This is a genomic window from Nostoc sp. FACHB-892 (assembly GCF_014698795.1).
In the GTDB taxonomy this organism is placed as follows: domain Bacteria; phylum Cyanobacteriota; class Cyanobacteriia; order Cyanobacteriales; family Nostocaceae; genus Nostoc.
This window is the reverse complement of record NZ_JACJTR010000018.1, coordinates 57,672-115,342: the sequence shown is the minus strand read 5'-3', so window position 1 is coordinate 115,342 and position 57,671 is coordinate 57,672. Positions and strand designations below refer to the sequence as shown.

Here is a 57,671-nt window from a genome sequence, read left to right as displayed (position 1 = left end):
GGCAAAGCCTCTGACCAATTAGGAGACTTGCCCTCTTGCCAATCGAGATTAGCTAATTCTAAAATACTCGTCACTGTTGCTGCTAACCCAGATTGGGCTTGAATCAACTGATAATTAGTATTCCAATTAGCTAAAGTTTCCTGCCATGCTTCTGGCGCGAACACTCTATCTGGTAAACACGCTGTTAATTTAGAAGTATCTGGCTCAAACTGATAAATGGCAGCAAAAATTTGACCTCGTTGTGCTGGCATTTCCACAGCAAGAGTTTTTGGATTTTGACTTTTACCTGCTTCTGACCAAGCTACCGCAGCCAAAGTTGAAATCGCAAATACAGGAATATCTAACTGTTGTCCTAAAGTCCGAGCAGTGACAACGCCAATCCGAGTTCCCGTAAAGCCGCCAGGGCCTTTTGCAACTGCGATAAATGATAAATCTGCCCAAATTTGCGGTTTGATAAACTCAATTAAATATTGATGTATTAGGCTAGATAAATCACGTCCCAAATTCCAAACTTGGGAGCGAGTATCACCTGCAAAATTACTAATTCCCAAACCTAATTCTGGTGTGGTGGTATGTAGCGCCAAAGCGTACTTATTTAATGCAAAGCTTTTTAGTTCCGTTGTCAAAGTTATTTAAAATATCTATTTTTATAGAGTTAACGTGAACTATTCAAGCATATAACATAGCTGTTCTTAATTGAATAGACTATAATTCTTTTGTTTTGGTGTGGACAGAAGTCTCAGGTCAAAGGTTTTGCTGTTTCAACAAACTCAGAAGGCGATGGCGCAAGCGCCCGCCGTAAGCGATCGCAAATATTCGCTTGTTGTTCACTTTCTCTGTGCGATCGCTTTCTTGCCATCTCTTCCCTGTACCATAAATTTGCGATCGCTGATAAATAAAATCTCATTACAGTAGTTTTCATGTATTTGAACCACATCTGACGTAAGGGCACAGCATTGCTGTGCCCCTACCGTCTGGTCTATTTACCTGAAAATAGCTGTAAGATACACCAATCATTTTCTGTCAAGTCGGCACTAATTCACCAGGACGCAACTTCGACCATTTACCCGTTTCGCGTTTGAAGCTCAGACAACCAACAACGTCCCATTCCATTTCAATTACATCATCTTTAGTCCGAATGTTGACATTAATAGAAGGTTCATTCGGATCAAAGTTCGGTGTTTCAGTCAAGTGAGGCTGTTGGTGCTGCCCTTCTACAGCATGATAGGTAACACATCGGTCTACATAGTGGCAATTCACGCAAATACACATAATAGAACCAACTCCAGGGGCCTTTATTGTTAATCTAACTTAAGCCCAACTTTTATTCATGAGTTGCTGGGTTGATTTTTATTACAATGCATCAATCAGTTCTTTCTACCCTAGCTCCCGAAAATTGGCCTTTTAGCTTGGAATTCCTGCCACAACCCGCTTACATGGTAGGTGGCGCTGTACGGGATGCCATCCTCGGCAGAACTCGCGAATATCTGGATCTAGATTTTGTTATACCATTTAAGGCGGTAAAGGTAGCGAGAGCGATCGCTCGTCATTACAAAGCTGGTTTTGTGTTACTTGATGCCGAACGACAAATTGCGCGTGTGGTTTTTCCCCACGCCACGGCTGACTTTGCCCAACAGGAAGGAAATAGCTTAGAAATTGATTTGCACAGACGGGATTTTACAGTAAATGCGATCGCTTATAATCCCCATACCCAAGAAATCATCGATCCTCTGCAAGGCTACGAAGATTTACAACAGGGCATTTTGCGAATGGTATCACCTGCAAACCTAGAAGATGACCCTTTACGGTTAATGCGAGGTTATCGCCAAGCCGCCCAACTAGATTTTACTATTGAGCCAGCTACCCAAACGGCAATTCGTTCTTTGGCATCGCATATCAGCAAAGTTGCAGCCGAACGAGTTAGGGTAGAAATTGGTTATTTGCTGGCAAATTCTCAGGGGACTCCTTGGATCACAACTGCTTGGGAAGATGGTTTACTTGCTCCTTTTTTCAAAAACGCCACCCGTGAAAGCTTGCTCAAACTAGCAGCAGTTGACGAAGCAGTTGCTTTACTCAGCCAAAATTGGCAACAATTAGGCGCACAACTGCAAGAATATGTCCGCGATAGTATTAAAACCACTTGGTTAGGTATTGCCAAACTTGCTTGTCTTGTCAACCCCGATCCGCAATTAGCAGAAATAGAGCTACAGGAACTAACTTATAGTCGTGCCGAAATTCGGGGTGTAACCACTGTTCTAAAACTATTACCGCAACTTCAAGTAGTTGATATGTCCTTGCGAGAACAATATTTGTTGTTCCATGACGCAGATATTGTGTTTCCCGCTACGGCAGTGCTAGCTGTAGCACTCAATAATTTGGTAGAGGCGATGTCTGTTGAGAAGCCACTACACACAACAGTCGCTACAACTCTAGAAACCAAACTAAGGAATTGCCAAGTCTTAGCACCTTTGATCAACCGTTATCTAAACCCTGATGATCTAGTCGCTCATCCAACTCCACTAGTAAGCGGCAAGGATTTGATCATAGCATTGGATATTCCAGCTTCGGCAATCATCGGTCAACTGCTGACAGAAATTGCCGTAGCACAAGCTGAGGGGAAAGTCTCAACACCAACAGAGGCGATCGCATTTGCACGTCAGTTACTTAAAAGATAAGTAATCAAGCAAACATGATATAACTTGAAATCTGCTGTAATATATGCGAGCGCTATTTGGAAACAACCTGAAGCGATCGCCCACCAAGACTAAAAACCACGTTTCTTTTTACCAGTCTGTAATCACTTACACCGAACGTCTCAAAGAGTTTTACCTTAGTGTCACACATCGCTTAAGTTTTGGAACGCCTTGTAAACAAGATATGTTAGATTTCTTTATTCCTACTTACATAACTTTTGTACAACAAGATACATTAAATGGTAGTTTAGTAGCAAAGGAACCAAAAAGTATGGCCGTCAGTAGCCCTGAAGTTATCCGTCATATATTGATTGGGCTGGGATATTTAGCTCCTGAGATAGATCCTAAGCCGGATCTGACTAAATTTGCTCCCTGGAAGCGGAATAACAACTCTTTAACAGATGCTCCTACTGAAGAAGCGATTAAAAAGTTTCAGAAGCAGTACTCACAAAAACTTGTGATTAATGGTAACGCTGATGCCGAAACTCGAACTGTAATGGAAGATACAGTCATAGGACTTCAGAATAGATTAAAGTTTCACGGTTTCGCAACCAATGCCGAAATTCCTCCAAACAAGCCATTTTATGGGCCAGCCACTTATACAGCAGTCAAAAAATTTCAGAAATCTCAGGGTTTAACTGAAAATGGCATTGCCACTATTGAACAGCGTCAAATTCTCCAGCAACCTACTCTAACAAATAAGCCTCAACCGCAGCCACAGACGCAACTCAGGCTGATCGATTTATGGTTTCAATTCAAAAAGAATCCTCAAAATCCTTCTTACATCGCAGCCTTAAATAACTTACAACAAAATCTACCCAAGGACGTTTTACACAAAGTTACTAACAAATGGAGGGGGACAAATGATCAAAACCCTGAAATTGTCAAGCTAACGAATTTGTTCACTTATTATGATGACAACAATCAAAATCATCGTGATGCACTAACTCACTTACAAAGTCAGATCACCCCAGCTATTTATAAAGAATTTATTAGTCTCTGGAATAAGAAGTAATATCATGTCCGCATAATTAGTTATGCTAACCACAGTCATTACACCCCTCCCCGCTTGCGAAGAGGGGAGACAAAGCTACGCTTTGGCGGGGTGGGGTTCTTCGGGTTTAATAAGCAATCAAGCGGACATGATATAAACTACCCACTGCTGATGCAACGCAAGTGAGTTTGACAAATCTATCCCCGTCTTGAACTAAAGTTAAAGTCTGCCTGTCCTTCTCCGACTCGGAGAGGGACAGGTTTTGCGTAGTAAAACAGGGAGAGGTTTTTTCTTCGGCTAATTAAACCAATACCATCTGACCCGTTGAACTCACGCCCTTAGTCGGAAAACACCGCAATTACTAATAAATAACTCAAACTGTTCACGCCTAGACGTAGTGAAACAGCATTTATTTTCTTAAACAGTCGATAATGTAAATAAATGTAATAAAATCCTCAGGCAGGACAGAAGCATTTATGCGTGTAATTTTGATGACGGGTAAAGGCGGCGTGGGCAAAACTTCCGTTGCTGCTGCAACTGGACTCCGTTGTGCAGAACTAGGCTATCAGACATTGGTTTTAAGTACAGATCCGGCTCATTCTTTGGCAGACAGTTTTGATATGGAACTGGGACATGCACCCCAAAAAATTCGCCCAAATCTGTGGGGTGCAGAACTGGATGCGCTGCAAGAACTAGAGGGAAACTGGGGTGCTGTAAAACGTTACATTACCCAAGTTTTACAGGCAAGAGGTTTAGAGGGCGTACAGGCAGAAGAATTGGCAATTTTACCAGGCATGGATGAGATTTTTGGCTTGGTAAGGATGAAACGCCATTACGATGAAGGTGAGTTTGATGTTTTAATTATTGACTCAGCCCCCACGGGCACAGCACTGCGTTTGCTAAGTTTACCAGAAGTTGGTGGCTGGTATATGCGCCGTTTTTACAAACCATTTCAAAACATCTCGGTAGCGCTTCGGCCTCTAGTTGAACCTTTTTTCAGACCAATTGCTGGTTTTTCGCTACCAGATAAAGAGGTGATGGATGCACCTTATGAGTTTTATGAACAAATTGAAGCTCTAGAAAAAGTATTGACAGACAATACCCAAACCTCAGTACGTCTAGTGACTAATCCCGAAAAGATGGTAATTAAAGAATCTCTTCGCGCCCATGCTTATCTGAGTTTGTATAATGTTGCAACAGATTTAGTAGTGGCTAATCGAATTATTCCTAGCGTTGTCCAAGACCCATTTTTTCAACGTTGGAAGGAAAGCCAAGAGCAATATCGCCAAGAAATTCATGATAATTTCCATCCTTTACCTGTAAAAGAAGTTCCACTTTTTTCTGAGGAAATGTGTGGATTAGCTGCATTAGAACGCCTGAAGGAAACCCTCTATAAAGATGAAGATCCAACTCAGGTTTATTACAAAGAAACGACTATGAGAGTCGTACAAGAACAAAACCAATACAGCTTGGAGATTTATTTACCTGGAATTCCGAAAAACCAAGTTCAACTGAGTAAGAATGCTGACGAATTAAACATTACTATTGGCAACCACCGTCGTAACTTAGTTTTGCCGCAAGCCTTAGCAGCGCTACAACCAGGAGGGGCAAAGATGGAAGATGACTATCTGAAAATCCGCTTCACTGACAATATAAGAGTTTAATTTTGTTGCTACAGCAATGTTCGACAAGAAGCCAAAACTAAAAAGCAAGAATCTTCTCTTGTAGCTAGTACAGACGCAAATTTTTTAGCGTCTGTTTTTGTAATATTTTGATTAATTTTTGTCAAAGGTAAATAAATATTTGTATTAGTGATTTGCCCGTAGTTTTACTGAAGACAGTTTGATTAATTAAATCTGAAAATGGCTTTAGATTTAATTATGTCACTTTGCAAATTATTAATTGTATTTTCTTATAAGCAATGATTTCTAACCCTGAACAAGATTTGTCCTTATGCCGCCATGAAGAAAGTTTACTACGCCGGATTACAAACCGTATCCGACGAAGCTTAGAGTTGGAAGAAATTATCACGGTGACAACGGCAGAGGTGCGATCGCTATTAAACACTGACCGAGTGATGATTTACAAATTTCATCCCGATAATAGTGGTCAAGTGATTGCTGAGTCAATTTACGAAAATCGTTTGCCATCGCTACTAGGGCTAAATTTTCCTGCTGATGATATTCCAGCCACCGCCCGTGAACTATTTATGAAATCACGAGTGCGTTCTGTTGTTAACGTTGATACTCAAGAGATTGGTCAAAGTCACCTCCATGACTTGGAAAATGGAGAAACTATATCAGAGGAAATCCGTTACCGCCCTGTAGATCCATGTCATATTGAATACTTGAGCGCAATGGGGGTTAAATCTTCCGTAGTAGCGCCCATTATTGATCAAGATCAGCTCTGGGGGCTGCTGGTGTCTCATAATTCCCAAGCGCGTTTGATTTCAGAATATGAACTAGAAGCAGTACAGATGGTAGTCGATCAGCTGTCAGTAGCGATCGCTCAAAGTACCCTGCTCACTCAAGTCCGCAAAACAGCCGAACGGGAAGCTATCATTAACCGCATTGCTACCCTACTACATTCACTACCCACAATTGTATTACAACCAGCCCTAGAAGCAGCTGTTGCCGCCTTTAATGGTGTTGGTGGTCGGCTTTGCATTAGAAATGCAGCTTTTGATTCTCACAATGGCAACATCAGCAGCTTAACAGAATGTTTAATACCAGGAAATAATTGTGCCAGGCTTTATATCTGTGGGCAGCAACCTGCAATGCCAGAACAAACCATATATCCATTGATAGAGCAGTATAGTGTCTGGCAGGAACACTACAAATCTGGTAAATACGATACTTGGGCGATTTCAGATATATATCAAACTTCTAGCTTGCGAAGTTTGCAAGTTGCTTTTCAACCAACTAAAATTCGCAGTATGTTGATGATCCCACTTCAGTATCGTCAGCAGTTGCTGGGCTATTTAAGCATTTTCCGCAATGAAATAGATACAGAAACTCTCTGGGCGGGGCAGTATGACAGCGATCAAAGGCAACTTTACCCCCGTTTATCGTTTGAGGTTTGGCGCGAATCTAAAAAAGCACAAGCTCAAAAATGGACGAGCGAAGAAATTGAACTAGCTACGGACATTGGTAAACACTTTGCTTCAGCAATTCAGCAGTATGAACTATACCAACAGGTGCAAACCTTTAATGAAAGTTTAGAAAAACAAGTTAAAAGACGCATAGTTGAGTTGCAACGGACAAGTGAACAACAACAGGCTGTGTTCAAAGTTATTGCCGAGATTCGAGAATCTCTTGACACAAATATTATTTTTCAAACAACTACTAAAGAGGTTTGTCAATTAATTAAAGCCGATCGCGTTTCTGTTTATCGTTTCGATTCTAATTGGGGTGGTCAATTTGTCGGCGATTTCGAGGCTGCTAGTCCATACTGGTCGAATGAGTCTGAACTAGGTATTAATACAGTTTGGAATGACACCTATTTACAAGAGACAGAGGGAGGACGCTACCGCAACAATGAAACATTTGCTGTGGATGACATCTACAAGATGGGGTTTGCTCAATGTCATATCGACAATCTAGAACAGTTTCAAATTCACGCTTTTGTGCTGGCTCCGATCTTTGTTGGGCAAAAACTTTGGGGTTTACTGGCAACTTATCAACACACTGGCCCTCGTCAATGGAAAGCTTCTGAAGTTAACTTTCTTAGTCAGATTGCTGCCCAAATGGGAGTAGCACTCCAGCAAGCAGAATTACTCACGCGAACAAAACAGCAGACGTTAAGTTTGCGACAAGGGGCAGAACAACAACGCGTATTATTTGAAGTTGTTGCCAAAATTCGAGAATCTCTTGATTTAAAGACAGTTTTTGCCGCAACTGTGTGTGAAGTCCGTCGGTCTTTGAATGCTGACAGAGTGGTAGTATACCGCTTTGACCCGAATTCCGAACTCGATGAAGGTGAAATTGTTTCAGAGGATCTTTTGCCAGAGTTTACTTCTGCTTTAACATTAAAAATTCAAGACAACTGTTTTAAGAAGAAGTATGATGCCCTCTATCGTCAGGGACGCATCCACGCGATCGCTGATATCCACAACTCTGGACTAAATGTTTGTTATGTTCAAATGCTGGATCAACTTCAAGTTAAAGCCAATTTAGTCTTGCCACTAGCTAAAAGTAATGAATTGTGGGGTTTGTTGTGCATTCACCAGTGCGACCAACCGCGTAAATGGCAATCCTCAGAAATCCAGTTCGTTATCCAAGTTGCTGCACAGCTTTCTGTAGCGCTCGAACAAGCTGATTTACTTGAACAAACTAAACATCAGGCTGCTGATTTGCAACAAGCGGCAGAACAACAACGCGTATTATTTGAAGTTGTTGCAAAAATCCGAGAATCTTTGAACTTAGATATGATTTTTCAAACAACCACTCAAGAAATTTGCAAATCACTGCAAGCGGATCGTGTGGCTGTCTATCGCTTTAATCCAGATTGGAGTGGTGAATATATCGCCGAGTTTGTGGGTGATGAGTGGGTAAAACTTGTAACTTCTGATTTCAAAACAGTTTGGGAAGATAGCTATTTACAAGAAACCCAAGGTGGACGATATCGCCACAATGAAAGCTATATAGTTGATGATATCTATAAGTCTGGTCATTCGGAGTGTCACATTGCGGCTCTGGAGAAATTACAGGCAAAAGCTTATGCGATCGCACCTATATTTATCGGACAACAGCTATGGGGCTTACTAGCAGCTTATCAGAACTCTGCACCCCGCCATTGGGAAGCCTCAGAGATGAAGTTCATCACTCAAATTGCCAATCAGCTTGGGGTTGCACTCCAACAAGCCCAGTTACATAATCAAACCAAAGAGCAGACCCAAAAGCTGGCTACAACTTTGCATGATTTACAACAAACTCAAACCCAACTGATCCAAACTGAGAAAATGTCCTCACTGGGTCAACTGGTAGCTGGTGTTGCTCACGAAATTAATAACCCAGTGAACTTCATTTATGGCAATATCAATCATGTCAATGATTATGCCGAAGATTTACTCAGTATACTAGACCTCTATGTGCAAGACTGCCCTAACCCCAACTCTGAAATTCGCGATCGCTCTGAAGAAATAGACTTAGAATTTATCATGGAGGATTTGCCCAAAACTCTATCTTCCATGAAAGTTGGAATTGATCGCATCCGGCAAATTGTCTTGGGTTTACGGAATTTCTCCCGTCTTGACCATGCAGAAATGAAGCCAGTTGATATTCATGAGGGTATTGATAGTACCTTGCTGATTTTGCAGCATCGCTTGAAAGCAAAACCAGAGAGTCCGGCGATTAAATTAGTCAAAGAATACAGTGACCTGCCCTTAGTAGAGTGTTATGCCGGGCCACTAAATCAGGTATTTATGAATGTTTTAAGCAATGCGATCGATGCCCTAGAAGATTATAGGGAATCTCAATTAAAACCTCATGGCAATCAAATTACTATCAGCACTGCTTTCGGAGAGCTTGAAGGCAATGTTAAGAGCGTAGTAATTCGCATTACAGATAATGGCCCAGGAATACCCGAAGCCTTAAGGGCAAGAATCTGTGACCCATTTTTTACTACTAAACCAGTAGGAAAAGGCACTGGTTTGGGGTTATCAATAAGTTATCAGATTGTTGTAGATAAACACGGTGGTGTATTTAAATGTGATTCTCAGCCGGGGTTAGGTACAGAATTTTGGATTGAAATTCCAGTGATACAAATCACCAACTCGCTCTATCAACTTCCAGAGATGGGGAAGGCATCACCCTAAAACAGCCACAACCAAACTGGGAGAGTAACTAGTAATACTATAGTCCCAGCAGCTAAGGCAGTAACTGCCAGATCGTGATCGAGATTGAATGTTTCAGCAATTATTAGTGTACCGAAAGCAGGAGGCATAGCCATTTGTAAGACAATTACCTTTGCTGTGGAACCAGTTAATCCAAACAGTGGTAAAATGCTGCCCAATATCAAGGGAACTAACAACATTTTGATTCCCAAGCTCATCCCTACTTGTGGTAGGCTACTCCAAGATTTGATTAGCGCCAGTCGCATTCCAATTAATACCAGAGATAAAGCTACACCACTCCAAGCAAATTTTTCTAGCCAGAATTCTGCGACTGTTGGAATTGCCACTTGTCGAAACAGCAAGCCAAATCCGAAACTCCATAGGGCAGGATTAATTAAGATGGCCCTAATAATCTGCCAATGATTCTGGACACTGCCACCAAAACTAGCTGCTAGTAACACACCCAAGGCATAAGTACCTGGGAATGAACCTAACAAATCGTAAAATAGCGCCCAAGCGAAGTATTCCTTGCCTACCATTGCTAAGGTAATCGGAAAGCCGAGATAACCTGTATTACCAAGCATTGCGGCTAGGATCAAGCTAGCCTGAGTTGGTGCTTGGAGGACAGTATTTCTAAAATAGGCTTGTCCTTTAATTCCTAACCAAGCTAAAAATGCTCCTAGTAAAATGGCTAGATAAGCAAGCGCAGGTGCAATCCAAATTTGCCCTGACAAGCTGGATTGACGCAAAAAGGATACTATGCTTATGGGTACTCCCACCCAAAACAGAAACTGTCCTAAACGTGTAGGAACTGTCACAGGTAGTTTGCGTCCCAGAATGAAACCTACCAGGACTAATCCTCCCAGCTTGACGTATAGTTCTAAAAGATTTGTCAATATTTCTCCTAAGAACCATAAATGTAAAATGCTACCTGTTACATCTACTTTTGTCCAGTGCAAAATCTGTTATGGCTATCCCACAGAAACAGGAGTTTACCGTTGAATAAGGCTGGGTTTTCTGAAAAACCGCAAAACTCATCGAATGACCTTGGTGATGATATTCCAGCGGCTGTACGCGATACCCCTGTTGCAGCGCCTAAAATGTGGTTGCAACCCAAAATTATGCTGATTGGGGGAGTTGCGGGATTTGTCTTGCTGGGTTTAATTAGTGGTTTTTTGTTTTTCGTTACTGCACCCAAAAAAACCGCTGATTCTCAACCCTCACCCGCGACTTCTGCACCTACACCAACCACAGAATCTAGTAATTCTGTCAACGCTCTATTAGGGCATCTGGCATACCCAGAAGCTCCTGTGTCAGAACTAGTAACCATCTCCGCAAATAGGGGCATTAGAATGCGAAAAGCTGCTGCCCAAAAGTTTGAGGAGATGGTAGCAGAAGCGCGGAGTGCAGGTGTAACTTTAGTACCAATTTCTGGCTTTCGCTCAATCAAAGATCAGGAACCGTTGTTTTTTGGTGTCGGTGCCCAGCGAAATCAAACACCATTAGAACGAGCTGCCCTTAGCGCTCCTCCTGGTCATAGCGAACATCACACAGGTTATGCTGTAGATATTGGAGACGGAGCAGTACCAGCCACTAATCTCCAAACCAACTTTGACAATACCAAGGCTTATCGGTGGCTGCAAGCAAATGCAGCGCGTTTTAGCTTTGAAATGTCATTTCCTAAAAATAATCCTCAAGGTGTGAGTTATGAGCCTTGGCACTGGCGTTTTGTAGGCGATCGCAATAGCTTAGAAATGTTCTACAAAGCCAGAAATCTGAAACCCGTTCAGATATCGCCATCAGAGCCAAAATAATTCGTAATTATTTTACTCTTGCTTCTTATAATGGAGGCTGAAGCACTACTTCCTTAAGAGCTGGACAGTAGTATTCAGCAATTTTTTTAGCGATCGCATCTGGTCGAGAAATTTTATCTAGGTTGCAAAGTAAGATCACGGTAATTCTGTCATCAATAAAGCGGGTAATATTACTTGCAAATCCTAGTATCGAACCATTATGACCAACTACTCGGCGATCGCTATAATTCAATACCCACCAACCTAAACCTGCAATATATCTCAACTTTTCCCAATCATCGCCTTGATTTGGAAAATGAGGTGTCCACATCAGATCAAGAGTTGATTGCTTTAACAGAGTGTCACCACAAAGCGCCTGTTCCCACTTCACCATATCTTCCACACTAGAAAGTTGACCTCCAGCAGAATAGGTAACAGAAGGACTGTAGTAAGGTTTGTTAACGAGTTTGCTGTTTGGCAAGCGATAGCCAGCAGCGCGATGCGGCACAATATCTTTGGGATCATTCATTACGGTTGCATTCATCCCCAAAGGAGCAAAAATGTGATCGCGTAATAAATCTCCATAAGATTTTTCAGTGACTTTTTCTAGGATCAAACCCAGTAGATAGTAGCCTGTATTGTCATAGGCGCTAAACTCACCCGGTTGGAATTTGAGGGGTAAGTGAGTAACTAGAGCCAAAATTTCAGATTTAGATAAATCAAGATGGGTAATTTCCCAGTAGTTTGGCGCGTCGGTATAGCTGGGAAGTCCAGACTGATGAGACAGAATATGCCCGATTGTGACATTTTGCCACGTTAGGGGTAGATGATCGAGATAATTTGCGATCGCTTCTTTTAGCGAGATTATCCCTTGCTCCACCAGCATCATCGTGACTGTAGCGGTGAAAGTTTTACCGACAGAGGCAATTTCATAAACTGTCTGTTCAGTCGCTGAAACAGAGTGTTCAACATTCGCCAGTCCATAGCCCTTAACTAAAACAGGTTCACCTTCCTGTACCACTGCCACAGAAAGCCCCGGAATCTGATTTTTAGTCATTGTGGCTCGAATATAGTCATCAATCACGATTGACCTCATTTTTTTGGTGATGGGGTAATGGCAATACAGTTCGGTTAAGAAATTTATTAGTTGAGGCAGGCTGGCGTTGCAGGGGGAGAAGAGAAGCAGGGGGAGAGAAGAACTACTGAACAATAACTCTTTTTCCTCCCCTGCAACGCCTGCTTATCCGAACCATATTGGGGGTGATGGGACAAGGGGCGTATTGAACAAGTTTCTCCCTTGTCTCTTCTCCATGCCCCATGCCCAATCCCCAATTTCATGATTTCTCAGGCACTGGTTTCTGGTACTTACCTGGATACTTGCGCTGAAAATATTCTTCCATAATTTCTAAAATCATCGGCGCAGCAATGCTACCACCACCGCCACCAGAATGTTCAGCAAATGCCACAATTAGAACTTCCGGCTGTTCGGCAGGTGCATAGGCTCCAAACCAAGCGTGATTTTGCTTAACACGGCCCTTCCAAGCTTCAGCAGTGCCACTCTTACCAGCGACTGGGGGAACTGTTGGCTGCATCAAAGCCTTACCTGTACCTTCAGCTACTACTTTCCGTAGTCCCTGACGGAGAACACTTATGGTTGTTGGCTTCATATTTAAAGATTCTCGCCAGCTTTTTGCTTCTTCATTGTCTTTAAGCAAATGCGGCTGGACTCGGTAGCCACCATTAGCGGGCACGGCGAACATGATGGCAACTTGTAAAGGTGTAGTTTGTAAGGCACCTTGACCAATTGACATATTAATGCTGTCACCAACAGTCCAAGGTATCTTCCAAGTTTTCTGCTTCCATGTCTCATCTGGTACTAAACCTTTTGCCTCTTCCTTGGGAAACTCAAAGCCGGTTTTTTGGCCAAATCCATACTTGCGAGTCCATTCAATTAAAGTTGGGCCGCCGACTCCCCGACCAATTTGATAGAAGAAGGTATCACTGCTCCACTGTAATGCACCGACAAAACCCAATGGGCCGAATCCGGCGTGATTCCATTCACCAAATCGGGTACCGCCAAAGTTTAAGGAACCGTAGGTTTGCAAGACTGTGCTAGGAGAAAATTTACCGGATTCTAGACCGGCTGTAGTGGTGACAATTTTGAAGGTACTAGCGGGTGGAAAAGCACTCAGGGCGCGATTTACCAAGGGATGATCTGAACCTTGTACAGTTTCCCAATCTTTTTGGGTGAGTTTCTGCTTTGAGAAAATATTGGGGTCAAAGGTGGGATGAGACACCATTGCTAAAACGGCACCGTTCTTTGGGTCAAGTGCCACGATCGCACCGTCGCGATCGCCCAAAGCTTTTTCTGCTGTCTTTTGCATATTTAAATCTATGGTCAAGTGCAAATCATTACCAGCTTTCGCCTGTTTCTCTCCCAAAACCCGGAGCGGCCGACCTGCACCATCTACTTCTACCTGCTGACCGCCCCATTCGCCCCGCAGCATTTTCTCATAAGCTTTTTCAACTCCCATTTGACCAATCACATCACCCAATCTGTAGCCTTCCTGCTTCTTTTCTTTTAACTGATCGGCGGTCAGTTCTCGCGTATATCCTAATACATGAGCTAATTCCCTACCGTGGGGGTAGTAACGAACGGCTTCTGTATGAATTTCCACACCTTGAAGATCGGTTTCATACTCTTTCAATGCCGTAATTTGCGCTTCGTTCAAGTCACGGGCAATTCGGATGAGTGAAGAAGAGTTAGCACCTGCCTCTTCTAGTTTCTTTTCCATTTCTCCTTTGGAAACGTCGAGAATTTGAGATAAACGTGCTCCTACAACTGACCATGCTGGCTTAGTATGTGCCATTGGCCACAAATATACAGAGCGAGGATAACGAGTACTGGCTAAAAGTTTACCATTGCGGTCAAAAATGTTGCCTCGTTCTGGTTGTTTGGGAATCATCCTAATTCGATTTGACTCGGCTCTTTTTCGGTGGTTTGTTCCTTCAGCAATTTGCAAATATGCCAAACGAACGCTGATTCCCGTCACCATAAATAGAGTAAATATAATTAAAAATATTGGTTGGAAACCACGTCCAACGGTACGCGTATCTTTTTTGCTGCCAATTGATGGGAATAAGGACATAAGACAAATATTGATTCCAATAGCGGTATTATTTTGTATACAATTACTCTAAATTCATACCCACTAGTGGGTATAAAAGAATTTGGCGAGTATATTATTGAACAATGGTTTTTGGGGGATACAATAAACCAAAGTGTCAAATCTAGTCTGCCCAATAGACTATTGACAAAATTACGTAAGATCACGGCATTCTACTAAGGATTATGGCTCAAATTGTCATGCAGAATCAAAGGGGGATAACAACTTTTCAGCCACTTGATGTTGAACTGCGTAATGTATTCAAGTTTTTTAACCAAGAACCAGCAGTACATGGAATAGATTTGGATGTCAAACAGGGAGAATTTTTTAGTATTTTAGGCCCCTCCGGTTGTGGTAAAACAACAACACTGCGCTTAATTGCTGGGTTTGAGATCGCTGACGCTGGTAAGGTTTTGATTCAAGGTCAGTCTATGACTAATGTGCCGCCTTACCGCCGACCCGTCAATACTGTATTTCAAAGTTACGCTCTATTTAACCACCTGAATATCTCGGATAACATTGCTTTTGGACTGCGGTTAAAAAAAATACGCAAATCGGAAATTGAAGCTAGAGTCCAAGAAGCTTTAAAACTAGTAAAAATGGAAAGTTTGCGATCGCGCTTTCCCAATCAACTTTCTGGTGGTCAACAGCAGCGAGTCGCCTTAGCAAGGGCCTTAGTCAACCGTCCCACCGTTGTACTACTGGATGAACCTTTAGGGGCGTTAGATTTAAAACTGCGTAAAGAAATGCAGGTTGAGTTATCAAATTTACACAAAGATTTGGGATTGACCTTTGTGATGGTGACACACGACCAAGAAGAAGCATTATCTTTGAGCGATCGCATTGCTGTGATGAACCAAGGCAAAATTGAACAAGTTGGCACTCCTAGCCAAATTTATGAACGTCCTTGCACATCCTTTGTTGCTGATTTTATCGGTGATACTAATTTATTTAGCGGTGAAATCGTAGCAGTAGACTCTTCTAATGTTCAAATTTCGACAAAAACGGGACTTTCAATTGTCGTTAGCCGCGTTGAAAATACACCATCTGAATTATCACAAGCCGTGGTAGTGAGTGTACGCCCAGAAAAAATACAGCTTTCGCTTTATCCACCCAATTTGCCAACTAACTGCTTTGAGGGACGGCTTGTCAATATTATGTATTTGGGCACACACGTTAATTATGTTGTGCAATTAACAAATAGTACTGGCATAAATGTGTTGCAACCTAATACTTTTGGCACTTTACCAGACCGCAACACGCCCATCTACGCCTGGTGGGCAGAAAATGATTGTTTAGCTATTAGTCAATAGTTATAAGAGTCGGCTTTATATAAGATTAAATAATAAAATAAAACCTTGACCCTGTACTAGAAATATTAACCCATGTCAATTTTGAAAAGAGTTCCTTGGGTGTCCTTGGCGCTAGTAATGCTTAGTTACAGTACTTTGGGCTGGGTAATATCTGAAACACGCGCTCCTTTATTTGTGTGGCTGGTGACAGTGGTTGCTATCTTACTTTTAGTAGTAACGTTGACCATTCCTTGGCTAAAAATGACATATTATTTGAATGTTTTGTTTAAATCAAATACTAGGTCTTTCGGCGTTGCCGTTTTAGCAGCTTTCTTGTTTTTTATTATGATTGCTTGGTTTCGGATATTTCTTGATACTTTACTCATCATTTCGGCAACTATATTAGTCAGGATAGACTTTCAGATGGCAGGTCTTAGAGAAGGGCTAGCCTTTTGGACTACGTCTACCTTTTCATTGATAGGTTTGGCTTTGGGTGCGCTAATTCACCAGCTAATATATTTTTAAATTCCGCTAATGTTATCTTAAAACTTTGACGAGACGCTACGCGTAGCTTGCTTCCCCGCAGGAGTACGGTAACGCAAAGTTACAAGATTTTATCGCAGCTTGCCATGATGCTTGTGAGGTAAGAAAAGCTTTTGCGGTCAAGTTGGTTTACTTAGATTACTTGTACAAATAAATCCAAACTATTTTAGATGTGTCTTCAGGTTCGGTAACAGATTGGAAACAAGCCTATAAGCAACATGGAATTGATGAACTGAAGTTGAATTACACTTGTCGGTATCAAAAGTTCTAGCTCTCTCTAAATTCCCCGATAAATTGAGGGATTTTGATTCCGATTCTCCCCTTAAAAAGCAGGACTGTTTAATTCGATAAGATCATGATTTTGTCAAGAGTATGAGCAAGAAATTTGGGAAAGCGGGAAAAATAAAAACTACCACTTCAAGGGATAGATTTAAGTGCGTTGGCAAAGCCTTGCCGAAGGCATCGCCATTTTCTTGTCCAATCAGATTTTTTAGTCACCTGATTTTCTTGCTTTAAACGCTTGCAAATCAACGTCTTTTAGGGAATGAAACAGTCCTGCCTTAAAAAGGGGTTAGAGAGGATCTAAAAGTGCTTATCACAGCAAAATACTTTTCAAACAACCTCTAAGCGAGAAGTATTAACACCTCAAACCTAGCTGTTAATTTAGAAAGTGAAGGTAGTACGAAGTACACCCACGGTTGTTGTATCGTTATTGCTATTGCTTTCAGGATTAAAAAGGACAAATGCACCCGGAGTAATGCTGATATTGTCGTTAATCCGAAAGCGGTAGTAAGCCTCTAAATGGTATGGAACAGCCCTGTTTACACCTGCGGGTGCGAGAGTAGCTGCACCACCAGCATCGGTGCGATATAGTGGTTGACCAAAAATAATACCTGCATTGTTCCCCTTCTGAAATAAATCGTTGAAATGAAGCCCTGCCATCCAACTGGTAAAGGTAGTAGAAGCATCAACTTCCCCAGAAGAATCGTCAACAAAAAATGCCGCGCCATAACCAGACAAAGCAATGTTTGGAGTAAATCGCCAAGTAACAGTTCCACCAACAGAGTTAAGTTTTACAGGTGTTCCTAAATCAACCCCTGCTAAAGCACCGATATCATTAGTAGTTAATCCGGTGCCAAGAATGTTTATCTCGTGATAGCTATTGGCATAATTTAAACCAATATCTATAGAAGTACTTGGTCTAAAAGTTAATTGAGCTGCTACTACACTACTACCTGCAAATACGCCAGATCCCAAAGGTGTTCCAGAAACTCCTGGTAGTACTTCGGCAGCTTGTTGAGGAATGTTAGCGTTTGCATTACCGTACAAAGCTCTAAAATCCAGTTGGTCTGAAATGTTAAAAATAAAACCAGCAGCAGATGCTAAACCAGAACCAGAAGTACCACCAGAAACACGCACTACAGGGTTCAAACTGGCGAAGCGAGAAATTGCCTCTTGTCCTTCACCATAAAAAGGAGTAACAGGAGGAAAAGCATCCGACACTTCCGCAGCAGTCCCGCCAAATAATGTCAGTTTATCAGCAACCGGAAAGATGTAAAGCAACTTGTAAAGCTGAAGAGAGTTAGCACCGATTGCTGTTAGTGTTTTGGGATCAACCCCAGGAAATTGAGGTTCAAAACTAGTACGAGCGCTACTAGAACTTAGAATTGGTGATACTAGTCCCAAACTCTCTTGAAGGCTACCACTTCCATCGACGCCACCTAAGAAATTATATGCTTGCAACCCAGTAATCAGTAAGTCTTTACCGGTGAAACTGGTAGTAAGATTTAACCGGACTCGGTTTGTCAGGATAATATTAGGGTCATCTCGATCTGGAGCGCCTCCTGTTGCACCAAGAGCTGAAATAATTACTTCACCACTGAGTTTAGTTGTTGTGGAAAACTGATTGGCCTCTAATTGAGCGGTGCGAGCTTCCACAGCATCTACTCGACCTCGCAATGTAGCTAATTCGACCGAAAATTCTTCTTGCAGTTTTTGTAAGGTAGCTAAATCTTGCTTTGTTACTAAATCACTAGTTGCGGTGGCAATTAGCTCATTTACCCGATCTAAACAAGCATTTAAACCTGCGGCAAATTCATAACGAGTCAGCGCCCGGTTCCCCCGATATGTACTGTTTGGATAGCCAGCAATACAACCATAGCGCTCGACTAGAGATTGTAATGCAGCAAAAGCCCAATCTGTAGGTTGGACATCTGATAATTGCGATACAGATGTTACCTGTGCTAACAAATCTCTTCTAAGAGAAGGGCGTGAAAACTCCGAAGTAGTTTGAGAAAAATCACCAGATGGAGGCAGTGTTAATTCATAACTTTTATAATTCTCGTTGATTGTTCTAGAACTAGCTTGATTTTTAAAATGGGCTCCTTTTTCAGAAAACTTTATAGTCTGGGTATTATCTGCACCTGTTTCAATTACTCTTATGGCCAGCACAGGTGACCATCCTCCAAGTAAGCACAGAAAAATTACTCCACTAACAGAAGCTAGGAAATTTAGTTTCACAGTTTATCCTCACAACCAACAATATGTATTTCAAACAATGCTTTGAAATACAAAATACACCTTTATTTATTAAAATATAGTTTGTGCAAAAAAAGAGAGCTTTTAGTTTTTTTATATCTACTAATAAATTTATAACCTGTATAGCAATTCCTAATTTTAAATAGATATTATTTAGTGCTTTATATAAGTCTAATAACTATGATTTATTAAACTTATAATTAATAAAATTTATATATTTGGTTCTGAGTTGAGTGAGTTACAATAATTCAACCCTCAACACTTTCCCTGCTCTTCGAGAGGAGGTTATGATGGATTTACCTTATGTGATTAGGAAACCCTATATACACAGTTTTTATCTATTTCATAAACATATTTTGTTTGAGTTTTAAAAAACAGGTAATTATAAGAGTACATCTTGGTGCTTGATCAAGCAAGTACCTTGGAATAATATTGCTGGTTTCTAAGTAATTTTATTTTTACTTAATTTTAAATGTCAAAAGTATTACAAACGCATAAACAAAAGTGTTACGACAAAAGCCGCAACGACAGATTGAAGGTTTGAACCTACGTAATGCTTTAAACTACAACTCCGTACTACATCCGCCCACAGTATCCGCTTCTTGAAAAAGAGGTAAGGGAGGAGGGAGAAAAGGGAAGAATTGTTTCCCCCTCTTCCGTGCCCCTTGCTTCCTGCCTCTTCGTTGAAAATCATATCTTGCTGATAATTGGGTGGAATACCAGTAAACAAAACCAGTTCCAAGTCATCCTTAACTTTCTTGGGGAGCAGTTTTTCAATATTTATTAATGAGTCGTCAGAAGGAGTCTGCGTACCCCTTCTCTACGTAACGCTCCCAGGGCGGTTTCATACGAAAAAAGAAAAATACATAAGTCTTGATTTCTCGTTTTGTGGCATGGCTTTTTACCCCACTTCCATTCCTCTCCCCGAAACGGAGAGAGGCTTTGAAACGCAGTTTTAGTTTTTCTCTGCTTGTATGAAACCACCCTGCTTCTCTACGTAACGCTCCGAGAAAGGAAAAGCAAGCTACGCCCAGTGTCTCGTATGAGCGTCAAGATTGCTGATTCGTGGATTCTGAATTCTTCTTTAATCCAAAATCTAAAATTGAATTACTCGTCAATCTGCCATGAATCCTTAGTTAATTCTTCATCCAGAATTTTCTTAGGACGCACAATGATAATAATTTGTCCTAGTAAGGGAATTTCTGGTTCAGTTTCAAACCACTGAAAATCTAATTCACCACCATTTTCAACGACAAAATAGCTAGAGGCATCCCATTCTCGTTTGGCACGATCTACCACAACTACAACGGGGCCCATTTGGCTTTGGGTTTGGATGGGGAAGCGATCGCTATTCGCTAAAATCACTACTGGATCTTCTGCCGCTAACAGCACTTGCCAACCTGGTAATGGAACCCAAGCTTGCTCTCCAGAAAACTTAACCAGGCGAAATGGTTCAATTTCTGTCAATATCGGTACAGCTTGCAAGTCTTGCCGTGACAATGGCAACTCACCTACCACTGGTAGAATTCGAGGTAATTGTTCTTCAAATTCCAGGCGGTAAAAGGGTAAAATTGGCGCTGGACGCTGGGGAACGGTAGTAAAATCAGTCAGTAGCTGTTCGATTTTTTGCCTTGCTGCTGGCGTGTGAGCAAAGCGTAAACCTTTGGCGATCAGGCGCGATCGCTGTTGTAAATCTGCATTTTGGCGTGCCAGTTTCCAAACTTGATGAGCAACGGCATCCCCAGGATGGTTAGAAAACCCTTCTGGCAAAGTGCGGAAATAGGAGAACTCCTTAAGTGCTTTTGCTATATCCCGTGCCTCATCAGCATCAACGTTGTGGACGAAGATTAGCTCGGCGGCAGCGGCGCGTTCTTCTTGAGTGAGCAAACGCAGTTCGTATAAAACATCACTGCCGCGTGTGGCGTAGTGCGATCGCGTTTCTTCCGATACTCCAAACTTTTCTAAAGAATTGTAAACTTGGGAACCAACAACCACCTGATTTTGTTGAATCGGCTCAAATCCAGTCGCTTCAAAAATTTCTTGGGGGTTGTAACCGGTTTTTAGCAACGAGGCGATCGCGGCTCCCCATTCCACCCAGTTGCCTTGTTTTTGCCTCAGCCTTCGCAGTAATTCTTGCGCTACATCGTTGGTAGCATTTTCTTCGGGATTCTGAGCGTTGGGTGGTAGATCAGTCATAATCGGAGTGCGAACTTCAACTTGAGAGGTTGATTAATACCTTATGAGCAAGTCTTATTCTAATCTATGAACTACCCAGGCCTACTGTCTTGAGTTCATTTGTAGAAACTTTTAATTTTGTAAAATACAGATCCTAAGGACGCACAGCTAGCTGTGCGCTCCTATTAAGCGTTCCATCCAAAAGAGGTTAGCGTACCTTATCCATATGGAAACCACCATATTTAAGCTTATTTAGTTGATTCTTCTTATGCAATTTTTTCTAACTCAGATATTTGAACAGGTAAATATCCTCTGTAATACTCACAGTTATCGTACTCAAATATGCAAGTTAAGTCAGTAAAAACCCTAGATAAATTTCTGCTATTCTCAACTAAGCTTGGTATGGAATATAACAAGATAATGAATATTTAAAGGAAATATCTTATGGATAAGTCCAGCCTCGAAATAGATAAACTCCAATATCAAGTTATGACTCTAGAACGACCAAAAAAGCTTAAAATCCTGGTAGTTGACGATGAACCAGATAATCTCGATCTGCTTTATCGCACCTTTCGACGCGACTTTAATGTTCTGAAAGCTGATAGTGGGGTGAACGCTCTACAAGTATTGGCAGCAGAAGGCGAGGTAGCGGTGATTATCTCTGATCAACGGATGCCAGAAATGAAAGGAACTGAGTTTCTCAGTAAAACTGTACCTCAGTTTCCCGATACGGTTAGGATAATTCTCACCGGATTTACTGATATTGAAGACTTGGTAGAAGCAATTAATGCCGGGCAAGTCTACAAATATATCACCAAGCCTTGGGATCCAGGAGAACTGAAGGCAGTGGTGCAAAGAGCCGCAGAAACCTACGACTTGCTCAAGCAACGTACAGAAGAATTACGCCGTGCTCATGCTCAAATGGCGCTGCTAAGTGTTTTAGTACAGGTAACTCAAGCAGCTTCTAGCTTAGAAGAAACTCTCGATCCAATTACCAGGGCTGTAAGTGAGACTTTTGGAGCAGATGGCTGTATTCTCCAACTTACAGACGGAAATACTCTGATTGCAACTCAAGGAACTTATAGTGATACAGGTACAATAGAGAATTGGCTATCTCTTGACCCACTAACAAAGGAAGCGATCGCCACCGGGCAAATGCAAGTTTCCTCAAATATACTTAAAGACACTAAATTAGCTGATGCTATTCACTACCAAAATACGGGTGTGCAAGCACATTTAGTTATCCCAATTAGCTACCGTCATCGACTTTTGGGCGTATTGTCGCTACAGTGGCAACAACCTTACACTTTGCAAGAAGATGAATTAATGCTAATTAATTTATTAGCCGAACTGGTAGCGATCGCTCTTACTAGTAGTCGCTGCGATCAAACCACTGTGTAGTTGTCATTAGTCATTAGTCATTTGTCCTTTGTTAAAAACCAATGACTAATGCTCAATACCCAATGCCCAATGTCCCATACCCAATGAGTAACGAAATTCAGTCCATTTTTAACCGTATTGCCCCAGTTTATGACCAGTTGAACGATTGGTTGAGTCTGGGACAGCATCGAATATGGAAGGAAATGGCAGTGAAATGGAGTGCAGCTAAACCGGGTGATACTGCATTAGATTTGTGTTGCGGTAGTGGTGATTTAGCCTTACGTCTGGCACGGCGTGTAGGGGCAACAGGGAAGGTTTACGGAGTGGATTTTTCACCCAACCTGCTAGAAATAGCTAAAGAACGCTCCCACAGTCAGTACCCCCAACCTGCGTTGGCTTTGCCCGCCGTAGGCATCGCCTGGATAGAAGCCGACGTGCTAAATTTACCCTTTGAGGATAACCAATTTGATGCCGCAACAATGGGCTATGGTTTAAGAAATGTTAAAGATATTTCCCGTAGTCTCCAAGAGTTATACCGGGTGCTAAAGCCGGGTGCTAAAGCCGCAATTTTGGACTTTCATCGACCGAGTAATCCTCAGCTACGTGCCTTTCAGCAGTTGTATCTGGACAGTTTTGTAGTGCCAGTTGCCAGTTATTTAGGGTTAAAAGAAGAATATGCTTACATCAGTCCCAGCTTAGACCGCTTTCCCGTCGGGAGTGAGCAAATAGAGTTAGCGCGTCAAGTTGGTTTTGCTGTTGCCACACACTACCCCATTGCGAACGGTATGATGGGAGTGCTAGTGCTTAGTAAGTTAGGAGTTATTAGTTAAAAGTTATGAATTATGAGTAGTGATAAATTCTCATAAAAAATTTATCATTCTTAACTCCTAACTCCTGTATAGACGCGATTAATCACGTCTCTTCTAACTCCTAACTCTAAACTCTAAACTCTTAACTTTTTTAATTCTTCCCTTGGACTGGTCTCATCTTTGGCTTTATGTGTCTCCCCCGGTACTGGGTGGAATTATTGGCTATTTCACAAATGATATAGCTATCAAAATGTTGTTCCGTCCTTACCGAGCAATTTACATTGCTGGACGAAGAGTACCCTTCACCCCTGGATTGATTCCCCGCAACCAGGAACGTCTGGCTCTGAACATTTCCAAGACAATCATGGGGTCACTGTTGACACCGAAAGAATTGCAAAACCTGGCGCGACGTTTGTTGCAAACAGAACGCGTACAAGGAGCGATTCTCTGGTTGTTGCAGATGGCAATTGAACAAGTAAAAACAGATAAAAACGATAAAAGTGTCAAAATTGTTGCGGGGATTTTGCGGGATTTACTAGGGGAATCTTTGCCACGGTTACTCAAAGTTTTGGCGCGACGTGAAGACTTTTTGGAAGCGCAGATCAATCAAATTTTTGACCAGATATTGCTGGAATTTCAATTGAGTGAAGAACAAGCCACGCGGCTTGCTGATTGGTTGTTGCAAGCAGTTTTACCGCCGGATGTGCTGCGGCAGACGATAGTTGATTTTTTGACCGATCGCACAATTCAAATTATTGATGAAGGCTTCCGCGAAAAAACCAGTGGGACTTATTGGGTAGTAGCAAATTTGTTTGGCTTACGTAATACTCTCACGCGGCTACGAACTTTTTGCTTAGATGAAAAAGAGGCTACCAATACTCGCTTGCAGGAATTAACTCAAGATTTGCAAATGCGCGATCGCATTAGGAAATTACTGCAAAATTTATCATTACAAAACTTGCCAATGGGGACGGTGCGCCAACTGCGAAAGACCACCCGCGAAAGCGTCCGCCATTACCTGCAAGACAGTGGCAGCGATTTTTTGCAAGGATTAACTGATTCTGTTGATTGGGAAAATATTGCTGTAGTACTGCTGAATCGTCTTAGTACTTCACCTGTTGTCAGTACTTCTCTAGAAGTTATGAGTCAAGAGTTGGCTTTAATATTAGATAAGTATTTGGAAAAAGATTTAGAAGTAATTGTGGCGCAAGTAATTCCGATTTTGTCAATAGATCAAGTGATAGTTGACCGGGTAAAATCTACTTCACCGGCTGATTTAGAAGCTGCTATCGAAGGAATTGTGAAGAATGAATTGCAAGCGATTGTAACTTTAGGTGGTGTCTTGGGTTTTGTTATCGGGTTATTACAGACAGTGTTTTTCCTGTTTAGTCAATATTAATTTTTTGTTTTCATCTGTAAATTTGTATTAAATTATAGTTGCAAGTTGTCCAAATTGTGAAATGAGTGAAATTGAGCGATCGCTTTTTGAGAATTTGGATTTGATGCCTTCCGTTTCCAGTAGCGTCAGCGCGGCGGCGAGGGTAGAGCCACTCACGACACCTAACAAGCCCGCAGTCGCTGGGATCCACGGTTTTGACGCTCGGCAGCTTGGCCAACGTGTAGCGCCCGATGAACACGATAAAAATACCCGTTACCACGGCGAACAGCGCGGGCAACACCATCTCTGCCAGATTGCCATTGCGGATCGCAATGCCGCCGCTCAAGCCGACTTTGATGAGTAGCATGAAGACGATGAACTTAGAGATCGCATCTGGAAGTTGCAGTTCGCTACCGAGGGGGGCAATGACCATACCACCGATCAGAAAGCCGAGCGTTGGGGACTGCAACTGAGACCCAAGTCCCGCAGGCAAGAAATACGGCTACTAAAAACCGGGGTCATGCCCCGGCTTTTTAGGTCTGTGTCGTCTCGATTCAACAGCCGTCTGGTCCACAGAAACTGTGCCCGTACAGTACCTCTGCATCACAAATATAGATCATGCCTGCAAAATCGAGGAAAAACTTTATTGCGACCTGATCCGCAATATTCTCGGCCATATCCCGATCCGGGGTGAGCACCTCGAATTTTATATTCGCCGTGGTGTCAGAAACGCTGGGTTGTCCCGACGAGCGCACGTTGCGACTGCCTTTACCGCCGGTTTCCAGAACCGTATAACCGGTTGCCCCGGCTTCTTCGATGATATCGGCGATCTTTTTCAGCAGAATCTTTTCCGTGACGATGACAAGTTTTTTGGCTGGCTTGGCCATGGTGGTTACCTCCTTACCGTAATTGATCTTATATATTGAGTCGCTTGGTCAGCCGGGTCAAGGGAGGGTCGACAGACCGCGACCCGTCTGGGATTAGCTGCCGCCGATCGCCTGGGCAAGCCCGAGGAAGAGCGGTATTGCCACGCCGATCGCAATGGGCGTACCGATAGCTGTGGAGGCACCGATGTAGGCGGAGGGATTGGCAGACGGGATACCGGCTCGCAACGTGGGCGGACCTGAGATGTCTGAACTGGAGGCGGCGATGACGGCCAGGATCACAACACCGCCCAGGCTGAATCCCGTGGCGTAGTGGGCAATCATGCCGAGACCGAAGGCGATGAACCCATGTACCAGCGGTGCCACTACGCTATACACGACGTACCATTGGGCCACCTTACGTAGTTCGCCAAGTCTTGACCAAGCCTCCATACCCATGACCAGCATCAAGATCGAAAGCAAGCCGCGGAAGAGGGGGTCGTAGAAGCTTTTATAGACACTTTCTGGCTGGGTGAACAGGCCAAGAGCAATGCCGAGCAACATTGCCGATAGGGCAGGACCCTGGAGGCTTTCCTTCACGATCGGCCATATTTTGACCCGATTATCCGCAGACTGCTGCTTGCTGAGATACTCTTGCCGGCTGCTGGGATAATCTTGCTGATCGGGATAATCGCCTGCCACAACGGGCTGCTTGCTGAGATACTCCTGCTTGCTGAGATACTCGTCTGCTGCCCTACGCTTCTTCTTGTGGTTGAGATAAATGTTGGCCACCACAATCGCCGTTACGAGTGCTGGGATATCCATGAAGGGATAGAGTGCGGCAGCCCATGCCTCGTATGGCATCTTTTGTTCTTCCAGTAGCGTCAGGGCGGCGGCCATGGTAGAGCCACTCACAGCACCAAACAACCCCCCGGTCGCAATCGCATCCACGGTGTTGACCTTCGGCAGCTTGGCCAACGTATAGCGCGCGATGAATACAACAAGAATCCCTACTGCTACAGCAAACGCTGCGGGTAACACCATCTCCGTTAGGTTGGAATTGCGGATCGCCTGACCACCGGTCAGACCGATTTTCATGAGCAGCATAAAGACGATGATCTGATTAATCGCCTCTGGAATTATCAATTCGCTACCGAGAGCGGCAATGACCATACCACCAATCAAAAACCCAAGTGTTGGGGACTGCAACTGCTTAACGAAGTCCATTAAGAACAAGGACAAAAAATCCATCAATACCTCCTTCTGCCTCCTCTAAAAAAGAGCGATTATTGTGATAAGTGAGCTTTAAGAAGTAAGGGTGCAGCGCTTCAACCCCGCCGACAGGTGTTCGCGTAACACCTGTCGGCAGGGGGTTCAAAGATGGCCGCTCTCCGAATGGGGCTGGAAGGTGTCGCTGTCCCACAGTAACTTCTATAGATCAATATCTATTAAGACCCAAAATTCTATGTACTTAAGTCATATCCTTAAATTCGCACAAATTTGCGATCGCTTTACATGGATATGCCAAGTAATTTCAAATTCAAATCATAAGTTTTCCTTTTATTTTCAGAAAAGCCGTATATCTCTGGTCAGTGTAAATTGCAATCACAGAATTTTCTCTATACACGGATATTGCACCGAGGACGGTATGGGATCAGCCAAATCGGAAGAGTTGCGTGGACACCACTCTTCTAGCAATGACTGAGCTAATCAATCCACATTCATATTCAAAGGAGTAAGAAATTATGAGTGCTTCAAATATTTACATTTAGGAATAATCTCAAAGATAAAAAAAATCATTACTAGAAATAGGGTAGTTTTCTACCTGAGAAACTACTGCTTGAGAAACTTATGCTTTATTAGAATTACTGCAAGATTTTAGGACTTACGCACTGTACAAATGCATCGTGATATACATTACCTAAAATAGACTATTTCAGGCTTTTCTTAATTATCCTGCGATGCCTACGGCGGTAAACTACGTACATAGACCATGCTGTAAGGGCACAGCAATGCTGTGCCCTTACGAAAGATATGGTTTTTAACTTGCTCCATATTTGGTATTTCTTGTCAATCCGTAAGTCCTAGATTTGTAAATACATACTTTAAAAGCTTGTGTGGCAAGGCGTTCAGCATGAGGGTACAATTTTCCCATTTTGGCCACAGTACTGTGCGGAATTACAAGTTACGAATTCCGCGCCGCACTACTAGCCTTCAACTTCGGATAAGCAATGCGTTTGTGATGAAATTGCTGCCAAACATCCACGAATATTTGGGCAATTTTTGACATCTCTTCCCGTTTTAGTCCTGAATCAACGAGTTGATTGTCTTGCCATTTGGCACGCAGAATATTGTTAAGCATTGCTAAAGCTTGTTCAGTTGAAACATCTTTAAGCGATCGCTTCTCTCCCACACGCTTACCTGAACTTGACGCTTCGAGCGATCGCAGCGCTGCTTCGCAAGAATCTGCTAACATAACAATTCCGGTTTCCCGTGATTGGGGAATCGGGCCATCGTAGCGAAAATCTGCGTCGTCTACTGTTAAACTTGGATCTTCCTGAGCCATTTGCTGGGCTTGATGATGGAAATAGGCAATCAGCATCGTTCCCTGATGCTCTGGAATAAAAGCTTGAATCGCTGTCGGCAAAAGGTGTTTACGCGCCATCACCAACCCTTCAGTTACGTGCTTTTTAATAATTTCTGCACTCTTCCAAGGGTCTTTAATCTCTGTATCATGTTTATTCGGCCCTCCCATTTGATTTTCAATAAAGCCAAGGGGGTCGTGCATTTTACCAATATCGTGATATAATGTCCCAGCTCTGACTAGTTCAACATTGCATCCTAATTCTTTGGCAGCAGCTTCGGCAAGGGTAGCGACAAGCAGCGTGTGCTGAAAAGTTCCAGGGGTTTCAGTAGCAAGTCGTTTTAATAAAGGGCGGTTAGGGTTCGCCAGTTCTGCTAAACGGATTGGGGTAACTAAATCGAAAACTTTTTCTAGATAAGGACTTAAGCCTAAGGCTACAACACTCCAGGCTAAACCGGATAAAGCAAACAATCCGGCTTCTTGAAGGACGATATACCAAGTTGAACCAAATACTTGACCAATTAAGATTTTAACAAGAAGGTAAATGCCGCCCTGAGTTAAAGCGATCGCAACACCTAATAATGCCAATTCTTCACGCGATCGCAATCGTTGTGCTATGTAACTACCTAATATTCCTCCCCCTGCACCAGCTAAAAGTGCAGCCTTGCTTATATCCAAGCTAATAGCTAATATTGGCAACAGCAGTCCAACAACTGTTAAGCTCAAAGTGGGGCCATAGAAGCTTCCCAACAATAAACTAAGGGCACTCCAGGTGGTATAAGGCAATCCCATCGTTACTAATCCTGGCACACTCAAAGTCAGCAATAACACCAATAAGCGATCACGCTGTCGCAATTCGCAATTGACATGTCGTTCTACCCAGACAAAAATGCCAATGGCGATCGCAATAACGCCTGCTAACTTCGCCAACTCCTGCCATTTTACCTCCCGACGAATCAGGTGATAATACTCCAGCACCTCAAAGTTCCATGCAGTAATCTGCGCTCCTTTTTTGACAATTACCTCACCATGCCGTATCTTCACCATCACAGGTGGCACTCCAGCAGCAGCCTTTTGAGCGTTTTCTCTGGTTTGCTCTTCATCTTTTTGCAGATTCGGCTTGAGTACAGCTAACAATAAGTTTTTTGCCAAAGGTTCAGCAGATTCTGGTATAGAGGTCTGCAATTGTAAACTCACTGCATCTTGTAAAATATTTTTTGGCAGTCCATGTGGGATGCCTTGGGTAAGAATCCGCTCTGCACTTTGATGGATTCCCATTTGTGTTTTTTCCCATTCCACATCTGACAAATCCAAAAAAACAGAAGCCTCGTATATTGCTTCTGGGCTAACAGTCTCTAACTTTAAAAGTTTAGCAGTAGCTTGAGTATACCTTTGGCGTATTTGGGAAATTTGAGCAATCACTAAAGACAAGTTTTTCTCAGAAGTTGTGAGGTAGTAAGATTCTAGTTCTCCTACTGCTTGGGTAAAGTCAGTGCTTTTGGAAAAATCAACTAATTCTGTCTTTTGTGGTGTTACCTGTGGACTCTGGGAATCAGATTTGGATGGCGCGGTGTGCGGTTGGCGTTCCTGATTGGGTGCGGGGATGGATGATGGACGGGATGAGGCAGTGGTTTGTCCTATTCTTTTCTTATGCTGATTTTTACTATTTTCTACAGCTATTATCAGTGCTTGCCATTCCGAGTCTGGACAAGAACGGAGGTAACGCTGGGTAGAGATAGACAAAACGACAGGATCAAAAAAAGGAAAAGCTCCAGCAACGGCGCGAATTTCGTTACCATCATCCAGAAGTTGTTGTAATTTTCTGTTGATTTGCTCATTCATTCGTGCATCAATCATCAACACTTGTAAGGAGCTTTTACTGACGGCTTTGCGCTCGGCTTCTGTTTTTTTCTGATTTTCGATGCTAGCTGTGTAAGGTGCTCTAATCGTCTGGGATGCAGTATTTCCTACTTGAAGTTGAGTTTGGTTGTATAATTTATGCCCGATAACGCCAGTGAGTGACACTAAAGCGATCGCTAAAATTACCAAAGAACGCTGTTCATGTACCCAATCTAAACAGCCTGCATAAATACTACTCTTAGTTTTGAGCGATTTTGCCTTTGACTTGAACGCTCTTTCTTGTTTTCGACGTTCGCTTTTATGATTGGTTTTTGATAAAAATAAAATTACATTGTTAAAGATAGTCCTTACAAGTTCCCTTCTTTGAATTTTGCTTTTGGGACTTCTCATTAACTTTCCTTTACGGCGTAGTCCTTTGTACTGTCGCCGCCAGTGAGTTAATTGCTGGGTTAAGAACTGCAAAAATTGCTCTATTTTCATTATTTCTGCCTGCAATTGCTAACTTTGATAGCTCAAAATAAGACAATCATCAGGGAAGTTTGATCTGCTGCTGCTGCAACTAGGGTGGTGGAGGCTAATTAAAGCTGATTTACCACAATAGCTACCTACATACTCAGGTTGAGATTTGCTGAAAATTTCTAGTATATAAGTTTTTTAGTTTTTGGCTAAATTTTAGTAGTCTTCAGCGTTTAGTACCCGTACCATTGTTCGGTGAAAATAGCATTAACGCGACCGAATAACACGAGGAGCTGCGTAAACTGAAAGCAAAGCTACCTCACATCCCTCCTGTGCTACTAACTCCCTTGGATTTAAGGCAATATCATACACTCCTGACCACACTGCTACTAATGCATCGGTCAATTCTAACATTTGGGAAAAGCTACTTAGTCCCCATGTTGGAGAATTCCTTTGCAAGAGCAAGACTTGCCAATTTACGGGAATTGAGCCTATGCCGTTATATGCTCCTGATAAAGCACCAGTAATTGCACCTGTAGCCTGTGAACTGAAAGGCGTAGCATCTTGCACTTTGAAATTACCATTGTGAGTAGCCCGCAAAACTGCTAGGCGAAAGTCTTCCAAAGTACTCAAAAAGCAGTAAAATGCCATAGCAATAGTGTTACTGAGTTTTTCTTCCTTAGCAAACTCAGCTTGCGCCCTTGACAATCCAGCCCCTTGCTCTAATAAATTTTGAACTCTTAATAATTTTTTTGGTATTGATGTCGGTGTTTGTCCGAGAAAAGAAATTATTTGTGGAATGAGGGTTAGAGAGTTGAGTTTTTCAGTTAGGGCAAGAGATATCGCATATCCTACTGCTAGCGTTCCATCCCTTACTACTGGGTCATCCTCCCAGATTTTTAGAACGTTCAGCAAGTTTTTTTGAAGCTTAATAGGATTTTCGTGACAAAAAAGTGCTACTGGTAATGTCGCAAGAATTATTTTTATCGATATATCGTCAGTTGCTGCTAAATGAAGAGATTTTTGTTGCTGACGCGCTATCCAATCATCTAAATCTAATTTACCTAACGTAATCAAACTCTCAGTGCCTAGAACCGCCATTCTGCCCAAATCCAGACTACTCTGAGACTGTATATCACCAGTGGCTAAACTTTCTCCCAGGAGTGCTCCCAGTAAAGTGCCTTTAAACCGACTTATAGGAGAATGACGCATACAATTTTGGATTTTAGATTATAGACTTTAGATTCAAGAATTTAATCTAAAAATCCAAAATTCAAAATCTAAAATCAATTTATTTTTCATGCTTATATGCTTCTTAAATGATTCACTAATGCCTGTAAGCCCAACAAGTAACTTTGTCCACCAAAACCACTTATTTGTCCGATCGCTACTGGAGCGATATATGAATGATGCCGAAAATCTTCCCGGCGGTATATATTACTCAGATGTACTTCGACTGTAGGCAAATTAACAGCAGCGATCGCATCCCGCAAGGCTACACTTGTGTGGGTATATGCCCCTGCATTAATCAAAATTCCTTGATGTTGTCCTAATGCGCCATGAATAGTGTCTACCAAAATTCCTTCATGATTTGACTGCATAGAAAAAACTTTCGCCTGTAACTTGAATCCTTCTTCTTCTAACAGGCGGTTAATTTCAGCTAGTGTCAAGGCACCATAAATTCCTGGTTCTCGCTGCCCTAGCAAATTTAAGTTTGGCCCATGCAGTGCCAGAATGCTTAAGGGTTGCAATGTCGAGTTAAGCACTTTGAGCCTAGTGACGACGACGCGAGCCATCATTCACAGGAATCGGAATCAGTTCCGGTTCCGGTTCCGCCTCTGGCCCTAACAGGCTCTCAATTAGCCTCCGTGCTAATTCCTTAACCTTTTCCAGCACCTTTTCTATATAGTCCATGAACTGACTGCTCCTGAGATACTACCTCAATTTTTGATTTACAGGTACGCAGAAAATGGTATTTTTTCGCACCTCTGGCTTCCAAACGGGCTGATAAACAATCCCGTATTTGGGACATAAGCCACTTCTAAAATTTGGCGTTGTGTTTTCCCTTACTTTTTAGAGTATCACACTTGCAAGCTACTGTACTGCATCCTATCAAGGATGAATATCAAGGGTCAAGAATCAGACTTTAGACTCTTGACTACGAATTTTAGACTGATAGATTTTAGATTTATTTCACCTACAGGGAGGAGCCACTGCGTGGAAGATTTCCCTGGTATAAAGCAAATGGCATCGGGACATGAACCCCAAAATTCTATGAATCCAAAATTAGCTGACTTGCAATTAACTTTCTGTTGCCTTTTTTTTCGCAGCCGTCGTTGATGACTTAGCAGTTGACTTAGATTTAGAACTTGTTGATTTAGAACTTGTTGATTTACTAGTTTTGCGAGTCGATTTTGCTGTCGATGCTTTAGCTGCCAACAAGTTCAGCGCCTCAGCCAGGGTTATATCCTCTACTGTTTGACCTTCTGGGATACTCACATTAGTTTTGCCATGCTTAATGTAAGGGCCATAGGGGCCATCGTAAATGTTAATTTTTTCCTCGTCGTCTGGATGAGTACCCAGTTCGCGTAAGGCTGCCTTTGACTTGCTGTTTGTAGAACTACGTCCTTTTTTGGGTTCAGACAATAATTCTAATGCACGTTCTAAGCTAATTGTCAATACATTATCAGCAGCTTTCAGGGAACGGTAATCTTTCCCCTCCTTACCCTGGTCATGAACTACATAGGGGCCAAAGCGTCCCAAACTTGCTTGGATTTTGCCGCCAGTGGCTGGATGAACTCCTAATGTCCGGGGTAGTGCCAACAGACCAACAGCCATTTCCAGGGTAACGGTTTCTGGGGTAACACCTTTGAGTAGGGAGGCTTGTTTGGGTTTGGGATTTTCGTCGGTTTTATCACCCAATTGGACATAAGGCCCATAAGCACCAATTTTCACATAAATCGGTTCGCCAGTTTCGGGATGCCGACCTACCTGGTCAGGGCCTGTGGTTTTTTGTCGCAGTAATACTTCTACCTGTTTGGGGTCGAGGTCAGCCGGTGTCAGGTCTTTAGGAATTGAGGCAGTGATAACTCCTTCACCATTTTCGACCTCAATGTAGGGGCCATATTTCCCAATGCGGACTTTGGCATCTAGATTCTCCAGTTCTACAGTCCTAGCTTTGGTGGCATCAATTTGACTTTCCTGTTCTTTGACGAGGGTTTCCAGCCCTTTATCTCCCAGATAGAATTGCTTCAAGTAGGGTAGCCATTTTGCTTCACCTGTGGCAATGTCATCTAGGGTTTGCTCCATCTTCGAGGTGAAACTGGGATCAACGATGTCCGGGAAATGTTTCTCCAGTAAATCGGTGACGGCGAAAGCGGTGAAGGTAGGAATGAGAGCGTTACTCACCAAATGGGCATAACCCTTGTCGATGATTGTGCCAATAATGCTGGCGTAGGTACTGGGACGACCTATACCTTCGCTTTCCAAGGTTTTCACCAAAGTAGCTTCGGTGTATCTAGCTGGCGGTTGAGTTTCGTGACCAACTGCTTCCAGTTCTGTGCAATTCGGATGATCTCCCACTTTCAGATTCGGCAAAATTACTTCCTGGTCTTCTAGTGCTGCTTCTGGATCATCTGAACCTTCGACGTAGGCACGTAAGTATCCTGGAAATTCAATCCGTTTGCCAGAAGAACGGAATCCAGCATCCTCGACTTGCAATTGCACGGTAATTTGAGTTTGGCGGGAATCAGCCATTTGACAGGCAACAGTCCGCTTCCAAATCAAATCGTAAACAGCAAGTTCTCGACCGCCCAAACCAGTCTCTTGAGGCGTGCGGAAGCTGCTACCTGCTGGACGAATTGCTTCGTGCGCCTCTTGTGCGCCTTTGGATTTGGTGGTGTATTGCCGGGGTTGGGGACTGAGGTATTGTTGACCGTAGAGCTTTTCTACACAACTCCGAGCAGCTGCGATCGCTTGATCTGACAAATGTACCGAATCTGTCCGCATATAGGTAATATAGCCCTGCTCGTACAAATTCTGGGCAACCCGCATTGTGTCACGGGCTGAGAGGCGCAATTTCCGGTTAGATTCTTGTTGCAACGTCGAGGTGGTGAACGGTGGCGACGGTTTGCGCGTCACTGGGCGTTCCTCCATGTCGGTAACACTCCAAGTTTTACCAGTTAGGCGTTCCTTGAGCGCTACAGCTTGTTCTTCATTGAGCAACAAGACATTGCGACCTGCGGTAATTTCTCCGGTCGTTGCGTCAAAATCACTACCGTTAGCAATTTTGGTTCCTCCCAATGTTACCAACTGGGCACCAAAAGGGGTTTTTTCCTTTGACAAACTAGCTTTCAGATCCCAGTACGTACCCTCATGGAAAGCGCGACGTTGGCGTTCCCTAGTCACTAAAACTCGCACGGCTACAGATTGCACTCGCCCAGCAGATAATCCCCAGGCGATTTTTTTCCATAGCAGAGGAGATAGGGTATAACCGACCAGTCGATCTAAAATCCGCCGCGTTTCTTGGGCGCGAACCAACTGCTCATCAATATTGCGGCAGTCTTTCAAAGCTTTTTTGATCGCCTCTTGGGTAATTTCGTGAAACACCATCCGCTTAGTCGGAACTTTCGGCTTCAGCAATTGGTATAAATGCCAACTAATGCTTTCACCTTCCCGATCTTCGTCCGTTGCCAGAATCAGTTCATCTACATCTTTAAGGGCTTCTTTGAGCTGGGTAACAATTTTCTTTTTGTCTTTCGGGACAACATACACCGGTTCAAAGTCGGCGTCTACATTTACCCCTAGCTGCGCCCATGTTTCCCCTTTGACGGCAGCAGGAATTTCACTAGCCGACTGGGGGAGGTCACGCACATGACCCATAGACGCCTCCACCCGATAGCCTGCTGGCAGGTAGTTGCGAATGGTACGAGCTTTGGTTGGAGATTCGACAATGACGAGAGTTGACATGGAAATTTCAATAAAAAGAAGAGCTACTAAGCTAAACAGTCAAATTGAGGTAATTTTTGCAAATTGTCAAGATAAAAGGTCACGCTTAGGGCAGTGATTTAATCCTCACATAAACTGCCTGCTTGGGATAAAATCTGCTGAACTTATGGCCTAGTCTATCCCAGAGGTTAGGGGAGGGGAACGCTGGGTGTGAATTTCCAGCTATTTCAATCTTTAACTTATCTAACGCATAATTGGCGACTACAGTTTTCAAAATATCCCAATTGGGGAATGGGGGATAAGGGAGCAGGGGGAGCAGGGGAAGCAGGGGAAGCAGGGGAAGATATAACTATTGAATTGACCTATGCCTAATGCCCAATGCCCAATGCCCCAATTTAATAGAGCTTGTGCCAAAATTAAACCAAACTTGAGAGCAAAAGCGAAGTGGGGTTTGTACCCATGTCAGGAAAGCAAAACCATGCAACCAATTCGTCAAGGTGATGTAATTTTACTGCCTGTGCAGCAAATTGAAGGACAAAAAATACCTCACTTAACTTTGGCAGAAGGCGAAGTTACAGGGCATAAGCATCGCATTACTGAGGGAAATGCAGAATTATACGAAAAAGATAGCACACTTTATTTACGTGTGTTCTCAGAGTCGGCATTGCTAGCTCATGAGGAGCATAAAGCTATTTCTATTCCCCAAGGTGACTGGATGGTGAAAATTCAACGGGAATACGAGCCTGAAGGTTGGCGATATGTCGCTGATTGAAAAGTTAACGTCTGAAGAAGAGGCTTTAATTCCAGTGTATCGGGAGAAGTGGAGAGCGATCGCGCTTTCAACTGAGAGAATTGATAAAGAGAAGGCGGCGGAAGCGGTAAACGCTGCCTATATTGCAATTGACTTTGGCTATGAAGAGCCTGAAATTTTTTTCCAGGATAGTCCTTATGCAGCCTGCAACTGGATGCTAAAACGACTTTCACCTCAATTTATAGAGAATTACCTCAATGAACCAAATAGTATAGGAAGCTTATTTTCGGCTCATTTCTTTCAAGAACTTTCGAGTATACTCAATCAACAGTTTGGAATCCAAGTACGTAAGCAATTACGCAACTTTTTTTATCTTTACAATGCGACAGATAATCCTTTAAATCATGAAATATTCAACGACTTAAATGAGAGATTTAGCACTCAATTAAACGATCAAATAGAGGATAATTTGTGGTGGATTGAAATTCAACTAAATGAGTGTTTTCAACCAGAAAATTACAGTAATTTGATGAGTGGTTTTGATTTCTGTAGCTCTGTTTTGAACATTGTTTATCCTCAAAAGGAATGGAAAGTATTTCAATCTTTAATTCAAGAATGTGGTTGGTTATTTGCGTATGATGACATTTGCATTATCTGCGATCGCCCACTTCACCTACGCTTCGACAATGAGAATCGCCTTCACGCTGAAGGTGAACCCGCCATTGAATTTATTGATGGATATAGCCTCTACTCCTACCACGGTGTAACTTTGCCTGAAAAATACGGTAAAATCCACCCGCAGCAATGGCAATCTCAATGGCTTTTAACAGAAGAAAACGCCGAACTACGCCGAGTGTTAATTCAGGGTATCGGTTACGCCAGAATTTGCCAAGAATTACAAGCTATTGAATTAGATACTTGGCAAGAATACACGTTATTAAAAATTGATGCTGATGTTGATGAAGAATCAATTTATTTATTAAAAATGACTTGCCCCAGTACAAGCTTTATTCACGCCTTGCGAGTTCCACCGGATATTAACTCAGCACGTGAAGCAATTCGCTGGGTAAATTGGGGAATTGATCCAGAAGAATTTGCTGTGCAAACCTGAGTTTATCAAGCCCAGCATTTTTATTGGGTTTTATTTTTGAGATTAGACACATAAAAGACGCAAAAAATAAATTTGCGTCTTATTTGGAGTTTTGAAAATTAGAAACTGAATGTAGTTCTCAGTGCGCCAATAACAACATCATTGTTGTCATTGTTATGATCTGGCGAGGTTAACCAAATCACTCCTGGGGTAATGGTAATATTGTCAGTCAACTTATACTGATAAAATGCTTCAAGATGATAGGATGTATCCGCATCTCTATCCAATCCTGCAACGTTAGAGCTTGTTACTCTCGGCTCTATACCAGCGATGATACCTGCTAAGTTACCTTCTTTACCAAGGTCAGGGAAGCCGAGGGTGACAGCATAGTTCCAAATGTCAATATCTCCACGGTTTCCAGTTAAGGTACGGCTGGTGGTGTATCCAGCCCAACCACCCAAGACGATGTTATCAGTGATGCCAATGGATGCTTGAACACCATAAGAATTACTGGAAAAACGGGAATCTATTGTACCATCGGCATCTAAATCCAACGGCGTGAGATTTGCCGCATTGGTACCAGTTAATAGTGGTTGGTTGTAGGAATTGATGTAAGTTAAACCAATAGTAATGCGATCGCTTGGTTTAACTGTAAGCTGTGCCAACGCACCATAAGAACCATTAAATAAACCATTATTGGGCGTTGGGTCATTAGCTGTACCACTCAAATACCCTAAACTTAGTGCCAATTTGTCACTGAACTCATGCGTTACTCCCAATCCCGTGCCACCTATTTGGTAGTAAATTGGGTTACGTGTACCAAAGGTGGACAAAGCACCAAAAGCGCCATCACCATCAAAGATATTAACAGTAGTGGTAAGGTCGTCTGCTGCACCTGCGTTGGCAATAGCGATAACCTCTGTTTTTTCGCCCAAGGGAAATCTGTAGAACAACGCATCTATAGCAGCATCAGTGGTACCATCACCGGCAAAAAATAAGTTGCCCTCTGGTGTACCAATGTTAGGGCTGAGAATATTATTAGCCTGGATTCTAGTGAACAATGTATCTCGCCCTGTGAAGCTGGTCACAAGTTCTATCCGCGCTCGTACCCCCAAAGTTGTATTCTCATCTGTAATTTCTCCACCGTTAACTGTATTTCCTGACAAAACATCGCTAACAACTGCGACTACTTGCCCTTGCAGTTTGGTTGTGGTTGAAAACTGATTAGCTTCCAATTCAGCAGTGCGTGCTTCTACTGCATCCACACGACCTCGGAGTGTCGCCAGTTCGGCTGAAAAATCTTCTTGCAGCTTTTGTAATGTGGCTAAATCTTGTTTGCTAACTAAATCGCCAGTGGCTGTAGCAATTAATTCGTTAACCCGATCAAGACAAGCATTCAAACCAGCAGCAAACTCATATCGCGTTAATGCCCGATTACCGCGATAAGTGCTGTTTGGGTATCCTGCAATACACCCATAGCGCTCAACCAAGGACTGCAATGCTTGGAATGCCCAATCAGTGGGTTGTACATCGGAAAATTGAGACACAGAGGTAACTTGCGCCATTGGCTGATCTGGCGCTATATTTTCAGCTTTTGTATCTGGATTAGCTAAAACTTGCGGTTGATTTATTTCAGATGTGCTGGATGTTTCACCTGCAAATGTAGCAGTATTAAAAAATAGCATGACAGCACAGACTGCTGGACTAACTAGCAGATATTTCCAGAATTTTTGCATTTTTCTCCTCACACTGATATTCAATTCACACCCAAACCACGTTAAGAAAAACGTGTATTTTATCAAAATATTTCTCAGCGATTTTATCAGAAGTAGGCAAACTTTTTAACAAAAAAAAGTCAAGATATCCTAATTATTTAGCGAAAACTAAATTGCAGAGGGCTGTACCGTCTGAAAAAGTTTTGTTGTTACTCATTACACAGCAAACCCAGAATGATATTATGTATCTCAAATGAGAATGAGAATTATTATAGTCTAAAATATAGTATTACGTCTCATTGTCAATAGGAATTGTGGCAGAGACAAACCAAGCATTCGTTTTGAGGAGAAAATACCGTGATGATGAATTACAGAGGACTTAGAACAGGTAGACAAAGAAGTGGCATCTTGTCCATAATCGCTCTGTTGATGTTGTCAATGACAGCTGGCTGTAGCCAATCGAATCAGAATCAGGGAGCAAGTACTGAACAGTCGTCACAAGCACAGACAACTGCATCCACCCCAGTAGCGCAGTTAGAAAAAACTAAAGTAGTGACAACATTTTTGCCGATATATTTGTTTACTAAGGCAGTAGCTGGGAATGTGGCAGATGTAGAAATTTTAGTGCCACCTGGTACGGAGGTACATGAATACCAAGCGACACCACAAAATGTTAAAGCGATCGCAACTGCAAATGTGTTAGTAAAAAATGGTTTAGGTTTGGAGGAATTTCTAAAAAATACTGTTAAAAATGCCGAAAATAGTAAATTAACTGAAATTGATGCTAGTAAAGGTATTAAACCCTTAAATGAAATTTCACCCGTTGTGAGAACGACCGAAGAGGAAAAAGACCACGACCATGAACACGGCCAAGGTAATCCCCACGTTTGGTTAGATCCAGTTTTGGCAAAACAGCAGGTAACTAATATTCGTGATGGATTGATTGCTGCCGACCCGGCGAATAAAGTTACTTATGAGGCCAATGCTACGGCTTATATTAAAGAATTAGAAAGTTTAAACAGTGAATTTCAGCAGACTTTACAGAAAACTCCTAGTTGCACTTTTATTACCTTTCATGATGCGTTTCCATATTTAGCTCAACGTTATAACCTCAAGCAAGTTGCTGTGGTGCAAATTCCCGAAGATCAACTTTCACCAACGGATGTGCAAAATGCAGTTAATGCTGTGAAAAAGTTCAAAGTTAAAGCTTTATTTAGTGAACCAGGAGTAGATAACAAACTCCTAACCAGCTTATCCAAAGATCTAAAATTAAACTTGCGGACGCTGGATTCATTGGAAACTGGCGAAACAGATCCACAGCATTATTTCAAGGCTATGAAAGCTAACTTACAAACTCTGGAAACAGCGTGTAAATAGGTTTCTCATTTGCTTTTTGTCCTTTGTGAAAACCAATGACTAATGACCAATGACCAATGACCAATGACCAATGACTAATGACATTGCTATTTTAAAAGTAGAAGGGTTAACTGTCTATCAAGGCAGCTATCTAGCTGTTCAAGATGTTTCCTTTGAATTATTGCCAGGAACAGATACAGCCATCGTTGGCCCCAATGGTGCTGGTAAAAGTACTTTGGTAAAAGCGGTTTTAGATTTGATCCCTCGAAGTGCTGGCACGATTGAAATATTGGGTCGTCCAATTGCAAGATTGGGGCGTTTACGTCACACGTTGGGCTATATGCCGCAAAACTTCATCTTTGACCGCAGCTTTCCCATTTCTGTCAGCGAATTAGTGGGATTGGGATGGGACAAGGAAGGGAAAAGAGGAGATTTATTTTTCTCCAAGCTGTGGAGACAAGACCGAGAAAAATCGGCAGCAGTAGTAGAAGCTTTACGGCGAACTGATGCTTATCATTTACAGCATCAAGCTATTGGTACTCTTAGCGGTGGTCAACTCAAGCGGGTTTTATTGGCTTATTGTTTGGTAATGCCTCGGAAACTGTTAGTACTCGACGAAGCCTTTGCTGGTGTTGATGTGCAAGGTGCAGCAGATTTTTACGCTTTGCTAAATGAATTAAAGCGTGAGGAGGGTTGGACGGTATTGCAAGTTTCTCATGATATTGATATGGTAAATCGCCATTGCGATCGCGTGCTTTGCCTGAACCAAAGCATTGTTTGTACTGGTAAGCCAGAAATTGCCCTTTCACCGCAAAACCTGTTAGCAACCTACGGCCCAGGTTTTAGCCGCTACCAGCATCAACATTAATGCCCATAAGTATGAATTTTTTCAATGATTGTCAGATACCTTGGCTTGCGATCGCCAATAGTAGTGACTTGATAGAATTATTACAATTCCCCTTTATGCAGCGTGCGATCGCAGGTGCTGTGTTAATGGGAATACTTGGTGGGATGCTAGGTAGTTTTGTGACCTTGCGCCAGTTGTCTTTTTTCAGCCACGCGGTTGGTCATGCAGCATTAGTAGGTGTGGCGTTAGGTGTGCTACTACAAATAAATCCTACTTGGATGCTATTACCTTTTACCTTAGCTTTTGGCGTTATTGTCCTCTACTTTATCGACAAAACTGACTTAGCTAGCGATAGTGTACTTAGCATAGTGCTATCTGGGGCATTAGCGATCGGTGTGATTCTCACTAGCTTAATTAAAGGATATCGTGGCAACTTGATGGCTGTGCTATTCGGCGATATTCTAGCGATCGATGCCACAGATTTAATTTTGACGCTACTAGTGCTTGTGGGAGGTAGCATATTTTTATTATCAACCCTGCGGCAGCAAATTTTATTGACCCTTAACCCCGATGTAGCGCAAGTTCAAGGTATTCCCGTCCAGTTGTATCGCTACGTGTTTGTGGTTTTGCTTTCACTCGCCGTTGCTGTAGCGATTAAAGCTGTCGGCGTTTTACTAGTGAATGCCTTTTTGGTCATTCCCGCCTCCACTGCGAAACTGATGAGTCACCACTTTAGCCGCTTTCTAGTCATGTCGGTGATAGTTGGTTCCATCAGCAGTATTGCTGGCATCATTGTGTCAGGTATTTTCAACCTTGCTTCTGGCCCGAGTATTGTTCTTGTCCAGTTTCTGCTATTTGTAGCTGTTTTTATCTGGTTTAAGTTGAGGTTAAAAGCTGCATAAATCTTTTTTCTCTAAGGGCTTGCTATATTCTTGGATGTTTGCTACATTTATTAATCGTGGCTCACAAAAGCCCTAGCCGGGATAGCTCAGTTGGTAGAGCAGAGGACTGAAAATCCTCGTGTCACCGGTTCAAGTCCGGTTCCTGGCATAATTTTAAAACCTCTGAAAGCTTTAGCGTTCAGGGGTTTTTTGTTTACGCGGTTATTAACTATAAAAGCTCAAAAAATGCTCCAAATGTTTGTAGTGAGCTATGGAAAAAGCATTTTAAAAACAAAAAGACCAGCCTCCCACAGCTGGTCTAGAAAATATTTTTTTTGCGTTGTCTTCTCAAGAGAGTTAAAACCCATTTGCGCGTTCCCAAAATGCAACGGGCAACTTTTCTTAACAATATTGTAACAGTCAACACACATTTTTCGTGAAATTTCATTAAAAAAGATACGAACAAAGTTTAAAAGCTTCTATCTATCAGGATAATTCAGCAAATCGCAGGGTAGAAAAGGAGTGGAGTAGAGGAGCAGGGGAAGAATTCTTAATTTTTGACAAATGACAAATGACTAATGACTACTAACCATTTGTGGTTTCCCCCAGAGGATGCTCTCTTGCTTGTAAATTGCAATTCCCGGTTTTGCTCCTTTGGGTTTGTAGACGTGCTTGAGCTGAGTGTAAACTACTGGTACTTGTTCACTCTGACGGGCGCGACTGTAGTAGGCGGCAAGATTAGCTACAAATTGCAAATCAGCTTCTTCTGCAACAGTACCCGGTTCTAGACGTAGTAACAGATGGCTGCCTGGAATTTCTTGAGCGTGGAACCATAAGTCATAATCCCCAGCTACACGAAAGGTTAATTGGTCATTTTGGCGATTGTTACGCCCGATTAATACCTCAAAGCCACCGGGGGTAAGGTAACGATGAAAGTTGGTGCTGGGGGGTTCATTGGCACTGCGGCTGCGATATTCTGGATCTTCTAAATACTTTTGTCCAATCAACTCTTCGCGGATTTCTTCTAAAGCTCGCAAATCTTCTGCTGTTTGGTAGGTGTCTATTTGGCTGATCGCAGCTTCTACTTGTTCTAAATACTCAATTTCTGTCTGTACTTCTAATAATAGCGGTTCGACAGCAGCACGAGCGCGTTTGAGCTTTTGGTGCTGTTTGTAAAGACCTTGGGCATTTTGAACGGCATTTTTATCTGGCTGGAGAGCGATCGCTACTGGCAAATTTGTATCAAAATCAGCAAGGATAATTTCTTTCATCCCCGGTTCCCAGTTTTGCAAGTGAGCCATCAATAAATCAGCTTTTTGCCGATACTCATCAGCTTGATCTGATTGCTGCAAGCGCGTCTTAAAGGTTTGAGCTTTATTGCGTAATTTCGCCAGAATATTATTCAATTTCTGACTCAACTGATGGCGCAATTGTAAAAATAACTGTTGATTAATTTGGTTACTGTAGTAGCGGTTGAGTAACTCTTGGATATCTTTGACCTTTTCAACCGCACCCCAACCCATTACGGTGTAGCCATCTTTTGTCCAAGCGGGTTGAAATTTTTTAGAATCCAAGGCTTGCAGCCATTCTTGCCAACGTTCAAATAGCCGTCGCCAATCGTCAGGGTTGAGAGTATCAGTGGATGTTTCTGGTGCGATATTTGCTTCTAACAACATTGTCTCTAGCAGTGCTGCACTTAAGCCACTATAACTTTTGAGCAATTGCCGCTTGATTGCTCCTGGTACTAAACTGACCCGTTCTTGCCAACGTTCTTGGGATTCGTTCAAACTGGGGACAGTTCCAGTCAGTTTTGGTGGTGTTTCATAAGGTTGTCCGGTTTGGATAGGACGCACACTAGATTGTTGCTGACTGACTTGATGAGCAGCAGTGATAATTATATTGTTGGCATCGGTGAGAATGACGTTGCTATACTTGCCCATGATTTCTGCATAGACATGATACAGGGCGGTTTCTCCAGGACGACGGGCAAATTGCAAATCAATAACTCGCTCCCAAGGGGCGATCGCTTCAATAGCTACCAGTGCTAAACCACTCAATTGGTGTATCAGTTGTTGGCTAAAGGTAAAGGTATCTGGCGATCGCGGTGGTGGATCGCCGATGCAAATATGTGCAGCTTGCGGATGCCAAGAAATTTGTAGCCAATCTCGCTGTTTCAGGGTGCGTAATGCCAGCGCGATCGTGTAGCGATCGCGCTGGTAAACCTGTTCTAAGCGTGATGGTAGCCAGTTAGCGCGGATTTCGCTACAAGCAGCTGTGAGAGTGGTAAAGTCAACTGGTTGCAAAGCGATTAGTTGTTAACATTCAAATGGTAGCGATCGCTATGCTTTTATCTTCGTTTAGTCAAAGCATAGCAGACCTCAACTATCATAGCGGTTAGTTGGTTTGGTGATAGCTGCGAATCAAAAAACACTGAAATTTATGATTCAAATAGACTCTCAGCACTTAGATGATAACTTACGTTGTTATACATTTATTAGTGTCGAGTTTTTGTAAGCTAAAGCGATCGCTGCCAAAGTTAAGCCCAAATTATTGTGTTATTTTTCAGCCAACTTATATATAAATAGGCTAAGTAATTTACACTAATTAAACTAATAATGGAAATCACTCAGCCCAGAGAAATATTTAGCTAAAACAGCAAGAAGCCTCGCGTCTCACCCGCTAGGGGAGCGTGAGATGAATTGCGCGTGAGTTGACGACAGTTCTCTGACTAATACACAAGCTATCTCGTAGGATAGTTAACGAAAATCTCAATATTAAAGGCATGATGCAAAACCACACTCTTGCTAAATCTATTCATCAGGTTGGCTGGGGAATGTTTTGCACAATGCTGAAGTACAAGGCAGAAATGGAAGGAAAGGTTTATCAAGAAGTAAATAGATTTTTCCCTAGCTCAAAAACCTGTCATGTGTGCCTAAGTCAAATTGGTAGCTTGCCGCTTGATGTAAGATTCTGGACTTGTGAAAAGTGCCAAACTAAGCATGATAGGGGTGTGAACACAAGTATTAACCTTCGAGATGAAGGACTACGGATTTTGACCTCTGGGACGGGGGATAAAGCCTGTTGTCCAGATGTAAGTCGGAGTAATAGAGGACGCAAGAAATCTACTACTACGCTTTCTTTTGGACAGGAAGCCTACACTGTACTCAAAGAGTCAGTGTAGGTAGTTCACAATAAATGATTGAGTAATGGTGAGTGAGGACTAGGAAAATAAAATTATTGCTTACTTCCGAGTTACCCATTCACCATTATCTGTTACGCAAGAGAATTATTTAGCAACCAAAGCTGGCTTTTTTGTTGTTGATTGCACTAATTCAACTGTTGATTCCACTAGTTCTTTTGCAGTTGACTGCACTAATTCGGCTGTTGACTCCACTAGTTCTTTCGCTGTTGATGCTACTGATTGTGGCTGCAACAGTTCGGTGTAAAGTTCACTCAATTGATGTGCTACACCATCCCAGCTAAACTTAGTTTCGACGCGCTTTCTACCAGCTTTACCCAATTCATCTCGCCATTCTGGATTTAAAAGAATTCGGTCAATGGCAGATGCAAAGGCATCTACATCTTGTGGTGGTGCTAATAAACCAGTTTCTTCATTAACTACAGTAAACTGAAGTCCGCCGACATCACTTGCTACTACTGGTGTACCGCTTGCCATTGCTTCGATCGCTACTAGTCCGAAAGGTTCGTAGTGACTGGGGACAACGCAAACATCAGCAGCTGCGTAATAAGTTGGCAAAATATCTTGACTGAGACGACCAGCAAGGGTGGTAAATTCGTTCATCCCCAATTCGTTGATAATAGCCTCAATGCGATCGCGCTCAATCCCGTCGCTGTTACCTGGAGTACTACCACCACCAATAATTAGCTGGAGATTTTTAGAATCGCGTAGCCCAGACTGGTTTACTGCCCGCACCAAGGTTTCTATCCCTTTGCGTGGATCAAAACGTCCTACGTATAATACAACTTTGGCTTCTTTGTCAATTCCTAATTCAGCCCTGGCTGCTTCTCGTGCAATCGAACCAAACCGATGAATATCCGTACCGCAGGGAATGATATCGATATTGCCTTTAGTGGAAACTAGCGATCGCATATGTTGCTGTTCTTGCGGACTTGTTGCCACAATTCGCTCTGCTATTTCCAACACCTCTTTTTCTACTGCTAATCGCACACTAGCAATCAGAGGAATATCTTCTATAGTGTTATACTTTACCGCTCCTAATGAGTGGTAGGTGTGAACCTGTTTACTCTCTTGGATTTTCTTTAACTCCATCCCTACCCAACTAGAGAGCCAATAGTTAGTGTGAACTAACTGGTATGTAACGTCATTTTTTAATTGAAATTTGAGGAAATTATCTACAAATTCTGGCAGATATTCAAAAATATCATCTCGCGGCACAAACTCAAGGGGGCCAGCTTTTAAACGAATAGTGCGGCAATTCTCGCTGTGTTCAACAATCGAGTCTTGCTCCAGACTCACTTTGCGAGTAAACATATCAACTTGCCATCCCAGCTGCGCTAGTGCTTCACCCACATTACGCACATAAACGTTTTGTCCCCCAGCTTCTTCTTTCCCTATTTCAATCGCCGGGTCTCCGTGGACGGAAATCAAGGCGATACGTTTTTCGGTGATAGAGTTCATAGTTTGTGTGTTGCTGATTTTAACAAAGTTTTAAGCTGTTCCAAACTCGTGTATAGCACACTTGCCTGTATTCTTTAGGAACCTTGATTAATATTGATTTTAATTTACTATGCCTAATATTCTTTTACATCTTCTGCCAGAAGTATACTATTAGATTAAATAGAAATATTTAATTTCTTTAGATATAGAAAATATTTATACTACTATTTCATACTTTTGATAGATGTAAATCATGTAATGTTGTGCATACATTTTAAATTCTTTTTAAGAAGCAAAATTGCTGAAAAGCATAGAAATAAGTACTTTTAGCTCCCCTACTTTCTCTCATTTCAATTCAGATTGCTATATTAATTTAGAATATCTAATACCTTTGATAGATAAGTCTTATAGTTTTCGTCTTGTTTGTGCAGATATAATCCCATAGATGCATAAATTAATGTAAGTTCGATGAAGTGAAAAAGCAGCCACACGCAGAACTGCTGCTGAGGTTCCAATCATCTACCACAGTCAATTCCAGGATTTTGACATATTCTACGAATTCTTCTCTAGAAAAGACTATGCGATCGCACAGTGTTTTGTAGAAACACTAGTTCAATAAATTAAACTTTTTGGCGATTTTGATATAAGTCCTGAATTCATCTCACTGAACTCATATTGTATTAAGTAATAAGAATAACTGTTAAATATTGATGCAAAATCGGGTACTTTCTGGAATTTGCTTCGGAAAGTTTCAGATTATGTTTTCAATCATTAATAAATTTCAGGAGCAAACCAGGTGTTTACTTCAACCTTACTCGCTGCTGCAACCACACCTCTGCAATGGAGTCCAACGGTCGCTCTGATTATCATTATCGTTAATATCGTTGCCATTGCCTTTGGTAAATCTACCATCAAATATCCTAACGCAGAACCAGGACTACCCTCAGCCAATCTATTTGGTGGTTTTGGTTTACCAGCCCTTTTAGCAACTACCGCCTTTGGTCATATTTTAGGAGTGGGCGTTGTCTTAGGGCTGCATAACCTGGGAAGAATTTAGGTTATTACCCAAGTTAGCCTTTATTTGATGATTATTTTGTCTCCAGCTTTGAGCCAGAGAGTTATTTCTCTGGCTCTTTCTTGCCTAGTAAGAAACTGCTTTAGTTGATACCTGAAATCCCTTGCTGACACCGTAGCGCACAGTCCTAAATTCCAGATGGTTTGTAGTTGGTGTATAAAGGGTGTATTTTGCTTCAGTAGGTATTCGTCCCACATTACCCACCCCAATCACTTGACGCGGGGAAATTTTCATGGTTTTGGGAAATGCTTGACTATCAAGAGTAATTATGCTTGTAACGATAGAACCTGCTTGTAATTGATATTGAAAAGCTAAACTAGAACGACCGCAGAACAAATTATTTGCTTGCATCCGTGATAGGCGATCGCACATGATAATAGGGTGAGTTTCTGGTGTTAGTTCCTCGTCAACCGCTACTGTTGTGCCGTGAATTAGTAAACAATCCAGTTCAAAAAAACCAAAGTCTAGTGTTCTCAACCATTGCACCGTCTGGCGAGAAACAGACTGCCACAGCAACTTAACTGTTTCTCCCCCATATTTAGCCATCAAATCAGTCGCTTCTTTAGTCGGGCCAAGACCATGTAGGATAAAACACTGTTCTTCCCACCAACCTTTACAAATCAAAGGTTCTAACTCTCCAGGTTGCGGGTTACGCACCCGGTTTACTAATTTTTCCGCTTCTGGTCTGGGTCCCACCAAATCACCCAAAATATACAAAGCCTCTACAGCATTACCCTGACGCTTAATATCTGTCATCACAGCTTCATAAGCTGCCAGATTCCCTTCAATACCGCTCAAAATCGCCCATTTACTCATATCAATTTTGGTATTTTAGATTTTAGTTTTTAGATTAGGCATTGAAAAAAGGCAGAGGGGAAAACTCTTCTCCCTTGCATTTTCCCGACTTCCCTTTATCTCGTACAAACATGAGTCGGGTCATCAGCCCTTTCTGCAAATTCCAATCCTTGCGCCAAACGCCAAGCAAAAACTGGCGGTAAACCCTTTTCAATAATTGCCGCACAGGTTTTTTGATAATCGTAAGGTACTTCCCGCAAATTCACTTCTTGACTATCTGTATCATAAATCACATATGTCGCATTTGGTCGTCCGTGTCGAGGTTCTCCCACGGAACCTACATTAATAATTCGCTTGAGGGACGTAGTGAAATTGAGTAACTGTTCATCAGCTGCCTCACCTTTGATACGAACTTGTAAACTACCTGCATCCAAGTTACGCACATAAGGTACATGAGTATGTCCACAAAATAGCACATCCGCTTCTGTGGAAAGTACTCGCTCTAAGGCTGCATAAGCATCAAGTTCTGGTAATAAATATTCGTGATTGCTGTGAGGACTACCATGAACAAATGCCAAATTTCCCTCACGTAAACTATGGGGTAATTGGCTTAAGAATTCGCGGTGTTCTGAATAAATTTCGTTATTTGTCCACTCGTGAGCAATTTTGCCACGTTTTTCAGCCAATAAGGAGGGATAACTGCAATCACAAGCATTCAGCCCCTCTACAATATCTTCATCCCAACATCCCGCGCAAGTGGGAATATCAAGGGAACGAATTTGTTCAACTACAGCATTTGGATAGGGCCCATATCCTACCAAATCGCCAAGACAAAAGATTTTCTCAGCTTTTTGGCGATCGCTATCTAACAATACCGCATCCAATGCTTCATAGTTGCCATGAATACATGACATGACCGCGATTTTCACTCTATACTCTCCTCAATTAAAATTTGTTTTACCTGTTCTTGGTATTGTGCGATCGCAGTTTCTGATAAATAGCAATCTTGCAAGGTTTGTCTAATTGCAGATTTATCCAAGCTTGGTCCCAATACTTCCATTCCACTAAAGCGCTGTGGTCTACCTTCTAAATGGCGTGGTAAGTCTAATTCTAAAAAATCAGTTGCTGGTATACCCGCCACAAAATCTGCGTATAGTGAACGTCCATCAGCAACATCAAAAATTCCCTTAGCACGGGAAACTTGGCCGTAAGCGCCGTGGGTGATTTCGTACCAAAACTCGTTTAAACTGTCCTCGTCGATAACTTGACTACTGGTTGGCGCACGCCATAGTTGGGTTTGGGCAATGCTACTATCTACATCTGCGCCAGTGATAATTTTCTCTGCCCAGGTATGATATTCGGAATCTTTGAGGTGGGATGGTAGGATGGCGATCGCTTTGTAAGATAAGTTGTCTAATATTTGCTCAATTGCCCCTAATTCCAAGTAAAATCCAAGTTCAATGTAGACAATTTCTGCTGCTACTAGCTGGTTGAGAAACTCAACTTCTTGCCCATCCCCAAAGACTTTTAACTCTGGGAATTCCGCAGCCACGCGTGTCTGATCAATGGGAATATTCCCAGTGCCAAGACTAAAATAAATTACGTTTTCACTAGAGGCAGTATTAGACATTTGTTGGCAAATCCAAGTAGTTTTGCCACATCCAGCTGGGCCAGCAACGACAGTTATGATTGGTACACTCATTTTCAAATGATAATCATTTTCAGTGAATTTGCAAATATGAGTGAGTAAATTTCTACAGTGAATACCAGAGAAATTCCAATACCAAAAGCCCCCAGACGGAGGCTTGAATTACTGACTATGGTGGCGACAACTATCTAACTCTTAACGAATGTCCACTCTAGTACCTTGATGGGAGCTTCTTGTAGTGCTTGAGTTAATTCGGTATTACTATCAAATTTCACCTGGGAGAGTTCGCAAGCTTCGACGTTGACTGTAAATTTATCGTCTTGGAAGGGCCAGGGTTTAACAACAACCAAGTTATCACTGCGTTGCATGATGTCATAGCGTTGACCTTCAGGACCCTTGCTAATTTCTAAAAACCGCTCATCATCAGGTAGTTCTTGCTGACATAAGATAAGAGAAAGGCGATCGCACCACTGCATAAATGCATAAGCTGCATCAACTTCTTCCTTTTTGATGCCTAGTCCTTTCCGCAAACGTTGCTGATTTTCAAGTTGCTCATCCAACAGTTTGTCTAGTTCTGGAAATTGACCCCGGCTTGGCTCATTTAAACGGCTGATATGCATGGAAATTAATAGAGCTACCCATCGTCCACGATAAAGGGCATTCTTTGCCAAATTAGCCAATTTCTGGATGCCAGCACGTACATCGGCCTTTGAGGACAGCAGAAAGTCCTTTGGCGCACCGGCTTCAGTAAGATTGTCTTCTTCCCACTCTTTTTCTAGATCATCGTGATGGGAAATTGCAGCTATCGTTTCATATAACCTTGCTGGCGCATCCTTGCGTCGCCATTGGCCCGCCAGTTGAGCCGCTAATAAAGCATGGGCCCGATGATAAATGACTTCCCAACCATTTTGCGTAGCGTTGACAATCACAAATCAATCTCCTGAGTTTTAGTTTTGATTTTGAGTTGAATTTATTTCTGAATTCAGAAACGTCGGGGTAGATATTGAAGAGGCGATCGCTCTGACTTCTTCAGTATGGCTTAATTAATAATAGTTATTCTCTGTGATCCAGAGATATATGTTCAAGGTAATGAATATCAGCAAATGCTTCTCGAATCAGATTCTCCACTTCTCTAAAACCGGAGAATCTTGTTCACGGATGATTTAGGATTGCCATAGGTTTGGATAAAGCTAAATTCTCCCTAAAAACTACCTAATGTAGACAAATAGTTTAAACATTGGTAAAGAAAAGAAGGTGGGCTGTTTGCCCACCAGAGAATAGGGAGCTTTCAAATAATTTAACCAAAATCCCTTCACCTGAAATTAACCTAAGCTCTAACTGGTGGAGTTAAGAGTGGCTTTCTAAGGGATTAGCAATATATTTGAATGTTGGTTCAGAATTCCAAGGGCCACGCTCATCTTGACCATTTCCGTTTGTAGATAGGTTGTAGTAGAGAGCAACAGTTTCATCTGGCTTAATATTACCAAAGAACGGATCTGTCAACTTACCTAGCGAATCTAGAGCTTTCATAAACATCTGGGTATGAGAAATTTCTCGTGTTAACAGATGGACTAAAGTCTCTTGGGTTCCTTTGTCAGTTGCCAACTTAATTAACTCTTCGTAAGTCTGACGAGCGCCAGCTTCAGCTGCAACGTTAGCTCTCAAATCACGCACTACATCTCCGCCTTCATTCAAGTAACTTGCAGTCCAAGCATTACCCTGACTATCTAGAAAATGAGGCCCTATCCCTCGGACTGCAAACAAAGTACTTTTATAAGCCTCTGTTTGATCCGTATTCTTAGTATGAGCTTCAATGAGTTTGCCAACCATTTCTAAATGGCTGAATTCCTCAATTGCAATGTCTTGGAGCATATCTCTGATTCCAGCATTTTCTACATGGAATGATTGAACCCAGTATTGAAGTGCTGCACTAAGTTCTCCAGTAGCTCCGCCAAACTGCTCTAAAAGTAACTGAGCAAAACGAGGGTTTGGTTCAGTTACGTTAACTGCATGAATAGGCTCTTTTTTGTGAAAAAACATAGATTTACACTTCCAGAAATTATTATTTTACAGAATTGATAAACATCGCCTATGGCGGGCGGATACTCTATCGCACCTGCTAAAAGCCCTAAAATTATTTAAGCAATAATACTCATTACTGCCTCAATAATCTCACTTGTGTCTAAGTTATCAACTTTTATTAACAATTCTTTCTACCATATGGGATAAATGCTGAATCCAAAAGTTAGACAAAAGAGTTTACCAGAAGATTTTGAGCATAATAATCATAAGTGGAAGTTTTGCAATATAAATCAGGAATTATTAAATATATAATAATATAAGTCTAAAGCCTATGCCTTATTGACTGTAGAAGTAAATACTAATAGCTTTATCAATATATCTATCTTAAGATGGAAAAATAGTATCCCTCTTTTTGGCGATGCATTAAAATATGACTAATACATGATAACGGGGTAAGTTTCGTTACGCATTGATTATTTTGTGAAAATCCCCGGTGTCCAGATCCCCTACTTCATAAACTTCATAAAAATTGTCGGGGAGCTAACTTTTTACGAATAATTCAAAAATCGAATGCCAGTAGCTTATTATATTTAAAATTACAGTTTACTCTTAACAATTATTTTGATAATTGTTATGTTTTAGCTGAGTAGACAACGAAATCAGCTAAAACATAGACTTATAAGCTCCATAGCCAATATCTTGCAAGCGATCGCCCTTCTTACTCATTAAGCGGATATAACCTGATATGACAGTTAAAGTAGAGGTCTTTACAGTCAATATTCCAATTAGCGCAAGCTTGATGAAAATTGATGTCAAATACTGAAAATCCTGTTAGGAGTTATAATTTACAGAACTCCAATATTGTTCCTAACTACTTTATATTTATTTTAAAGAAAATCTCAATTTAACAATACCTAGTCGCATCTTCACCACATTCATCTACTAAATATAATAAACACTTGTAACGAAGACCAACTATTTGTTCATAAAGGGGGTTGATTTTACACAATGGTGGAATGTGAAAAAGAGTTCGCCCTAAAACTTTCACAGTTCTTTCAAAAGGACAGTTAGATGGAATGATTTTGCATAAAAGCTTGGCAAGATTAGGATTATGTATTTCTAATCTATCAAGCTGATAACGTATCTGGTTTAATAAATTGTTATTTGAACAGTCTTTATTGAAGGAATTCATATATCAACTCTCTTTTCAAAAATTTCTCTCTCTAAAATGACAGTTATCTTCATAGAAAAACATCGTAAATTTACGAAACTATTTTTCTGCTTCAAGAAAGTCGATTAAAATATCAGTAAAATTCCTTAAAATTCAGAATAACTAGGCAAGCCTACCATCTAATTACAGCAATGTTAAGAAAGATGTGGGTAATGGATTTTTGAAAAGGCGTTAGGGGGGAGTGCGCTATGCAAACGAGGTTTCAGGTTTCCAATGCGTAAGTTCTGATTTGCTAAAACATCGGTGATGCGATCGCTTTATGATTCGGTAAGTATCCTCTAGGCAAGACAGATTATGACGCAAACAATTTCAATCAACGACTCTGGGCGCTTGCAACTCACACCCCTAGAAATCCCATCCCGTCTACTGTTAGGGCCAGGACCCTCCAATGCCCATCCCACAGTTCTCCAGGCGATGAATACCTCACCAGTTGGGCATCTTGACCCAGCGTTTCTCGAACTCATGGATGAAATTCAGTCATTGCTACGCTATGTATGGCAAACAGAAAACCCACTTACCATTGCAGTCAGTGGTACGGGAACAGCCGCAATGGAAGCAACTATCGCCAATGCTGTAGAACCTGGTGATGTGGTTTTGATTGGTGTAGCTGGTTACTTTGGTAATCGCCTCGTAGATATGGCTGGACGTTATGGTGCGGATGTACGAACCATTACTAAACCTTGGGGACAAGTTTTCAACCTCGATGAACTCCAAACAGCCCTAGAAACTCATCGTCCAACCATTTTAGCTCTAGTTCATGCCGAAACCTCCACCGGCGCACGTCAACCTTTGGAAGGGGTCGCTGATTTGTGTCGTGAATTTGGCACTTTGTTGTTAGTGGATACGGTGACGAGTTTGGGCGGCGTTCCCTTGTTTTTGGATGCTTGGGGAGTTGACTTAGCCTATAGTTGTAGCCAAAAAGGATTGGGTTGCCCGCCTGGTGCTTCCCCCTTTACAATGAGTGCGCGTGCCGTTGAGAAATTGCAACAGCGCCAAACAAAGGTTGCAAACTGGTATTTGGATATGCTGCTATTGGGTAAGTATTGGGGTGCTGAACGCACCTATCACCACACAGCACCCATTAATTTATATTATGCATTGCGGGAAGCACTACGTTTACTTGCAGAAGAGGGGCTAGCAAACTCCTGGCAGCGTCATCAGAAAAACGTAGAATATCTCTGGGAAGGATTGGAGAGTTTAGGACTGAGTATGCACGTTGAGCAAGAGTATAGACTGCCAACGCTTACCACTGTCTGCATTCCAACAGGGGTAGATGGTAAAGCGATCGCCCGGCAGTTACTCAATGAACATAATATTGAAATTGGCGGTGGTCTTGGCGAACTCGCTGGTAAAGTTTGGCGCGTCGGATTAATGGGCTTTAATAGTCGTAAAGAAAGTGTTGACCAACTTTTAGCAGCACTACGGCAGGTTTTGCCTAAGTAGTTTTGGCGTTAAGGTGGTGCGTTAAAAGTAGCTTAACGCACCGATATAAAAAGGCGTAGGCATCGCCCTTACATTGTCTGAAAATTTGTGAGAAACGTTGTGAGAATATATCTGTTGAGTATTCTTCACGAGCTTCACTGTGATAAAAAACCAACAAACAATAAAGGCAAAAGTATTAGTAGAGACACAATTAATACTAGGGTTGCCGGCTCGATTTTAATCTGGTTCTTTTGTGGATCACGCATTTTGGAATAAGCTCTTTAGGGCTTTTCAATGGTCTACTTTTTTACACCGTACTGTACTAATACATTAAATTTACATTTTTTCGATTTTAATAAGTGTTAATCCCTTCTTCATCCCCCCATCTACTTATTTCTTCCAGGGTAATTTAGTTCCCATTTCAGTCAATGCAGAAAAAATGAGATACAAAACGAGTAACCCAGCACCCGCAAAAAAAGCCAGTAAATCGTTATCCATAAGTGCTATTTGCTAAAACTTTGCTAATCATAGCGGAATCACCTAATATTTAGCGTTTTTCTGAAGCTGTAATCTTTGGTCTTCTGGATGCGAATACCAGCCATACCAGTGACGAACTGCTAGCCAAACGGCTGAAAGCAAACCCGCTAGGCTGAGGGTGAGTCCACTGAATGGTACTAATAATCCAAAGACAGGTAGCACTGCTCCAGCAATAGTGCAGATAATCGCAGCAAGGGAAGCACTCCGACTTGCCCCCAATCCCCATGTCAAAATCAGTAAGATGATGGAAATTAAAGTCCAAGCCAACTGAGCATTGATCACGCGAGCTAGATAGGTCAAAACTAATAGACAAGCAAAGAAAATACTACCAGCGATCGCAATATTTTTGAAACTCATTGGCAGTGACAAATATAACAATAGTATCCACCACAAAAATATTGCTGGTGCTAGCAATAAAAGACGCGGGATTATGCCAGTGTGACGAATAGGTTCGGTGTTGGTAAACACCCCAAATGGATTTTTGACTGAAACATTATCGTCAAATTTCCAAGTAAATTGCGTACTGCGTCCGTCAGATTTAATCTCATCAGGTTTAATACCACTGGCAAAATCAGCCGGAGCAAAGTTGGCAATTGCCGTCAGGCTGAAGTTAGATAGCAACTGTCCCGTTGCACTATAAACCCAACGTGGCCCTCCTTGAGCCTGATAACTGACTCGAAAAGTGGTTTCTTGCCCTGGTTGCAGGCGGAAGGGAAAATTATAATTACCCGCGTTGCTTGGTTGTAGCCTAGTCCCATCACGCTCGATTTTATAGCTCTCAAGCAGTGTGTAGCCGTTGGGTGGCGGTGCTTCAAAAAAGAAATTATTAATATCCTTGAGCTGGTTAATTACTTTATACTCAGCAGTATAATTTGCCTCATAAATTGAGCTGCGGCCTGGAACATCTACGCTTTGGTCAAGCTTGACTTGAATTTGTGAGCCAGCCAGCATCAAGAAGCGGGTAGTCTCTCGCGTCTCATTTACCTTGACTATTTTGCCATCAACTTGAGTGGTATAGGAGTATGGCTCTTGAATAGAGTAGCGGACTTGGGGAGCAAATTGTTCGAGCCTTTCACCTGCAACAGTTTGAGCCACTTGAGCCACCCTTGCTTGTTCCCAGTGGTGATAGCGATTGCTTAAAGTTGAACAGAGAAAAAATCCCGGTACTAACAAAACTAATATCAGGGTTAAATGTTGTAATCCCCGCAATAGTTGGGAATAACGAACAGCCCATTCGCCGATGAATATAAGTTGTTCCGGCTGGCTTCGACGGAGAGAAAAACTGATCAGAGCGATCGCAACTCCCAAAGCTACGACCAAAAATACTAACAATAGTGAAGCTTTGAGCGCTTGGGTTCCAAATTGGACAAGCTCAATTGGATGCGTCAAATCGGGTAATCCGGGAATACCTTGAGCAGAAGAGAACATTAGCAGATTTTTGTAGAATTTGGAAAACCAGACCGATAAAATCTCTTAAAAGTTTCTGGAAAAAAGTTTTATTTGATACCCTGACAGTTTAAACAAGGGTTGTGATCAGCTCTGAGCCTGATTTGCTCGACTACAACTGAGGACTGACGCAAAACTCTCTCAAACTCTTATTTGTCTGTGTTCTCTATGCCTCTATAGTAACCACCTTATATCTACGTTTTTCCGCTACTCATGCGTAAGTTAATTGGTATAAACATCAAAAGCCCGGTCATGAAAACCAGGCTTTTGAGCAGAAATAATGGGGCTATATTCCCCGAAGGTTAGTTATAGAGGTTAAGTATAATATCGATGCTCTGATAAGTGATACCACTTTGCTGTTATCGATTCCGGAAAATCCGCTAAGAATTTTTGAGTAACCTGTTATCTTTCAAAATACAGCAAGCGACTGGCAGCGTCAGCGTGTAGGATCTAAAAATATTATTGATTTTTCGGCTGTTATTGATGAATAATGAATTTGCTAACTGGCAAGAATGGTTGACAGTATTCGCCTATCTAGGTTTTACGGTCTTTATTATTTGGCGCGTATTTTCCGTCGAGAAGAATTAAAAAAGCTGCATATCATCTCACCAGGAGCTTTTTGCTCAAAGGACAAAATAGTCCCATTTTGTTGAACCTTGACTCTTTGATGACAATTGTAGACTTCAGTGGGTTTTTTCACTCCATCCACACTAACGTTTGCCCTGTATTCCCAATAATTTTTAGCACTTCGGTTGATGCTGAGAATACAAATCTGGTGGCGTTGGCCATCGTAGACATAATAGCGGCATACAGATGCAAAAGCCGGGTGTGCTACGCTTAACACTAGTATTAATAAAAACACAAAAACTATGATCCTTATCTGGTTCATAAAAAATTATTTAATATTACAT

The 57,671-nt window shown here is 42.1% G+C and carries 45 protein-coding genes, 1 tRNA gene and 3 pseudogenes (1 of these 49 only partly in view); 21 read left to right on the top strand and 28 right to left on the bottom strand.

Annotated features, from left to right (window positions below):
• The 3 genes from tsaB to H6G96_RS22505 all read right to left on the bottom strand — a co-directional run.
• Positions 1–626, bottom strand: the 5' portion of a protein-coding gene (gene tsaB / locus H6G96_RS22515) for a tRNA (adenosine(37)-N6)-threonylcarbamoyltransferase complex dimerization subunit type 1 TsaB (protein ID WP_190913537.1). 34 nt of this gene lie to the left of the window's left edge; 626 of the gene's 660 nt are visible here — the first part of the coding sequence; the start codon lies at positions 624–626; its stop codon lies beyond the left edge, outside the window.
• Positions 627–739: 113 nt separating this feature from the next.
• Positions 740–922 (bottom strand): hypothetical protein, encoded by a 183-nt coding sequence (locus tag H6G96_RS22510; RefSeq protein ID WP_206757673.1) that lies wholly within the window; start codon positions 920–922, stop codon positions 740–742.
• Between the two features lie 101 nt (positions 923–1,023).
• Positions 1,024–1,272 carry a Ycf34 family protein gene (locus H6G96_RS22505; protein ID WP_100899275.1) on the bottom strand — a complete coding sequence of 83 codons (249 nt, stop codon included), beginning with the start codon at positions 1,270–1,272 and terminating at the stop codon, positions 1,024–1,026.
• 86 nt (positions 1,273–1,358) lie between these two features.
• On the opposite strand from H6G96_RS22505, the gene H6G96_RS22500 reads away from it, so the two are divergent.
• The 4 genes from H6G96_RS22500 to H6G96_RS22485 all read left to right on the top strand — a co-directional run bounded on the left by H6G96_RS22500 (position 1,359) and on the right by H6G96_RS22485 (position 9,502).
• Positions 1,359–2,675 carry a CCA tRNA nucleotidyltransferase gene (locus H6G96_RS22500; protein ID WP_190913533.1) on the top strand — a complete coding sequence of 439 codons (1,317 nt, stop codon included), beginning with the start codon at positions 1,359–1,361 and terminating at the stop codon, positions 2,673–2,675.
• Between the two features lie 43 nt (positions 2,676–2,718).
• On the top strand, positions 2,719–3,708 hold the full coding sequence (locus H6G96_RS22495; RefSeq protein ID WP_190913531.1) for a peptidoglycan-binding domain-containing protein: 990 nt from the start codon (positions 2,719–2,721) through the stop codon (positions 3,706–3,708).
• A 455-nt stretch (positions 3,709–4,163) separates the two neighbouring features.
• Positions 4,164–5,351 carry a TRC40/GET3/ArsA family transport-energizing ATPase gene (locus H6G96_RS22490; protein ID WP_190913529.1) on the top strand — a complete coding sequence of 396 codons (1,188 nt, stop codon included), beginning with the start codon at positions 4,164–4,166 and terminating at the stop codon, positions 5,349–5,351.
• A 257-nt stretch (positions 5,352–5,608) separates the two neighbouring features.
• On the top strand, positions 5,609–9,502 hold the full coding sequence (locus H6G96_RS22485) for a GAF domain-containing protein (protein WP_190913527.1): 3,894 nt from the start codon (positions 5,609–5,611) through the stop codon (positions 9,500–9,502).
• Here the strand turns inward: H6G96_RS22485 and H6G96_RS22480 are convergent.
• Positions 9,499–10,416: an AEC family transporter gene (locus H6G96_RS22480; protein WP_190913624.1), complete on the bottom strand. Its 918-nt coding sequence runs from the start codon at positions 10,414–10,416 to the stop codon at positions 9,499–9,501. The two genes, H6G96_RS22485 and H6G96_RS22480, sit on opposite strands and share 4 nt — an antisense overlap.
• 102 nt (positions 10,417–10,518) lie before the next feature.
• Here H6G96_RS22480 and H6G96_RS22475 point away from each other — a divergent pair, with 102 nt between their 5' ends.
• On the top strand, positions 10,519–11,334 hold the full coding sequence (locus H6G96_RS22475) for a M15 family metallopeptidase (RefSeq protein ID WP_190913525.1): 816 nt from the start codon (positions 10,519–10,521) through the stop codon (positions 11,332–11,334).
• A 25-nt stretch (positions 11,335–11,359) separates the two neighbouring features.
• Here H6G96_RS22475 and H6G96_RS22470 read toward each other — a convergent pair whose 3' ends face one another.
• Both H6G96_RS22470 and mrdA read right to left on the bottom strand, forming a co-directional pair.
• Positions 11,360–12,397 (bottom strand): serine hydrolase, encoded by a 1,038-nt coding sequence (locus H6G96_RS22470; RefSeq protein ID WP_190913523.1) that lies wholly within the window; start codon positions 12,395–12,397, stop codon positions 11,360–11,362.
• Between the two features lie 250 nt (positions 12,398–12,647).
• A complete protein-coding gene (mrdA, locus tag H6G96_RS22465) occupies positions 12,648–14,462 on the bottom strand; it encodes a penicillin-binding protein 2 (RefSeq protein WP_190913521.1) in 1,815 nt (604 codons plus the stop codon).
• Between the two features lie 203 nt (positions 14,463–14,665).
• Here mrdA and H6G96_RS22460 point away from each other — a divergent pair, with 203 nt between their 5' ends.
• From H6G96_RS22460 to H6G96_RS22450, 3 genes and pseudogenes are all read left to right on the top strand, one after another.
• Positions 14,666–15,793: an ABC transporter ATP-binding protein gene (locus H6G96_RS22460; protein WP_190913519.1), complete on the top strand. Its 1,128-nt coding sequence runs from the start codon at positions 14,666–14,668 to the stop codon at positions 15,791–15,793.
• Between the two features lie 72 nt (positions 15,794–15,865).
• Positions 15,866–16,297, top strand: a complete 432-nt coding sequence (locus H6G96_RS22455) for a hypothetical protein (protein WP_190913517.1) — start codon at positions 15,866–15,868, stop codon at positions 16,295–16,297.
• Positions 16,298–16,370: 73 nt separating this feature from the next.
• Positions 16,371–16,562 (top strand): annotated as a pseudogene (locus H6G96_RS22450) (IS630 family transposase); the annotation flags it as partial.
• 416 nt (positions 16,563–16,978) lie between these two features.
• Here the strand turns inward: H6G96_RS22450 and H6G96_RS22445 are convergent.
• Together H6G96_RS22445 and H6G96_RS22440 are read right to left on the bottom strand one after the other, a co-directional pair.
• The gene (locus tag H6G96_RS22445; RefSeq protein WP_190913515.1) at positions 16,979–18,835 is read right to left on the bottom strand and encodes an iron uptake porin; all 1,857 of its coding nucleotides are present in this window, start codon (positions 18,833–18,835) and stop codon (positions 16,979–16,981) included.
• A 1,125-nt stretch (positions 18,836–19,960) separates the two neighbouring features.
• Positions 19,961–21,049 (bottom strand): RuBisCO accumulation factor 1, encoded by a 1,089-nt coding sequence (locus H6G96_RS22440; RefSeq protein WP_190913514.1) that lies wholly within the window; start codon positions 21,047–21,049, stop codon positions 19,961–19,963.
• Positions 21,050–21,472: 423 nt separating this feature from the next.
• On the opposite strand from H6G96_RS22440, the gene H6G96_RS22435 reads away from it, so the two are divergent.
• The 3 genes from H6G96_RS22435 to H6G96_RS22425 all read left to right on the top strand — a co-directional run bounded on the left by H6G96_RS22435 (position 21,473) and on the right by H6G96_RS22425 (position 24,616).
• Entirely contained in the window at positions 21,473–22,429 is a 957-nt protein-coding gene (locus H6G96_RS22435; RefSeq protein WP_190913512.1) for a response regulator, read from the top strand.
• 83 nt (positions 22,430–22,512) lie between these two features.
• A complete protein-coding gene (gene ubiE, locus H6G96_RS22430) occupies positions 22,513–23,238 on the top strand; it encodes a bifunctional demethylmenaquinone methyltransferase/2-methoxy-6-polyprenyl-1,4-benzoquinol methylase UbiE (protein ID WP_190913622.1) in 726 nt (241 codons plus the stop codon).
• 142 nt (positions 23,239–23,380) lie between these two features.
• Positions 23,381–24,616, top strand: coding sequence for a DUF445 domain-containing protein (locus tag H6G96_RS22425; protein WP_190913510.1), 1,236 nt, complete (start codon positions 23,381–23,383; stop codon positions 24,614–24,616).
• 102 nt (positions 24,617–24,718) lie between these two features.
• On the opposite strand, the pseudogene H6G96_RS22420 reads toward H6G96_RS22425, so the two are convergent.
• The 8 genes and pseudogenes from H6G96_RS22420 to topA all read right to left on the bottom strand — a co-directional run.
• Positions 24,719–25,028: pseudogene (locus H6G96_RS22420) on the bottom strand (sodium-dependent bicarbonate transport family permease); the annotation flags it as partial.
• Between the two features lie 121 nt (positions 25,029–25,149).
• Positions 25,150–25,482 (bottom strand): hypothetical protein, encoded by a 333-nt coding sequence (locus H6G96_RS22415; RefSeq protein WP_190913508.1) that lies wholly within the window; start codon positions 25,480–25,482, stop codon positions 25,150–25,152.
• 93 nt (positions 25,483–25,575) lie between these two features.
• On the bottom strand, positions 25,576–26,709 hold the full coding sequence (locus H6G96_RS22410; protein ID WP_190913506.1) for a sodium-dependent bicarbonate transport family permease: 1,134 nt from the start codon (positions 26,707–26,709) through the stop codon (positions 25,576–25,578).
• A 934-nt stretch (positions 26,710–27,643) separates the two neighbouring features.
• Positions 27,644–30,382, bottom strand: a complete 2,739-nt coding sequence (locus H6G96_RS22405) for an HD family phosphohydrolase (protein ID WP_190913505.1) — start codon at positions 30,380–30,382, stop codon at positions 27,644–27,646.
• Positions 30,383–30,625: 243 nt separating this feature from the next.
• Positions 30,626–31,570 (bottom strand): ADP-ribosylglycohydrolase family protein, encoded by a 945-nt coding sequence (locus H6G96_RS22400; RefSeq protein WP_190913504.1) that lies wholly within the window; start codon positions 31,568–31,570, stop codon positions 30,626–30,628.
• A gap of 92 nt (positions 31,571–31,662) precedes the next feature.
• Positions 31,663–32,157 (bottom strand): type II 3-dehydroquinate dehydratase, encoded by a 495-nt coding sequence (gene aroQ, locus H6G96_RS22395; protein WP_190913503.1) that lies wholly within the window; start codon positions 32,155–32,157, stop codon positions 31,663–31,665.
• Positions 32,132–32,272 carry a hypothetical protein gene (locus H6G96_RS22390; RefSeq protein WP_190913502.1) on the bottom strand — a complete coding sequence of 47 codons (141 nt, stop codon included), beginning with the start codon at positions 32,270–32,272 and terminating at the stop codon, positions 32,132–32,134. The genes aroQ and H6G96_RS22390 overlap by 26 nt, the downstream gene beginning before the upstream one ends.
• 387 nt (positions 32,273–32,659) lie before the next feature.
• Positions 32,660–35,326 carry a type I DNA topoisomerase gene (gene topA / locus H6G96_RS22385; RefSeq protein WP_190913501.1) on the bottom strand — a complete coding sequence of 889 codons (2,667 nt, stop codon included), beginning with the start codon at positions 35,324–35,326 and terminating at the stop codon, positions 32,660–32,662.
• 189 nt (positions 35,327–35,515) lie between these two features.
• On the opposite strand from topA, the gene H6G96_RS22380 reads away from it, so the two are divergent.
• Genes H6G96_RS22380 through H6G96_RS22370 form a run of 3 tightly spaced genes read left to right on the top strand, consistent with a single transcriptional unit; the run spans position 35,516 to position 37,167 of the window.
• Positions 35,516–35,677, top strand: a complete 162-nt coding sequence (locus H6G96_RS22380; RefSeq protein WP_190913500.1) for a hypothetical protein — start codon at positions 35,516–35,518, stop codon at positions 35,675–35,677.
• Entirely contained in the window at positions 35,670–36,077 is a 408-nt protein-coding gene (locus H6G96_RS22375; protein ID WP_242063365.1) for a hypothetical protein, read from the top strand. The genes H6G96_RS22380 and H6G96_RS22375 overlap by 8 nt, the downstream gene beginning before the upstream one ends.
• Positions 36,064–37,167 carry a DUF6745 domain-containing protein gene (locus H6G96_RS22370; protein ID WP_190913499.1) on the top strand — a complete coding sequence of 368 codons (1,104 nt, stop codon included), beginning with the start codon at positions 36,064–36,066 and terminating at the stop codon, positions 37,165–37,167. The genes H6G96_RS22375 and H6G96_RS22370 overlap by 14 nt, the downstream gene beginning before the upstream one ends.
• A 98-nt stretch (positions 37,168–37,265) precedes the next feature.
• Here the strand turns inward: H6G96_RS22370 and H6G96_RS22365 are convergent, their stop codons facing one another.
• Positions 37,266–38,882: an iron uptake porin gene (locus tag H6G96_RS22365; protein WP_190913497.1), complete on the bottom strand. Its 1,617-nt coding sequence runs from the start codon at positions 38,880–38,882 to the stop codon at positions 37,266–37,268.
• Positions 38,883–39,224: 342 nt separating this feature from the next.
• Here H6G96_RS22365 and H6G96_RS22360 point away from each other — a divergent pair, with 342 nt between their 5' ends.
• The 4 genes from H6G96_RS22360 (at position 39,225) to H6G96_RS22345 (ending at position 42,114) form a co-directional block, all read left to right on the top strand.
• Positions 39,225–40,238, top strand: a complete 1,014-nt coding sequence (locus tag H6G96_RS22360; protein ID WP_190913618.1) for a metal ABC transporter substrate-binding protein — start codon at positions 39,225–39,227, stop codon at positions 40,236–40,238.
• Positions 40,239–40,308: 70 nt separating this feature from the next.
• Positions 40,309–41,085 (top strand): metal ABC transporter ATP-binding protein, encoded by a 777-nt coding sequence (locus tag H6G96_RS22355; RefSeq protein WP_190913495.1) that lies wholly within the window; start codon positions 40,309–40,311, stop codon positions 41,083–41,085.
• 11 nt (positions 41,086–41,096) lie between these two features.
• Positions 41,097–41,966, top strand: a complete 870-nt coding sequence (locus H6G96_RS22350) for a metal ABC transporter permease (RefSeq protein WP_190913493.1) — start codon at positions 41,097–41,099, stop codon at positions 41,964–41,966.
• 75 nt (positions 41,967–42,041) lie between these two features.
• Positions 42,042–42,114: transfer RNA gene (locus H6G96_RS22345), tRNA-Phe, on the top strand.
• A 406-nt stretch (positions 42,115–42,520) separates the two neighbouring features.
• Here H6G96_RS22345 and H6G96_RS22340 read toward each other — a convergent pair.
• Positions 42,521–44,248, bottom strand: coding sequence for an NFACT family protein (locus H6G96_RS22340; protein ID WP_190913491.1), 1,728 nt, complete (start codon positions 44,246–44,248; stop codon positions 42,521–42,523).
• A gap of 428 nt (positions 44,249–44,676) precedes the next feature.
• On the opposite strand from H6G96_RS22340, the gene H6G96_RS22335 reads away from it, so the two are divergent.
• Positions 44,677–45,126, top strand: coding sequence for a zinc ribbon domain-containing protein (locus H6G96_RS22335; protein WP_347242271.1), 450 nt, complete (start codon positions 44,677–44,679; stop codon positions 45,124–45,126).
• A gap of 246 nt (positions 45,127–45,372) precedes the next feature.
• Here H6G96_RS22335 and H6G96_RS22330 read toward each other — a convergent pair.
• Positions 45,373–46,605: pseudogene (locus H6G96_RS22330) on the bottom strand (glycosyltransferase family 1 protein); the annotation flags it as partial.
• A gap of 775 nt (positions 46,606–47,380) precedes the next feature.
• Between H6G96_RS22330 and psaK the strand changes: the two are divergent.
• A complete protein-coding gene (gene psaK / locus H6G96_RS22325; RefSeq protein WP_190733200.1) occupies positions 47,381–47,641 on the top strand; it encodes a photosystem I reaction center subunit PsaK in 261 nt (86 codons plus the stop codon).
• An 84-nt stretch (positions 47,642–47,725) separates the two neighbouring features.
• Here the strand turns inward: psaK and H6G96_RS22320 are convergent, their stop codons facing one another.
• From H6G96_RS22320 to H6G96_RS22290, 7 genes are all read right to left on the bottom strand, one after another.
• A complete protein-coding gene (locus tag H6G96_RS22320; protein WP_190913482.1) occupies positions 47,726–48,475 on the bottom strand; it encodes a metallophosphatase in 750 nt (249 codons plus the stop codon).
• 95 nt (positions 48,476–48,570) lie between these two features.
• Complete coding sequence (locus H6G96_RS22315) at positions 48,571–49,383, bottom strand: metallophosphoesterase family protein (RefSeq protein ID WP_190913481.1); 813 nt, start codon at positions 49,381–49,383, stop codon at positions 48,571–48,573.
• Positions 49,380–50,156 (bottom strand): GTP-binding protein, encoded by a 777-nt coding sequence (locus H6G96_RS22310; protein ID WP_190913480.1) that lies wholly within the window; start codon positions 50,154–50,156, stop codon positions 49,380–49,382. Before H6G96_RS22310 ends, H6G96_RS22315 begins: the two co-directional genes overlap by 4 nt.
• A 134-nt stretch (positions 50,157–50,290) precedes the next feature.
• Entirely contained in the window at positions 50,291–51,031 is a 741-nt protein-coding gene (locus H6G96_RS22305; RefSeq protein ID WP_190913479.1) for a DUF3891 family protein, read from the bottom strand.
• A 418-nt stretch (positions 51,032–51,449) separates the two neighbouring features.
• On the bottom strand, positions 51,450–52,142 hold the full coding sequence (locus tag H6G96_RS22300; protein ID WP_190913478.1) for a manganese catalase family protein: 693 nt from the start codon (positions 52,140–52,142) through the stop codon (positions 51,450–51,452).
• Between the two features lie 645 nt (positions 52,143–52,787).
• Positions 52,788–52,940, bottom strand: a complete 153-nt coding sequence (locus tag H6G96_RS22295; RefSeq protein ID WP_190913477.1) for a hypothetical protein — start codon at positions 52,938–52,940, stop codon at positions 52,788–52,790.
• Positions 52,941–53,028: 88 nt separating this feature from the next.
• Positions 53,029–53,316, bottom strand: coding sequence for a Mo-dependent nitrogenase C-terminal domain-containing protein (locus H6G96_RS22290; protein WP_190913476.1), 288 nt, complete (start codon positions 53,314–53,316; stop codon positions 53,029–53,031).
• A 333-nt stretch (positions 53,317–53,649) separates the two neighbouring features.
• Here H6G96_RS22290 and H6G96_RS22285 point away from each other — a divergent pair, with 333 nt between their 5' ends.
• Positions 53,650–54,798: an alanine--glyoxylate aminotransferase family protein gene (locus tag H6G96_RS22285; RefSeq protein ID WP_190913475.1), complete on the top strand. Its 1,149-nt coding sequence runs from the start codon at positions 53,650–53,652 to the stop codon at positions 54,796–54,798.
• Between the two features lie 519 nt (positions 54,799–55,317).
• On the opposite strand, the gene H6G96_RS22280 is transcribed toward H6G96_RS22285, so the two are convergent.
• Together H6G96_RS22280 and H6G96_RS22275 are read right to left on the bottom strand one after the other, a co-directional pair.
• Positions 55,318–56,742, bottom strand: a complete 1,425-nt coding sequence (locus tag H6G96_RS22280; protein ID WP_190913474.1) for a DUF456 domain-containing protein — start codon at positions 56,740–56,742, stop codon at positions 55,318–55,320.
• Positions 56,743–57,313: 571 nt separating this feature from the next.
• Complete coding sequence (locus H6G96_RS22275) at positions 57,314–57,649, bottom strand: hypothetical protein (protein ID WP_190913473.1); 336 nt, start codon at positions 57,647–57,649, stop codon at positions 57,314–57,316.
• Positions 57,650–57,671 lie beyond the last annotated feature (22 nt).

Bases quoted from the DNA above. Each gene is read 5' to 3' on its own strand.
- H6G96_RS22275 (WP_190913473.1), bottom strand. From the start codon at position 57,649: ATGAACCAGATAAGGATCATAGTTTTTGTGTTTTTATTAATACTAGTG.
- H6G96_RS22280 (WP_190913474.1), bottom strand. From the start codon at position 56,742: ATGTTCTCTTCTGCTCAAGGTATTCCCGGATTACCCGATTTGACGCAT.
- H6G96_RS22410 (WP_190913506.1), bottom strand. From the start codon at position 26,709: ATGGATTTTTTGTCCTTGTTCTTAATGGACTTCGTTAAGCAGTTGCAG.
- H6G96_RS22375 (WP_242063365.1), top strand. From the start codon at position 35,670: ATGCCTAATGCCCAATGCCCAATGCCCCAATTTAATAGAGCTTGTGCC.
- H6G96_RS22435 (WP_190913512.1), top strand. From the start codon at position 21,473: ATGGATAAGTCCAGCCTCGAAATAGATAAACTCCAATATCAAGTTATG.
- H6G96_RS22370 (WP_190913499.1), top strand. From the start codon at position 36,064: ATGTCGCTGATTGAAAAGTTAACGTCTGAAGAAGAGGCTTTAATTCCA.
- H6G96_RS22350 (WP_190913493.1), top strand. From the start codon at position 41,097: ATGAATTTTTTCAATGATTGTCAGATACCTTGGCTTGCGATCGCCAAT.
- H6G96_RS22355 (WP_190913495.1), top strand. From the start codon at position 40,309: ATGACTAATGACATTGCTATTTTAAAAGTAGAAGGGTTAACTGTCTAT.
- H6G96_RS22460 (WP_190913519.1), top strand. From the start codon at position 14,666: ATGGCTCAAATTGTCATGCAGAATCAAAGGGGGATAACAACTTTTCAG.
- H6G96_RS22415 (WP_190913508.1), bottom strand. From the start codon at position 25,482: ATGGCCAAGCCAGCCAAAAAACTTGTCATCGTCACGGAAAAGATTCTG.
- H6G96_RS22500 (WP_190913533.1), top strand. From the start codon at position 1,359: ATGCATCAATCAGTTCTTTCTACCCTAGCTCCCGAAAATTGGCCTTTT.
- H6G96_RS22510 (WP_206757673.1), bottom strand. From the start codon at position 922: ATGAAAACTACTGTAATGAGATTTTATTTATCAGCGATCGCAAATTTA.
- H6G96_RS22285 (WP_190913475.1), top strand. From the start codon at position 53,650: ATGACGCAAACAATTTCAATCAACGACTCTGGGCGCTTGCAACTCACA.
- topA (WP_190913501.1), bottom strand. From the start codon at position 35,326: ATGTCAACTCTCGTCATTGTCGAATCTCCAACCAAAGCTCGTACCATT.
- H6G96_RS22365 (WP_190913497.1), bottom strand. From the start codon at position 38,882: ATGCAAAAATTCTGGAAATATCTGCTAGTTAGTCCAGCAGTCTGTGCT.
- H6G96_RS22485 (WP_190913527.1), top strand. From the start codon at position 5,609: ATGATTTCTAACCCTGAACAAGATTTGTCCTTATGCCGCCATGAAGAA.
- H6G96_RS22310 (WP_190913480.1), bottom strand. From the start codon at position 50,156: ATGAGTGTACCAATCATAACTGTCGTTGCTGGCCCAGCTGGATGTGGC.
- H6G96_RS22490 (WP_190913529.1), top strand. From the start codon at position 4,164: ATGCGTGTAATTTTGATGACGGGTAAAGGCGGCGTGGGCAAAACTTCC.
- H6G96_RS22390 (WP_190913502.1), bottom strand. From the start codon at position 32,272: ATGGACTATATAGAAAAGGTGCTGGAAAAGGTTAAGGAATTAGCACGG.
- H6G96_RS22400 (WP_190913504.1), bottom strand. From the start codon at position 31,570: ATGCGTCATTCTCCTATAAGTCGGTTTAAAGGCACTTTACTGGGAGCA.
- H6G96_RS22290 (WP_190913476.1), bottom strand. From the start codon at position 53,316: ATGAATTCCTTCAATAAAGACTGTTCAAATAACAATTTATTAAACCAG.
- H6G96_RS22320 (WP_190913482.1), bottom strand. From the start codon at position 48,475: ATGAGTAAATGGGCGATTTTGAGCGGTATTGAAGGGAATCTGGCAGCT.
- ubiE (WP_190913622.1), top strand. From the start codon at position 22,513: ATGAGTAACGAAATTCAGTCCATTTTTAACCGTATTGCCCCAGTTTAT.
- H6G96_RS22495 (WP_190913531.1), top strand. From the start codon at position 2,719: ATGCGAGCGCTATTTGGAAACAACCTGAAGCGATCGCCCACCAAGACT.
- H6G96_RS22405 (WP_190913505.1), bottom strand. From the start codon at position 30,382: ATGAAAATAGAGCAATTTTTGCAGTTCTTAACCCAGCAATTAACTCAC.
- H6G96_RS22505 (WP_100899275.1), bottom strand. From the start codon at position 1,272: ATGTGTATTTGCGTGAATTGCCACTATGTAGACCGATGTGTTACCTAT.
- H6G96_RS22300 (WP_190913478.1), bottom strand. From the start codon at position 52,142: ATGTTTTTTCACAAAAAAGAGCCTATTCATGCAGTTAACGTAACTGAA.
- aroQ (WP_190913503.1), bottom strand. From the start codon at position 32,157: ATGATGGCTCGCGTCGTCGTCACTAGGCTCAAAGTGCTTAACTCGACA.
- H6G96_RS22440 (WP_190913514.1), bottom strand. From the start codon at position 21,049: ATGACTGATCTACCACCCAACGCTCAGAATCCCGAAGAAAATGCTACC.
- H6G96_RS22455 (WP_190913517.1), top strand. From the start codon at position 15,866: ATGTCAATTTTGAAAAGAGTTCCTTGGGTGTCCTTGGCGCTAGTAATG.
- H6G96_RS22360 (WP_190913618.1), top strand. From the start codon at position 39,225: ATGAATTACAGAGGACTTAGAACAGGTAGACAAAGAAGTGGCATCTTG.
- mrdA (WP_190913521.1), bottom strand. From the start codon at position 14,462: ATGTCCTTATTCCCATCAATTGGCAGCAAAAAAGATACGCGTACCGTT.